Here is a 57,671-nt window from a genome sequence, read left to right as displayed (position 1 = left end):
ACAAAAAAAAGCCCCCGAACCGGTCGGGGGCGCATGCGGTGCCGGCACGTGCCGCTACCGGACCATGCGCCGACTGCCTGGTACCAGGACGATGTATGCCGCTTTCATGCTCGAATGCTCCGGGTCAGTTGCGACGATATTAGGCGGGATGCCGCGACGACGTCAACGGGCCCGGCGGCGCATTGCCGCCCCGCCGTATCCCGATCGCTCCTGCCACACCTGCCACACCTGCCGCACCTTCCGCGCTTACCACGCCCGCACCTACCGCGCATGCACCGACACGAACCGACGCGCGTTATTGCGCTGGATCAGCACCGCGATCACCTTCCCGCCTTTCGCTTCGAGCGTCGCGACGTCATCCGGCGTTTCGAGCAGCGTGTCGTTGAGCTCCAGCACGACGTCGCCCGGCTGGATGCCGGCGGCGGCGGCCGGCCCGTGCACGTCGTCAACCATCATGCCGACCGCGAGCCCCGTCGAGCGGCGCTCGTCGTCGGTCAGCGGATGCATCGTCAGACCGAGCCGGTCGCCGCCGGCCGCGCGCGCGGCAACCGTCTCCGCGCCGGCGCCGGCGCCTGCCCCGACGCCCGCACCAGCGCCCGCCCCCTCGCTCGCCGTCCCCCCCGCGCCTGCCGTGACCATCAACGTCATCGGCTTGCGGTTGCGTATCAGCTTCAGCGGTGCCTTCGAGCCAGCCGGCAGCGCGGCCGCGAGATCGTTCAGTTCGGCCGAGTGACCGATCGACCGGCCACCCAGTTGCAGGATCACGTCGCCGGGCTTGATGCCGACCGCCGCCGCCGGCGAACTCGGCTCCACGGCGTTGACGAGCGCGCCCGCCGGACGCGGCAGCCCGAATGCCGCCGCGAGCCCCGCACCGACGTCCTGCACGTCGACGCCGAGCGCATTCCCCGACGGCGTGCGCGACGCCTGCATCTGCGTCTGCAGTTGCGCGCGCACCTTGGTGGCAAGGCCAATCGGAATCGCGAACGTCAGGCTCGAATAACGATCCGCGCTCGCATACACCTGCATCGCGATGCCGATCACTTCGCCCGCGCGATTGAACACCGGCCCGCCCGAGTTGTCGGGATTGACCGCGATGTCGGTCTGGAAGAACGGGAACGGGCTGCCGTCCGGCAGCGCGTGCGACGTTGCGCTGACGATGCCGGCCGTGACCGTGTTTCCCGTGCCGTCCGGCGAGCCGATCGTGATCACCGGTTCGCCGACCCGCACCTTCGACGAATCGCCGAGCCTGACCACCGGCAGTTTCGTCGCGTCGATCTTCAGCACCGCGACGTCGCTCTGCGCATCGACGGTCAGCACCGTCGCCTTGAATTCGCGCCGGTCGGCCAGGCGGACCGTCAGGTCGGTGGCCTGGTCGACGACCTGCGCCGACGTCAGGATCACGCCGTCGGCGCTGACGATGAACCCGGAGCCGCTGCCCGCCAGCGTGCGCGGCGCGGTGTCCGGCGACGGCGGCTGCGGCACGCCGCGCTGGAAAAACGCGGCCAGCGGATCGTCGGCATCGAGCGCGGAGACAGCCGCCGCGGCCGGCGCGCTCGCCTGCGCATCGGGCGGCGCGGCCTCGCTGATGTGTACGACGGCCGGGCCGTAACGCTCGACGATCGCGGGAAAATCGGCGGGCGCCGCGCCGCGCTTCTCCTTCGCCACGGGCGGCGCGGGGCTCGCCGCGATGGCGGCCGGCTGCAGCGACAGGTAACCGGCAAACACACTCCCGATCAGCGCGGCGCGAAGCACGGCGCGGACAAGCGTCAGGCGAACCACGGTGCACCTCCCCCGGCGGTCGTCGCACCGTCCGATGCGCGCGACGCGCATGCGGCCGACAAGCCCCAGTACACGCTCCATTTATAGTCCACGCCGCGCGTCAGAGCATACGAATCGCAACCCCACGCAGCAGCCGCGCATGTGCCGCAGAACGGCTGCAGCATTCGTTCCGGTCAAACCGGGCGTTTCGTCAATCCGCACAATTCCGGCGTTCGCAAGCACGCATGGCGAGCGTTTGCGTTGAACCGGCATCCGTCGTTGCCGCGATGTGCCGGTGCGGATCGACGTGCGGCGTCCGGTTCACGCGCGATCTCCCTTTCACGACGCTTCACGCTGTTTCACGCGCCGCAGAGATCTCATGCGCAAGCGTGGACAGCGTGCGCAGCAGCGGCGCGAATGCATCCGCCGACGTGTTGCCGAAGCCGAGCACGAGCCCGTTGTGCGCGGTGTCCGCATGCATCGAGAAGCCCGACAGCGCGAACGGCCCGATCCCCTGCGCACGCGCGGCGCTGACGAGCGCGCGATCGGCGTAGCGCGTCGGCAGGCGCAGCGTCAGATGCAGCCCGCACGGGCCGCCTTCGACGCGATGCGGCACCGTGAAGCCCCCGTCGAGCGCCGCGAGCAGCGCCTGCCGGCGATCGCGATAGAGCCGGCGCATCCGCCCGAGGTGCCGGCCGTATTCGCCCGTCTCGATGAAGTCGGCGAGCGCGAGCTGCACGTGGCGCGTGCCGCCGCGCAGCATCTCCGGCAGCACCGCCTGCACCGCGGCGAGCAACGCTTCCGGCAGCACGAGGAAGCCGAGCCGCAGCGCCGGAAACATCGTCTTGCTGAACGAGCCGAGATACACGACCGGCGAATCCGGTGCGAGCCCCTGCATCGCGCCGATCGGCTCGCCGGTGTGGCGGAATTCGCTGTCGTAGTCGTCTTCGATGATCCACGCGCGATGGCGGCGCGCGGCGTCGATCAGCGCAAGCCGGCGCGAGATCGACAGCACCGCGCCGGTCGGGAACTGGTTCGACGGCGTCGTGTAGACGAGTCGCGGCGTCCGGTCGCGCCAGTCGTCCGCGTGCACGTGCATCCCCTCGCGGTCGACCGGCATCGCGACCACGTCGAGGTCGGCCGCCTGCATCGCGGTGCGCGCGCCGCGATAGCCGGGCTCCTCGACCCACACCGTGTCGCCGGGATTCGTCAGCAATTGCGCGCAAAGCGCGATCGCGCCTTGCGCACCCTCGGTCATCACGATCTGCTCGGGCTCGCAGCGCACGCCGCGCGTCACCGCCAGATGGCGCGCGATCGATTCGCGCAGCGCGGGTTCGCCGAGCGGATCGCCATAGCCGAGCAGATCGCGTCCGGCGCGGCGCAGCGCGCGATCGATCGCGTGGCGCCATGCGTCGACCGGAAAATGCGCGAGCGCTGGCACGCCCGGACGAAAGCCGTCGAATTCGCCGGCGCCGATCAGGCTCGGGCGGATCCGCGCGAGCCGCTGCGCGACGGCCGGTGCCGCGGCCCGCCGGCGCGGCGCGCTCCGGCGCGACAGCCCGACGACGCGTGTGCCGCGCCGGTCGGACTGCAGAAAGCCTTCGGCGACGAGCTGCTCGTAGACGGCCATCGTCGTGTTGCGGGAAATGCCGAGCGTGTCGGCCAGCGCGCGCGTGCCTGGCAGGCGGCTGCCGGCCGGCATCGTGCCGCCGAGGATCGCATCGCGCAGCCGCCGCAGCAACTGCCGTTGCAGCGACGGCGCGCCCGGCGCGCGCGACAGCGGCGAGTCGAGTTGCGGCGGGACGTCGCCGGAGGACGGAGCGGAAGTCATCAGGGTTCGTGGCACCATAAAATTACCATGCACTGGCGCTTCTCATGGTACCTCGCTGGCACTACGATCGTCTGCATGCCGGCATGTCGCTGGCCGCCAACCGAAGCGAGATCGACCTTGTCCACGCTTACCACGCTTACCAACGCCTACCAACAGCCCATCGGTCAACCGGTTCCCGACTGGTCCACGCGCCCGCGGCCGCAGCGCATCACGCTCGAAGGCCGCTACTGCCGACTCGAGCCGCTCGACGCCGACCGCCACGCGGCGGATCTGTACGCCGCCTATTCGCAAGCGGCCGACGGCCGCGACTGGACCTATCTCGCGCATGGTCCGTACGCCGACGAAGCGAGCTATCGCGAGTACGCGCGCGTTGCGGCGACGAGCGCCGATCCGCTGCACTACACGGTGATCGATCTCGCGACGGGCCGTGCGGTCGGCACGCTTGCGCTGATGCGCATCGATCCGGCCAATGGCGTGATCGAGGTCGGTTCGGTCACGTTCTCGCCCGCGCTGAAGCGCACGCCCGTGTCGACCGAAGCGCAATGCCTGCTGATGAAATACGCATTCGACACGCTCGGCTACCGGCGCTACGAGTGGAAGTGCGACAGTCTCAACGAGCCTTCCCGCCAGGCGGCCGCGCGGCTCGGTTTCCGCTACGAAGGCACGTTCCGGCAGGCGATCGTCTACAAGGGACGTAGTCGCGACACCGCGTGGTTCTCGATCGTCGACGGCGAATGGCCGGCCGTCGCGGCGGCATTCGACGCGTGGCTGTCGCCCGCGAACTTCGACGCGCAGCACGCTCAGCGCCAGTCGCTCGCCGCGATCCGCCACGCGCAGGCGAACGCGCGCGACGCGGCCGGCCGCGCGCACGTCGCAACGGGCCTCACCGTGCGGCCGCTCGCGGCCGCCGACGAGGCCGCGTGGCGCCCGCTGTGGCAGGGCTATCTGGGCTTCTACGGCACCGCGCTGAGCGACACCGTGTTCGCGACGACGTGGGCCCGCCTGATGGACCCGGACGAGCCGATGTTCGTGCTCGGCGCGTTCGACGCGTCGGGTGCGCTGCTCGGAATCGTGCATGCGATCTACCATCGCTCGTGCTGGACCGAAGGCCCGTACTGCTATCTGCAGGACCTGTTCACGGCGCCCGATGCGCGCGGGCGCGGCGCGGGCGGCGCGCTGATCGAGGCCGTGTATCAGCACGCGCGCGAAGCGGGCGCGAGCCGCGTGCACTGGCTCACGCACGAGACCAACACGACTGCGCGCGCACTGTACGACCGGCTCGCGAACAACGCGGGGTTCATCCAGTACCGCAAGGATCTCCTGTAACGGATGTGCGGCGGCCGGCCGCCGCCGTGCGGCCGGTTGCGCGCGCATCGGAACGGCACGCTGCTTGCCGTCTCTGGCTTCGTCTCTCGCCTCGTCTCTCGCCTAGTCTCACGCGTCGTCTCACACAGTGAGACGAACGTCCCATGCGTCTCACGCGCTGCGTCCTCGTGCGGTCGCAACAAAAAATACCCAGCACCCGTCCGCGCACCGCAGCCCGTGCACGATGCAAGGATGCCGCAGCGCACATCCATCACGTCGTGCGCGGCCACGCCACCCTGTCTTCCACGCTGGCACCGTTCCTGCGTGCCAGTCGGGCGCGCAACCGCGCGACGGTCGCGACCGCGATTCGCGCCCGACGACAACCCTGACGGAGACAGCAACGTGAATACACCGGCACCGGCAACTCCCCCCAGCATGAAGGCCGCCGTCTGGCGCGGCCGCCGCGACATCCGCGTCGAAGAGGTTCCCGTTCCGGACAAGCCCGCCGCCGGCTGGGTAACAATCCGCGTGCACTGGTGCGGGATCTGCGGCTCGGATCTGCACGAGTACGTCGCGGGCCCGGTCTTCATTCCGGTCGACGCGCCGCACCCGCTGACGGGCCTGAAGGGCCAGTGCATCCTCGGCCACGAATTCAGCGGCGAGATCGCTGAACTCGGCGCGGGCGTGACGGGCTTCGCGGTCGGCGACCGCGTGACGGCCGACGCGTGCCAGCATTGCGGCACCTGCTGGTATTGCACGCACGGCCTGTACAACATCTGCGAGAACCTCGCGTTCACCGGGCTGATGAACAACGGCGCTTTTGCCGAATACGTGAACGTGCCCGCCGAGCTGCTGTACAAGCTGCCCGACAATTTCCCGACCGAGGCCGGTGCGCTGATCGAGCCGCTCGCAGTCGGGCTCCATGCGGTGAAGAAGGCAGGCAGCATCGTCGGCCAGACGGTCGTCGTGGTCGGTGCCGGCACGATCGGCCTGTGTACGATCATGTGTGCGAAAGCGGCGGGCGCCGGGCGCGTGATCGCGCTGGAGATGTCGGCGGCGCGCAAGCAGAAGGCGCTCGAGGTCGGCGCAACCGTCGTCATCGATCCGAAGGAGACCGACGCCGTCGCGCAGGTCAAGGCACTGACGGGCGGTTACGGCGCGGACGTGTCGTTCGAATGCATCGGCCACACCGCGACCGCGAAGCTCGCGATCGACGTGATCCGCAAGGCCGGCAAAACGGTGATGGTCGGCATCTTCGAGGAGCCGACCGCGTTCAATTTCTTCGACATCGTGTCGACGGAGAAGGAGGTGATCGGCTCGCTCGCGTATAACGGCGAATTCGCCGACGTGATCCGCTTCATCGCGGACGGCCGCATCGACGTGCAGCCGCTGATCACCGGCCGGATCGCGCTCGGCGATATCGTGGCGAGCGGGTTCGAGGAACTGGTGAACAACAAGGACCGGAACGTGAAGATCATCGTGCAGCCAGCGGCCGGATGAGGGGCGCGGCTGGCGGCTCGACCGGCTGCTGGCGACGGCGACGGCCGACGTGATCGTGATCGCGTCGGCCCCCATGATGTGCTCGGCGCCGGCGCATGCATGCATTGCCCCCAATATCGGACACCACGTGGCGCACCGACATCGCGCGGCTGCCCATCGTCGAACTGCCGCGGCATGCACAGGATTCGTCGGTAATATCCCGCAGCACGCGCGCCACAAGCAATGATTGAATGTCCGATATACTGGATCGCACGTGATTCGCGTACGAACCCATCACCCGGAATGTCTGCTGTGAAACCGCGAGCCGGCCTGATCCTCGAACTCGCCGTCAACCTGTTGTTGCCGTGGGCCGCCTATCGCGTCGCGCATCCGCATTTCGGCGAAGCCGGCGCGCTGTACGCGTCGGCGATCCCGCCCGTCCTCTGGACCATCTTCGAATTCGTCCGAGCACGCCGCATCGATGCGGTGAGCGTCGTCGTGCTGCTCGGCATCGCGCTGTCGATCGTCGCAATGGCGCTCGGCGGCGGGCCACGCGCGCTGCTGATGCGCGAATCGCTCGCATCGGGCGCGATCGGCGTGATTTTTCTGCTGTCGCTGGTGCGCGAACGTCCGCTGATCTTCTATCTCGCGCGCGCCACTGTGGCCCGCGAAATGGCAGGCGGCGCCGAGCGCTTCGAAGCGGTGTGGGACGAGCAGCCCGTGCTGCGCCAGACGCTGCGCCTGATGACCTTCGTATGGGGCGCCGGCATGACCATCGAAATGCTGGTGCGCTGCTGGATGGTCGCGAACTGGACGGTCGAGCGCGTGCTGGTCTTGTCGCCGATCATCGGCTATTCCGTGTTCGGCGGCCTGCTGATGTGGACGTTCTGGTACCGGCGGCGGATGCGCACGCGCAACAGCGTCGACATCCCGACTCGCGACGGCGTGACGGAAACCGCCGGACGTTGACGGCTGCCTGGCTGACCGGCTGGCCGGCTGACCGGATAGCCAGCGCCGCGCTGCAGCGGAAGCCGGATCCCCATCCTGTATGATGCGCGGCGTCTCGTCCGACGAATGCCCGCCGCCTATGCCCGTCTCCCCGTCCGTGCCGTTCACGGCGACCTGGATTGCCCTGTTCGCCGCCGCGGCACTCGCGTGGTTCCGCCCACTGCGCGCCGCCAGCCTGATCCTCGCCGTGCTCGGCTATGCGGGCGCGCTGGTGCTCGGGATGCTCGCGCCGCTCGCGCTGGCGCCGCTGGCCGCGCTTGCGCTGGCGGCATGGGGCGTGTCCGCCGCGCGCCCGCCGGCGGTACGCGCCGCCGCGCATGTCGCGTTCGTCGTGCTCGCCATCGCGCTGAGCCTGCATCTCCTGCCCGGCTTCCATAATCCGCGTGCGATCGGCCCGGTTCGCTTCACGCCGGATGCCGTGCCGTTCACGATGTACCTGAATCTCGACAAGCCGCTCGCCGGCCTTTGGCTGCTGTGGGTGTTGCCGTGGATCCGACCTGCAGTCGCGCTACCGCGCGCGGCACGCACAGGCGTTGTCGCCGCGCTCGCGACGTCGGCGGCGTGCCTCGCCGGCGCGGTCGCGTTCGAGACGGTCGGCTGGGCGCCCAAATGGCCGGCGTCGGGCTGGCTGTGGCTCGCGAACAACCTGTTGTTCGTGACGCTCGCCGAGGAAACGCTGTTCCGCGGCTATCTTCAGGGTGGCCTGACGCGCGTGCTCGGCCGGTTCGCGTGGGGGCCGTGGGCGGCACTGGCGGTGAGCGCCGTGCTGTTCGGCGCGGCCCACGCGGCGGGCGGCTGGCCATGGATCGTGCTCGGCACGGTGGCCGGCGTCGGGTATGGCATCGCGTACCGCCGCGGCGGGCTGTTCGCGGCCGCGCTCGCGCACGCGGGGCTGAACGTCGTTCACTTCGGGCTATTCACCTACCCGATGCTCGCAGCCGCGCATTGACGCGCGACGCAACCTGCTTTCAGCGCACGCTGCTTCGGTCCAATCCGGCCTTGGGTTTACTTGATCTGGTCGGCGATCGGCTGCAGGAATTCGGAGAAGCCGGTCAGCATGATCTGCACGCCGACGCACAGTAGCAGGAACGCGGACACGCGCATCGCGACCTTGGTGCCCTCGGTGCCGAGGTAGCGCGCGAGGAGCGCCGCGCGGCTGTACGTCAGCCAGATCACGACGGCGACAAGCACCGACACCGCGACCGACACGATGCTCGACAGCATGAATTCCGACAGCTTGTGCGTGCGGTTCGCGTTCAGCGCGATCGCGGTCGCGATCGAACCGGGGCCGGTCGTCAGCGGCATGGTCAGCGGGAAGAACGCGCGCGTCATGATTGCGTTCGCGTCGATCTGCTTGACCGGCGTATCGCCGCCACCCGGCACGTCGGGCTCGTTCAGCATCCGCCAGCCCGACACCGCAACCGCGAAGCCGCCGCCGATGCGCAGCGCTTCCATCGAAATCCCGAAGAAATGCAGCACCGGCGTGCCGACGAAGAACGCGACGAGCAGCACGACGAACGAATTGAACGCAACCTTCTTCGCGAGCAGGTGCCGTTCCTGCTCGGTCAGCGACTCGGTGCGCTCCAGGAACAGGAAGGCGATGCCGATCGGATTGATGATGCCCATCAGGCCGGTGAAGCCGAACAGGATCTCGGAGACAAGACGGGTGACGATCATCGGGCAGGAACGGTCAGGGCAGAATCGGCGGTGCGCCGGGTCACGCATTGTAGAGCAACCGTCCCCGTTTGCGGGGTGCCCGGCGGCGCGCCGCAGCGCCGTCCGGGGGCTTCGCGCGGCGGCCGCGCGCGGCGTGGGCACGCCGGACGCCGCCGCACCAGGTTTACTCGGCGCCCGGCTCCCAGGCCGGCGGCCGCTTCGCGAAGAACGCCGCGAAGCCCTCCTTCGCCTCGGCGGTCGCGCGCACGCGCGAGATCGTTTGCGCGGTGAACGCCGCGCGTTCGTCGGACGGCGGATACTCGCCGATCGCGTCGAAGAAGCGCTTGATCTCCATCAGCGCGTTCGGGCCGTTCCGGCTCAGTTCGGCGAGCGTCTTGTCGAGCGCGTCGTCGAGCGCGTCGAGCGGCACCGCCTGATGGATCAGACCGATCTCGACCGCGTCGCGCGCACTCAGCTGCGTCGCCGTCAGTGCAAGCCGGCGCGCCTGCCGCTGGCCGACCGCCTCGACGAGATACGGGCCGATCACCGCGGGCAGGATGCCGAAGCGCGCCTCGCTGACCGCGAAGCGCGCCTGGTCGCTCGCGATCACGATGTCGCATGCGGCGCACAGGCCGACGCCGCCACCGAACGCGTGCCCCTGCACGCGCGCGACGGTCGGCTTCGGACACTGCCGGATCGCCCGCATCATCGCGGCGAAGCGCTCCGCGTCGCGCAGGTTCGCGGCCGCGTCGTTCGCGCTCGCGCGCTGCATCCACTGCAGGTCAGCGCCCGCGCAGAACGCGCGGCCATCCGAGCGCAGCACGATCGCACGCACGTCGTCGCGCGCGCCGAGCGCGGCGAACACGTCGGTCAGCTCGGCGATCATCGTCTCGTCGAATGCATTGAGCACGTCGCCGCGCCGCAGCGCAACGGTCGCGATGCCGCGCGCATCGACAGCAACGGCCAGGGTCTTCAGTTCATCGAACATCAAGCAGGTTTCCTCGTATCCAACACGCTCAAGCGTGCTCACGCGCGCTCAAGCGCATACAAACGTGTATCGGCCGCGTCACGCGGCGTGGCGCCGGTCGATCACGCGCCTGGCCTTGCCGGTCGCGGTGGCAGGAATGCCGCCTGCCGGCAGCACGGTCACGCCCGCGGACACGCCGACCATCGTCTTGATCCGGTGCTGCAGTTCGCGCGCGATCGCCTGGCGCTCGCCGTCCGTCACGCTCGCGCCGGCTTCGGAGCGCAGCTCGACCGAGATGTCGAGCCGGTCCATGTGGCCTTCGCGTGACACCGTCAGCTGATACTGGCCCGACAGCTTCGGCAACGCGACGACCAGCTCCTCGATCTGGCTCGGGAATACGTTCACGCCGCGGATGATCAACATGTCGTCCGAGCGGCCGGTGATCTTCGCGAGGCGGCGCATCGTGCGCGCGGTCGGCGGCAGCAACGCGGTGAGGTCGCGCGTGCGATAGCGGATCACCGGCATCGCCTCCTTCGTCAGCGACGTGAACACGAGCTCGCCCTCGCTGCCGTCCGGCAGCACCTCGCCCGTCACGGGATCGATGACTTCCGGATAGAAATGGTCTTCCCACACCACCGGGCCGTCCTTGGTCTCGACGCACTCGCACGCGACGCCCGGCCCCATCACTTCGGACAGCCCATAGATGTCGAGCGCATCGATGCCGACGCGCGTCTCGACTTCCTCGCGCAGCGCGCCCGTCCACGGCTCCGCGCCGAAGATGCCGATCTTCAGCGACGACTCGGCCGGATTCATCCCCTGCCGCACCATCTCGTCGATCAGGTTCAGCATGTACGACGGCGTGACGAGGATGATCTTCGGCTCGAAGTCGCGGATCAGCTGCACCTGCTTCTCGGTTTGCCCGCCCGACATCGGCACGACCATGCAGCCGAGCCGCTCCGCGCCGTAATGGATGCCGAGGCCGCCCGTGAACAGCCCGTAGCCGAACGCGTTGTGCAGCGTGTCGCCGGGACGGCCGCCCGCCGCGCGGATCGAGCGCGCGATCAGGTTCGCCCACGTGTCGATGTCGCGCGCCGTATAGCCGACGACGGTCGGCTTGCCGGTCGTGCCGCTCGACGCATGCACGCGCACGACCTGGTCGCGCGGCACCGCGAACAGCCCGAACGGATAGTTGTCGCGGAAATCGGTCTTCGTCGAGAACGGGAATTTCGCGAGATCGGCGAGCGTCTTCAGGTCGTCCGGATGCACGCCGGCCGCGTCGAACGTGCGGCGGTAGTGCGGAACGTTGTCGTACGCGTGGCGCAGCGACCACTTGAGGCGCTGCAGCTGCAGCGCCTGAAGTTCGTCACGGCTGGCGGTCTCGATCGCGTCGAGCGCGGCCATCGGGTGGGTCGGGTGAGTCATGGGGAGCTCCTCCAGTGGAGTAATGTCGTTATCGTGATCGGGGCGGGCCGGCGGCTACGAGCGGAACGCGCGGCCGGCCGCGTGCAGCGCGGCGATACGCGGCGACACGCGATAGCGGTCCTCGCCGTAGCTGGCGGCCAGATGCGACAGCACGCGATGGACACGGGCGATGCCGATCGCGTCCGCCCACGCAAGCGGGCCGCACGGATAGTTGACGCCCTTTTCCATCGCAAGATCGAGATCGGCGGGCGAGCACACGCCCTGGTTCACCGTGTCGGCCGCTTCGTTCGCGAGCATCGCGACGGTGCGCATCACGATCATGCCCGGCACGTCGGCCAGGCCGACGACGCGAAAGCCTGCCTGCTGGAACAGGCCGACCGCGTCCGCATACGCAGCGTCGCTGCACTGCAGCGCGCGTGTCAGCGCGACGAGCCCGGCCTGCGCGTAGTCGCGCGCGAGGTCGACGAGCACGAGATCGGCGATGCCAGTCTGCGCGGCACGCGCGGTCGCCGTGCGGCCGTCGGTCAGCGCGATCGACGCGCGGCCCGCGGTCGCGAGCAGGTCGTCGGGATCGGCGTCCGCCTGCCGCGCGCCCGCGATACGCTCGGCGAAGCGTGCATGCAACGCGGCGGCCGGGCCGGCCTGCGCATGCAGCGTGACGCCGGCGGGCGCGTCGCGATCCGGCTCGACGTCCGGCGCCGGCGGCGCCGCGCCTTCCGCATACGAATAGAAGCCGCGCCCCGACTTGCGGCCCAGGAAACCGGCATTGACGAGTTCCTGCTGGATCAGCGACGGCGTAAAGCGCGGGTCGTTGAAGTACGCGCGGAACACCGATTCGGTCACCGCGAAGTTCACGTCGTGGCCGATCAGGTCCATCAGCTCGAACGGCCCCATCCGGAAGCCGCCCGCTTCGCGCATCACCGCATCGATCGACGCCGGCGCGCCGCCCTGCTCGTTCAGCACGCGCAGTGCTTCCGCGTAATACGGCCGCGCGACGCGGTTCACGATGAAGCCCGGCGTCGACTTCGCGAGCACCGGCTTCTTGCCCCACGCGGCGGCGGTGTCGTACAGCACCTGCGCAACCTCGGGCGCGGTCGCGAGCCCGCTGACCACCTCGACGAGCGCCATCAGCGGCGCCGGGTTGAAGAAATGCAGGCCGGCGACGCGCTGCGGCGCACGCAGGCCGGCCGCGATCGACGTGATCGAGATCGACGACGTGTTGGTCGCGAGCAGGCACGCGTCGTCGACGTGGCGTTCGAGCGTCGCAAAAATCTCGCGCTTCACGTCGAGCCGCTCCGCCGCCGCCTCGACGACCAGCGCGGCCGGCGCGAAGTCCGCCAGCGCACGCACCGCGCTCACCCGCTGGCCCGCGGCCTCCGCCTGCGCCGGATCGAGCCGGCCTTTCTCCGCGAGTCGCGCGAACTGCGCGCGGATGCCGGCCAGCGCGTTGTCGCAGGCCGCCTCGTTCAGGTCGTACAGCAGCACCGTGTGGCCCGCGGCCGCCGCGACCTGAGCGATCCCCGCGCCCATCGCGCCCGCGCCGATCACGCCAACCACCTCGGCCGGCGCCAGCGCGCCTGATTTCACTGATTGTGCAGAGGAAACAGCCATCGCTTGCGATCCGTCGTGAAGTGAGAATGTGGCCGATTATAAACCGACCGGTCGGTATATTTATGTCAGGGTGAGCCCGAATTCATCGTGTAAAACACCGTTACCGAATCCGTAACGACAAAAAATGAAAATTACCGGGCACTTTTTTGCGACCGAAAGGTCAACGTAAGCATTCGATTTCAGGATAGTGGTGCGCAAACGCCTGATAAAATCCGCCAAACCACCGGAAATTCAGGGAGACCCGCGTGCCACGCCGCCCTTGCCGCGCATCGTCGCCCACCCTTCCGGGGTCGGAACCTGATCGCGGCCAATGCAACGGGCGGAGATCCAGCCCCGTTTCCGGCGGCCAGTCGAATCGAACCGGTTCGCCGCAAAGGGCGCCGGCGCGTCGGGCTTCAGCCCGTCCGTGCCGCCGGCCGCCTCTCGCGGCGGCGAGCCAACGCGGCGCATTCCCGCGCCGCTGTCTGTCAGCACCATCGTCCTCGTTCGGCGGGATTCCCGGCCGGGCTTCGTCCAACCCGTGGCCGCCCGTCGCGCGCCGCCACTCGAATAAGGAAAACCCATCATGCCGATCTCGTCCAACACGCTCCCGCGCTGGACCCTCTGGGCCCCGCTTGCCGCCTGGCTGGTGCTCGCGCTGTCGCGCGTCGTGCCGGCCGAAGGCCTCGTCATCGCGCTGTTCGCGGCCGCGCTCGCCGGCGCCGTGTTCGCAGCCGTCCACCATGCCGAAGTCGTCGCCCACCGGGTCGGCGAACCATTCGGCACGCTCGTGCTCGCGGTCGCCGTGACCGTCATCGAAGTTGCGCTGATCGTGTCCGTGATGCTCGGCGCCGGTCCCGAGAAATCGGGCCTCGCGCGCGATACGGTATTTGCCGCGGTGATGATCATCTGCAACGGGATCGTCGGCCTGTGCCTGCTGGTCGGCGCATGGAAACACGGCGAGCAGGACTTCCAGGGGCGTGGCGCGAGCAAGGCGCTCGCGGTGCTCGCGTCGCTGTCGGTGCTGTCGCTGGTGATGCCGAACTACCTGAGCGCCGCCCCCGGCCCGCTGCTGTCGAAGTCGCAACTGGCGTTTGCCGGCGTGTCGTCGCTGGTGCTGTACGGCGTGTTCGTGTTCGTGCAGACCGTGCGCCACCGCGACTACTTCCTTGCGTCACACGACAGCGCGAACGAATCGGTCCACGCGGTGCCGCCGAGCAGCAAGACGGCGCTGCTCAGCCTCGTGATGCTGTTCGCGAGCCTCGTCGCGGTCGTGCTGCTCGCGAAGCTGCTGTCGCCGGCGGTCGAGCACGCGGTGCTCCAGCTCGGCCTGCCCGAAGCCGCGGTCGGCATCGTGATCGCCGCGCTCGTGCTGCTGCCCGAAGGGCTCGCGGCCGTCACCGCCGCGCGTGCGAACCGCCTGCAGACCAGCATGAACCTCGCGCTCGGCTCGGCACTCGCGAGCATCGGGCTCACGATCCCGACGGTCGCCGCGGTGTTCATCTGGGTCGGCCAGCCGCTGACGCTCGGCATCGGCGCGATGGAAACCGTGCTGCTGTCGCTGACGCTGCTGGTCAGCACGCTGACGCTCAGCCAGGGGCGCACGACCGTGCTGCACGGCGTCGTCCATCTGTCACTGTTCGCCGCGTACCTGTTCCTGTCGATCACGCATTGACGCCACGCGACGCCCGGCGCGCGATCAGAAATCGTAGTGCTGCGCCGGGTTGTCGACGATGGGCGTGCCGCAGCGTCTCACCTGGCCGGAATGACGAGATGCTGGCCGGCGAGGATCAGATTCGGATTGGCGAGATTGTTGCGCCGCTGAATCTCGCGATAGCGCTGGCCGCTGCCGAGCTTGCTGGCCGCGATCAGGTTGAGCGTGTCGCCCGCCTTCACCACGTACACGTGCTCGCCGGCCGCGGCCGCGGTCGTCACCGCCTGATCGCTGACGAAGTACTTGCGCAGCAGCTCGAGATACTGCGGCGACTGCTTGAGCTTCGCGATCGCGGCGTTCAGGTAGATCAGCAGGTCCTGGTCGTCGGCCCGCACGCCGATCTTGTACGCGATGTTCGAGCCGTCGAGCTTCGTGACCGCGAACTTGAGATCCGTGCCCTTGATCGAGCTCACCGCGAACGGATAGTCGTAGATGAACGCGTCGACGGCATGGCCGTCGAGGCTCTTCGCGATGAACGCCGGATCGGAATCGTCGACTTCGACGAACCGTGCGTTCGGATACTGGCGCGTGACGAACGCACGCACGTCGGGGTCGCCCTTCAGGATGCCGACGTTCTTGCCGGTCAGATCGTCGGGCGAGCGGATCGCGGAACCCTGCCGGACGATCAGCGAATAGCCGAAATCGTCGACGTACGGCACCGAATAGACGACGCCCGACGGCGTGTTGTCCGGAAACGTCAGGCCGTCCATCGCGACGTCGACGACATGGTTGCCGCCCGCATCCGTGTCGAGCAGCTGCTTCGGCACGCCCGGATACGTGTCGACTTCGTGACGCGTGTCGACGACGATGGGTTTGCCGCCATGCGAGAACGACGGATCCGAGAACAGCAACTGCGCGAATTCGACGTTGAAGCCGTGCGGCGTGCCCTTGTCTTCACCGAAGAACGGCTCGCTCGGATTCTGCACCGAGACCCTGACGACGCCATTTTCCGCAATCGATTTCAGCGTGTTGGCCTGCGGCTTGAAGCCCGCCGGCAGCACGTTGCCGCTCTGTGCGGGCGACACCGGCTGGCCGCTGCCGTTCGCCTGCACCGACGTGACGGCCGGTGCCGTATCCTGCGCGGGTACCAGCTTCGACAGACCGCCCTGACGCACAAACCAGATACCGACGAGCACCACCAGAAACGCTACTGCGCCGAGAAGTTTTTTCATGTTCGCGTGCCTGCAGGAAGTTATTGTTGTTTCGACGGCAACTGGGCGGGGTTTGCTGCTTCAACGCCGTGCGCGCGGTTGCCGTCGATCACGGCCTGCTGCTGCGCCTGCTTGACTTCGGGGTTGTCCATCAGCGACGTCTCCATCTCGGAGAACGCCTTGTTCACCGAGCGCATCACCGAATCGACGGCCACGTCGGTCTTGATCTGCTCGAACGTGTCGGCGGCCTGCCGGCCCGCGAGCTTGTTCATGTGCTGCGCGGCCTGCGACATGTCCCACATCGCCTTTGCGCGGTCGATCGCCGACGCGAAATTCTTCAGCTCGTTCTGCACCTGCTTGTAGCGGCTTTCGCGAAACGCCAGCAACTGCTTCATCGTGTCGAGCTGCGCCCTGAAGCGCGGTGCGTCTTCCGGGTACTGCTTCTCGAACTGCTCGGTCTTGTCCGCGAAGTTCCTCACCTCGGTGCGGAACGCGGTGATGCTGTCCGCGAACTTCTGCGCCGCCTGGCGCTTGTCCGCAAGCTGGTTGATCAGCGTCTCGATCGGATTGGCCTGCGCCTCCTCGACCATCATCTTGACCTTCTGGTTCGCGAACTTCATCGCGACGACCGGCGCGAAATAGATCGCGCCGAGTCCGACCACCGCCGCGGTGATCAGCGCGACCATGCCTTTCAGCACGAACAGCGCGGCAGGCGCCGCGATCGCGACGCCCGCGATGATGATCGCCCACTTGACCAGCGCCGCCTTGCGATTCCCCGAACTGCCGTTTGCTTCATTCGAAACTTGCGACATGAGTTTCTCCTTGAACCTCGAACTGAACTGCGTTTTCTTTCTGTTTCAAGCTCAATCGAAATGCTTCGGACTCGGTGGCGCCCGCTTCGTCAACGAGCGGCCGCCGTCGGGCGAGGACGTGCACCGGCCGGCGTCATGACACGCCGGTGTACGCACCGCCGAGGATGCGTGGATGAGATGAAGCGGGCGGGACTGAACTACCGATTCGAGTGCGTTCGAGTACGTAGAGGCTCATCATTGTTCTTCTGCGCGTCGCGGATGCGGGTGTCGCGCGGCCGGCGAGTCCCGTTCCAAATGCACGAACGTATCGTGCGCCGAGCAGCAGGTACGCGTCAAGCGGTCGGCGCAATGCGCGCCGCGCCGGCGGCTCACGACGTGCCCGCGTTCGCGCTTTCCGCGAGAAACCGCTCGACCATCGCGTTGAATACCGGCAGCGCCGGATTGTCGTTGTCGGTGCGCCATGCGAGATACAGCTCGGCCGCGATGTCGACGCCCGCAAGCGGGCGGAACACGACGCCGCCGACGTGCAGTTCGCGCGCCGATGCCGGCACGAGCGCCGCGCCGAGCCCCGCGCGCACGAGGCCGAGGATCGTATGCGTCTGCCCGACGTAATGCAGGTAGTTGGGCACCCGCCCCGCGTTCGCGAACATCCCGGAGATCATGTCGTGGAAGTACTTGCCCTCGTTCGGCGAATACGCGATGAACGGCTGGCGGTCGAGATCATCGGGGCCGATCCGCTCGCGCGCGGCGAGCGCCGTGCCGTCCGCGACCGCGACGAGCAGCGGCTCGCGCTGCACGAGCCGGTATTCGAGCGGCTGCCGCGCGACGCGCTGGCGCACGAAACCGGCGTCGAGCATCCGCGACACGAGCGCGTCGATCTGCACGGTCGACACCATCTCGCGCAGCTCGACGTCGACGTCCGGCAGCGCATGCGCGGCGTGCGCGAGCAGCATCGGAATCATCCGGTACGCGCTGACGGCCGTGAAACCGAGCGTGATCCGCCCCGCCTCGCCGCGTGCGACACGCTGCGCGGCCTGCCCCGCCCGCGCGGAAAACTCGAGGATGTGCTGCGCATCGCGCAGGAAGCGCTCGCCGGCCGCGGTCAGGCTCACCTGCCGGCTGCTGCGCTCGAGCAGCGAGATGCCGAGCGCGTGCTCGAGCAACTGGATCTGCCGGCTGAGCGGCGGCTGCGTCATGAACAGCCGCCTGGCCGCGCGGCCGAAATGCAGCTCTTCGGCCACCGCGACGAAGCAGCGCAGCTGATGCAGTTCAATCATGCAACGTCAGGCCCGCATGCGGCCGGTCGGCGCGTGCTCGACGGTCAGGCGGTCCAGTTCGCGCAGGTCGTTTTCCAGTGCAGGGGTGAGGGTCGTGCGCAGGTGATCGAGGAAGGTCCGGATCTTCGCGTCGAGATAGCGGCGCGTCGCGTACACCGCGTAGACGCTCAGCGTCTGCAGCCGGTACTCGGGCAGCACGCGGATCAGCCGGCCCTCGCGGATGTCGTCGAGCACCGTATACAGCGCGACGCATGCGATCCCGCGGCCCGCCCGCACGGCAACGCACAGCGCGTCCGGCACGTTGACCTGGAACGGGGCCGGCGGCAGCTCGTACACCTGCTCGTCGCCGTCCTTGTGCTCGAGCCGCCACTCGCCGGCCGGCGACGCCGGCGTATCGAGCCGCAGGCACGTGTAGTTCGGCAGATCCTCCGGCGTCTGCGGCGTGCCGTGCCGCGCGAGATATTCGCGCGACGCGACGAGCACGCTGCAGCTTGTCCCGCAGGTCTGCGCGACGTAGCCCGAATCCGGCAGCTGCGACGCGGTCACGATCGACACGTCGTAGCCCTCCTCGACGAGGTTCGGCATCCGCTGCGCGAGCGTCAGTTCGACCGACACGTCCGGGTTGTCTTCCTGATAGCGGACGATCGACGACACGACGTGGCTCTGCCCGAGCCCCGTCATCGCATGGATGCGCATCTTGCCAGACGGCCGCAGCAGCGCGTTGCGCGCCTCCGCGTTCGCATAGTCGATTTCCTCGAGGATCGATTTCGCGCGCTCGAAATAGCGCTGGCCGCTTTCGGTGAGACCGAGGTGACGCGTCGTGCGATGCAGCAGGCGCGTCTGTACGTGCGCCTCGAGGTTCGAGACGGCGCGCGACACCTGTGCGGTGGTTGCGTCGATTTCCTTCGCAACCGCGGTGAAACTGCCGGCTTCGACAACGCGCACGAACAGGCGCATGTTTTCGAGCATGTCCATTGAATTGGCTTCGGGAAAGTAGGTAGGGAAGGCGTCGGCCGGGCTCGCGTCAGATGGGGGACGGAACATGGCCGGGGGCCACGCCAAGCCGATCACCATGCCGGGAGGAAGGTGGGAGATCGGGCATCGCGTGCGTGGTCCTGGAGTTCGGGAGGTTTCTGCTGGCCGAATTGTACGCCGCTGCGGACAAAAATGGGCTGGAGCGGCCGTCCGGCGCGCGTCTGCCCGGAATTGCTCCGTAATATATATGTAAACATGCAGAAATTACTTTGCAATCCTCCTCTTCGCCACCCCGCTACGTCGCTCCGTTCGCCGCCCGTTCGCGCGCCAGGAGCGTACCGAGTGGTTAATGCGTCGCATGTCCACAACACGTTGATGCGATGCGACATTTTGTATCACAACGAGATATAATCGCGGCTCCCCGACTCACGCGTGCCTCCTCTTTTCGTCATACGTTCCATGTCGTCCGGCTCCCTTCCGTCTCGCCGCACGTTGCGGCAATGGCTGCACAGCTTCGTCCCGCTTCCCATGAGCCTCGGCTGGCGCGAGCGTCTGCGCTCGTGTGCGGGTGCGCTGGTCGGCATCGCGACGGTCGGCTTCACGATGAAGGTCGTGCCGGGCGTGCCGGGCCTCGTGCCGCTGCTGGTCGCGCCGATGGGCGCATCGGCGGTGCTGCTGTTCGCGGTGCCGGCGAGTCCGCTCGCGCAGCCTTGGTCGATCATCGGCGGCAACCTGGTCGCGGCGACAGTCGGCGTCGCGTGCGCGCAATGGATTGCCGATCCGATCACCGCAGCAGCCGTCGCGGTCGCATGCGCGATCGGCGGGATGTTCGCGCTGCGCTGCGTGCACCCGCCGTCGGGCGCCGTCGCGCTGACGGCCGTGCTCGGCGGGCCGGCTATCCACGCGCTCGGCTTCGGCTTCGTGCTCGAGCCGATCGCGCTGCAATCGGCGATCCTGCTGTCGGCCGCGCTCGTCTACCACGCACTGACCGGCCACCGCTATCCGCACGGCGGCGTGCGCGCCGACGTGAAACCGCAGGCCGGCGGCGCGAAAGGGCCTTCCCGCGGCGGTTTCACGCGCGAGGACCTCGACGCGGTGCTCAAGCGCCGCAGCGAATGGCTCGACGTCGATCCGGACGATCTCGAAGCGCTGCTGCGCGAAACCGAAATGCAGGCGTATGCGCGCACGTTCGGCCAACTCACCTGTGCAGACCTGATGACGAAGCACGCGATCAGCGTCGCGCCGTCGACGTCGGTGACCGCCGCGCTCACGCTGCTCGACCGGCATCGCGTGAAGGCACTGCCCGTCGTCGACGCGGACGAGCGCCTCGTCGGCATCGTCACGCGCGCCGACCTCACACGCCAGACGCGCCGCCCGACGCCGCTGTGGCAGCGCCTGTCCGCGCGCCTGCCGCAATCGATCGGCGGCCAGCCCGCGAGCGTCCAAACGGTGATGAGCCGCGACGTCGCGTCGGTGCCGCAGACGATGCCGCTCACCGCGCTCGTGCCGCTGTTCACGCACTCGGGCCACCACCACATTCCGGTCGTCGACGCATCGCGCCGGCTCGTCGGCATCATCACCCAGACTGACCTCGTCACGGGCCTGTACCAGCAGACGCAGATGCTCGAAGCCGCTTAACAGGGACTAAAGGAACGCGAAGGCCCCGAGTCCCGCAAGGACTCCGACCGCACGCCATCGCTCGCCCATTTATATCACGCTGTGATATATTTACAGGCTACCGTGACCGATTTCCCGAACGAAGATGACTGATTCCCGACGCGCGCTGAACAAGTCCGACTTCCAGCAGCTTTCCGAATTCCGCTACCAGATGCGCCGCTTCGAGCGCTTCTCCGAGCGCGCCGCGCAGAGCGAAGGCGTGACGCCGCTGCAGTACCTGCTGCTGCTGCACATCAAGGGCTATCCGCAACGCGAATGGGCGACCATCGGTGAACTCGCGGAACGCCTGCAGGCGCAGCACCACGGCGTCGTCGCACTCGTGTCGCGCTGCGAGGCGCTCGGCCTCGTGAAGCGCAAGCCGAGCGAGACGGATCGCCGCCAGGTCGAGGTGCATCTCGAGCAGGCCGGCGAAACGTTGCTCGCGCGCCTCGCTGCGATGCACCGCACCGAACTGAAGTCGCTCAAGGGCACCTTCCAGGTTCCCCAACTCGATTACTGACTCTTGCTTTCGCCACACCGATGAACGCCCCGCACAAACGCGATTTCTCGACCAACGACCGCCTGCCCAGGATAGCACTGCTCGCCGCCGTGATCGGCGGGCTCAGCACGCTCGCCGCATTCGTGCTGTTGAGCCTGATCCACCTGTTCACGAACCTGTTCTTCTTCCAGCAGTTTTCGTTCGCCGACCGCTCGCCCGCGGGCAATACGCTCGGCGCCTGGGTGATCGTGGTGCCGGTGATCGGCGGGCTGATCGTCGGGATGATGGCGCGCTTCGGCTCCGAAAAGATCCGCGGCCACGGCATTCCCGAAGCGATCGAGGCGATCCTGTTCGGCAAGAGCCGGATGTCGCCGAAGGTCGCGATCCTGAAGCCGCTGTCGTCCGGCGTCGTGATCGGCAGTGGTGGACCGTTTGGCGCCGAGGGGCCGATCATCATGACGGGCGGCGCACTCGGCTCGCTGCTCGCGCAGTGCGTGAAAAAAAACCCGAAAGTAGTTCTACATCCGCCTTTTCTGGGTTTTTTTGCTAGTCAAGTCTAGCGTGCGACAAATTGGCTAAAACCCTTGCTGTAAGGGGCTAACGGCCCAAAAATCTCGCCTGTGCGCCCGCGCCACGGCCCTATCACGCACCATCTTTGTGCAATAAACAGGGCTTCAAAAAAACCCAGTTCTGCCGGGGTTCCGCCGTTGACCATCCCGCCCATGAGTTTCACTCATAAATCAGGAACAGGCGGCCACCCCCTACTTCGTTTGCGCCTGTATTGACAGAGTGCCAGTAACCAACTGTTCGGTAGCGCGATCGGTTAGGATACGGGCGTCAGAATTGATAACAAAGTGTCAATCTTGAAGGCTACCGACCATCTTGAGGGGCGTCAGGTTGTGTCGTCGCGCGTCATTGCTATCAGGACAGAGTTGGGCCTGTCGCGGACAGAACTTGCGGAATCAGCAGGAATAAGCCGCAACTCGCTTTTCTTGATAGAGGCACGCGCAGCGAACACTCGATTGGACACGATAATTCGGCTGGCAGTCGCACTGAACGTCGATATCTGTTGCCTGCTTTCCAAGGATGCTGGCGTCACGAAGCCCCGGAGACGTAAGAACGGAATACGCGCGACGCTCTCAGAAAACCTCGTCACCCTTCGTGAACGCTTGGACCTTTCACAGGAGGGGTTGAACCGGTTATGCGGATTCGTTCGTGGCTACGCTTGGGTGCTTGAGAGTACCGATCAAGACGTCTCGATCAATACCCTCGATATTGTTGCCAGCGCCCTCAATGTACCGCTTTCGCTGTTGTTTGAGAGCACGATCTAGTGAGGCACGCCGTCACCCTTCACACGGGCCCGCTGCGGCCATCTACAGCAACAGCATCGGCTTGGTGGTCGGCCCATCAGATTTTTTGTGGCGTAATAGATGCAGCGGTGTCGAATGGCCCCGCGACAGCACTGTGAGCGGAACACGGGGGCTTCCATGATCAGAGACTATAGGCCGCTTGGTCGCTACTTTCGAGCACTCACCACAGATTCGGCTACGCTTTCCTTTCAGGAAATAGAGCACATCCTCGGAGCGACGCTCCAGAACGTTGCCCGGCGATCCAAAACGTTCTGGCAGAACTCGAATCCGGCGCGACTTGAACCGGACGGACATTGGTGGACGTACGAGTGGATGAACGCCGGCCGCTTTTGCGCGCCGATATCCATACTCCCTTCGATGAGGGCCTACTTTCGATCGACGGTCAGTACCACGTCCGAGTATGAGCTACTTTGCGACATTCCGAGTGTTGGTAGTTCGACGGTAAAGTGTTGCCACTCCCTGATCGTTCAGCCGACCAACCATCGCGCCAGGCAGTAGCACGGCGGCGCCAGAAGTTCATCGAGCAAGAAAGTAACGGCAAACGAGGCATTCTCGCCGAGGCCCCTCGAAACTGACTGGCAACCACGCATCGACATGAAACGCTGCATTTACTGTCGACAACCGGTCGACTCATCACGGCTCACGCTGGAACATGTCATACCGCAGTTCCTCGGAGGGGCATATCGTCCTCGGTGACGGGCGTTCACACCGCTCGCGCGCCAAACTCTTTGACCCATTGCGCCAACAACTCATGGTCCTTCTCAAGCGTCTCGATGTCGGGGCATTGTGCCGGCAATTCCCCCGACTGCGAATGCTCGAACACCGAGTAGCGAGTCATCAATTCATCAATCATCGCGCAGTCGGCTGCGTGGATTTTTGCCAGCGCACCGATTCTTCCTTGGGTCGTAATGCTCCGGCGAAAACGCACGATGATCTCGTTGAGGAGTATCAATTCGACGCAGCGTTCGACGAGTATCCGGAAGTCACTACAAAAGCTCTTCGCACGTTCCTCATACGCCGCGACGTCACCTGCCGCATATGACTTCCGTAAGCCCTTTAGCGTTTCATCCCTAAGCTTGTTCAATGCCTTCTCAGGCTTTGTATCCCGAACACTGAAATCGGCGATCAATCCAGCACTCTTGCCCAAACGACGCAGCGAAGTCGTTTGGAGTTCGACAGGCGACGGCTTCTTTTCGAGGTCGGCCTGAACCTTCAATTTTCTGACCACCGTTTCGACCAACGCAAGTAGCGAAAGTCGGTGAGTGAATACGATCACTTGGCGCTCTTGCGCAAGTCTCACGAGTCGTTCGACCACGTGCTCCTCGAAATCCTGGTCAAGGGACGAAATCGGGTCATCAAAGACAAATGGCGTGAGATTGCCGGATCCCGCGATATCAGCAAGGAAGGCCGCCAGCGCAATGATTCTTCGTTCGCCCTCACTCAGTATCGCTTCGGCCTTAACATCATCGCTAGCCTCTTTGATGGTCAAGGTAAACGTAACCTTCCCCTTACCTTGCTGCTTACTTCGCGGCTCTACAGGCAGGCGGCCCCCCCCCAATGCCTTCAGCTCCCAGGAGAACCGGTCCTGGTAACCACTCTTAAGCTCCTGCTCGGATAGCTCCGTATTCTTTTTCGTCAGCAACCCGGTTGAGGTGAGCGTAATGGCCTTGGTTAAGGCTGCCATCATGTTTAGTCTATTTACCTCAACCTCAATCGCTTCCTTTTCACGCGATAGCCATTGAGTTCCGAGAAGTTCTTGCACGCGCGCGGTCAGTTGCTTGCGCTTCCCGTCCTGCAGCAACTCCATCAGCGCCTTCTTCTCGCTGTTAAGCGCGGTCGTAACCGTTGCAACACACGCTTCAACGACATTCCAGTCAATCGGAGGCAGCGCAGCAATATCGACTGCAGTCTCTGCGGCGTTGCGCCGTGCCAACAGTACATCGAGCCAGCCCGACGCATTCGCCTCGTCGAGTTTGATGGCTCCGACGCTTGCGACCCACGCCTCGCTACTCGGCAACTTCGGTAGCCCCTTGACGGAATCGCTTAGTTTTCGTTCTGCTTCCTTGGCGTCTTTCTCCAATGCTCCTTTCACAAACGACTCGAAGCTTCTAAGGCGAACTCGCGCGTCAGCATCAAGCTGCTGTTGGCATAGGACGCATTTAGCATCACCTTCAGTGTTCGGATATTCGCTTTCCTTGTATGCATGCGAAAGAGAGTATTCCCGTGCCTTCTCCCAAAGCTGCCGCCATGATTCCTGCCCTACGCCGTCCAGCGGAGCGCCGGCGAACACCTTCGCCGCATCCTCAGTTGCGAGCTTTCGTTTTTTCTGCGCGTCCACTCGCGCGCCCACTATCGCTGCCAGCTTGTCGTCACCCAGTTCAGTTTTCCACCCTTCAACTAGCTTCTGAACGTTGCCGACTGCAACAATTTCTCGCTCAATTGTTTTCACTCGTCCCGGGATGTCTTTTTCGGCCAGAGTTGCTTCGCCGGCGATGCGCTCCTGATCCATCTCGTCGGTATACCGACACGCCCCTTCGATGGCCGCAGCACTCGTTCCCGCCTTCAATCCACTCAGCCACTTCGCGGCTGGTGTCTCGGCCAGGTCAGCCGGAAACTTGGGCAACGTCGACTGCAATTTAGCCTTCCGCTCATTCAGCTCGGTCGCCACGTTGTCGCAAGTTTTGATGAGCGAAGAAATGAATCTCATCCGCGAAGGCTCGTATGTCGCTTCGTTCTTCGGTCCGAAGTAAAGCGATGCGACACTCGAGTCGAACACGTGAACGTGACGCAGTGCAGGGACTGGACCACGAGAAAGCGTCCACTCGCCCTCCCTTTCAACGTCTCCGGCACCGATAACAACACGAGCGGAAGGCTCTGGGTTCTTGTCGTCGAAGACGTTACCGAGCAAATCTTCCTTCGCCCTGGAACCGCAGATCTGCTTAATCAACCGCGAGAAGCCACTCTTGCCAGAACCGTTTGAGCCGTAAATTACCGTGATGCCTTGCGCGGCAAATTCTAATGTGGCGCCAGGTTTGATGGCGTTCACGCCGGAGATGTCGCTGATTTTGAGCAAACGAACCGGCCTTTGACTGGCGGCCTGCGCGATTGAGCCAGGTGCAACTGCCTCAAAGGAGGGGTTTGGCTGGTTAGACGCCTCCGCTAGGCACAGATCGGCGAGGTGGCAGATCGTCTCCGCGTCGGGCATCGACCTACTTTGAACCATCTTGGCAGCGGCCGTCTGCAGCCACTTATGCCTTTCAGATAACCATTGCTCGATTGGATCAGCCTCTACAGCCGGGAGTTTTGCCCCATCTTTTTCGTCTTGCATAGGTCTCTCACGTTGTATTAGCGCGGGCCCTCCGCGCTTTCTTCTTTTCGCAGCTCCCATTCTAGCCCTGGAATTGCCTCGTGCTGAAAATATCCGTTGACATTTATATGTTCGACAAGGCCGCCGAATCGCGCACATCTGCAGCTCTGACATTTGCAGCAACTGCTTCTATTCCCAAGAGCTCCCCTATCGATAAGATTTCTTGCGCTCGTCCGCCCTCCTCGGACCCGCCGGTCAAACGTCAAGCGCGCGAGCACAGTCTCATCTTTCCCCGAGCCACCCTCTCTCCGACCTTCCACACGCACATCTCGCTCAGCGGTATCTACGTTGCAATCTCGACTACTCCCCCGCGTCGCCTTTTTGTGCCGCCACATGGCAGTCGGCTCGTGCGCCAATACGTTGTAGCAAACCCGCAAACCGTAACGAGAAGCGTTCTTACCGGCTCGACTGCCTCATATATCCACGCTCCCGTCCCGTTGCAGGGCGATCAGGCCCAGTCCGCCTTGTCCTAACGAGCCACCGCCCATCCGAAACCTATGGCACAAATTTATATCACAATGAGATATAATTTATCGCTGCCACCGGTGACTTGGTGCGCCTATCGTGGTCGCAGATCGCCCCCTATTTTCTTGATGGCTGCGCCACCGCCGGGCGAGTCGTGGTTTGCATGGCCACAGTTACCTACCGCAGTGCGTCAATAGAGCCGATACGATTGATTTGAATTGACGCGTCGCTACGCTTAACGCTTTCCGGATTGAACCCTCATGAGTCACCTAGACGCCCACAAGCGCGATTTCGCCTCGAACGCGCGACTTCCGGGCATTTCAGTATTGGCAACCGTCATCGGCTTGCTCGCCACGCTCGCGGCGATCGTCTTGTTGAGCCTGATTCATCTGTTCACGAACATTTTCTTTTATGGCGCGTTCTCGTTCGCGGACCGCTCCCCTGCGCACAACACGCTCGGCGCATGGGTCATCGTGGTGCCGGTGATCGGCGGGCTGATCGTCGGGATGATGGCTCGCTTCGGTTCCGAAAAGATTCGCGGCCACGGCATTCCGGAAGCGATCGAGGCGATCCTGTTCGGCAAGAGCCGCATGTCGCCGAAGGTCGCGATCCTGAAGCCACTGTCGTCGGGCATCGTGATTGGCAGTGGTGGACCGTTTGGCGCGGAGGGGCCGATTATTATGACGGGGGGTGCAATCGGATCGCTGCTTGCACAATTCGTGAAGCTCACGGCTGCCGAGCGAAAAACATTACTCGTTGCGGGTGCAACGGCAGGCATGACTGCTGTGTTCGGCACGCCGGTCGCGGCGGTATTGCTTGCCGTTGAATTGCTGCTGTTCGAATGGCGCCCACGGAGCTTCCTGCCCGTCGCACTCGCATGCACGGTCGCTGGGTTCGCGCGAGTGGTGTTCTTCGGCACCGCCCCGCTATTTCCTCTAGAAACTGCGCCAGCTAGTGCGGTATCACTGTTCTCGTGCTTAATCGCAGGCCTCCTCTCCGGCGCGCTTGCGTCCGGATTGTCAGCTGCGCTCTACAAGGTTGAGGACTTGTTCGGAAAATTGCCGATTCACTGGATGTGGTGGCCGGCATTGGGCGGCATTGCTGTCGGCATCGGCGGTTTTATCGAGCCGCGTGCACTCGGCGTGGGCTATGACGTGATCGGCGACCTGCTGCACCAGCACATTGCGTTACAGGTTGCGCTCGCGCTGCTGCTCGTCAAGGCAGTGATGTGGGTGATCGCGCTCGGCTCCGGCACGTCCGGTGGCGTGCTCGCGCCATTGTTGATGCTTGGCGCAGGGCTTGGCGTTGTACTTGGTCATGTCTTGCCTGGCAATGAACCCGCGCTTTGGCCTCTCGTCTGCATGGCAGCGACGCTCGGCGCGACGCTTGGCGCACCATTGACGGCGATCGTGTTCGCGTTCGGCCTCACACACGACACGAACGCGCTACTGCCGCTGCTCGGGGCGACGCTCGTCGCGCATGGTTTCGCGACCGTCGTGATGAAGCGGTCGATCATGACCGAAAAGATTGCACGCCGGGGCTATCACATTTATCGGGAATACGGCGTGGATCCGCTCGAGCGCCACTACGTTGATGAGGTCATGTCCCGCGACGTCGAGGCGATTGATGCCGCCACTACGGTCGGTGATGCTCTTGCAACCTACTTCGGTAATACGCAAACACGGCGAGCATGGCCGGTCGTCAGTGCCGGCTCCGTAGTCGGCGTCGTAGATCGAGCAATTCTCGACGCTGTGAGCGAAGACGCAAAACACATGACGCTCAGATCACTGTTTTCTCAGCGCGCCCCTGACGTCGCCCTGGCAGAGGAAACTTGCCGACAAATCGCAACTCGGCTGGCAATTCACAGCCTCGAACGCCTGCCCGTGGTAACCGATCGTGCGTCCATGAGACTTATTGGCATTGTCTCGCGCAGCGACCTCGTTAAGCCAGCGCTCGCCCATTTTGACGAAGAACACAAGCGCGAGCGGTTCCGGAGGATCAAGCCGAGAATTGGGAAACAAAAATTCCCTCCCGTCCGTTCCAACTAGAAGTGGGTAGATCGAGGCTTGACAGAACCCCACCCAAGCCACGGCGGAGAAGATGGATGCGTGTGATACAGGTCTGATGAGCTTGATCGGCGTCAATGGTCCGCCCCACGTCAGCGCTCGCGAATGCACCGGCTATGGCAACAAGGGAATTCCCGGAACAGCCGCGAGCACCCTGTTTGACCTTTACCACTACGGATTCGGTGGTAAGCGCTGCCCCAGCACCGTCTGTTCATGACGGCCCTTTGACGGCAATCGGGTTCCCACTGCGGTAGGCATCATTGTCGTTTGAGTCGTTAGAAACGCGCCTGTCCAAACCAGCAGGTGCTGCCGTGCGCAGCGTAGGTGTTCTGTCGCTGCCGGCCTCCCACTTAAGGCACCACGCACTTTCCGATGAGCGTCGTCATGTCGAATCACCCAATAATCGAGTGCCCCGAGCTGCCCAGTAGCGAGCCGACAGGGGTATTGAAATACATCGAGGTTGATCCAGCAGGAGCGCCCACGGGGCGCAGTGCCACGTTCGTTGGAGTCGAGTTTCAACCGCTCCGATATGCTGACCTACTCGACAAAAGACTGGGCGATAAGGTTGTCATTCCTTTGATCTGGAAGGATGCCCGTGTTCTGGAGAGTACGATCCCAGAAATTACCGTAGACGAGATCGCTTCCGGTAACTCTGTATTGGAAAGTGTCTACTCGACACGAGCCATCGGGCTCGTCAGAGGTGGTTGGTTGCCATCCTGGCTCGCGCACCGAGACAATATGGTGGTTCTCCTCGACCGATGTACCGTCAGCGAACTGGTGAGCCGATTCCGAGGCGGCGAAAAGACGAAGGACGACGACCATGACTTTCTCGACTTCTTTCAGGGCGAGCGCGTTCGGATCAACCCGTTACTCTACGCTTTGGAAGGAAACCGCCGGGAGAGTCCGAGTCCAGAGTTCGTCGAGGAGCAATGGGAAGAGGCCTGCCGCAAGATCAAGGCTGCGCTTCCCTTGGCAGAATTGACCCCTGACAGCAAGGGTGGGCTTCAAGGTGTTATCGGCCTTCTGGAGGACACCCGGGACAGTATGGTGCGCAAGGAGCGGTTCCTGCTCCGCGTCGCCCCATGCCTGCAAGCGCCTGTTAGTGCACGTCGCAGGCAGAATCTCTGGAGCGAGGTGCTTACAGTTGCCAAGGAGTGCGGAGTACCTAAAAAATCGCTCGTGGTGCTAGCGGCGCTGAGTGCAGTTTGCTCTGCCAACGGCGCAAGTCCGGCCAAGCGCCTGCTCAAGCCATCGGCGAGCTACACCGCGCAGGATGCCTATAACGCTTTAGCTGATTTACGTTCGCTCGAGGTACTGATGAACCTGTTTGCGGTTTTTCCCAACGAACGTCTGATGCTCTGTACCGGGGACAAGAACCTCGCACTTTTCTGGGCGGGAATGCGCGCCTCGAACTTTGTCTGGTCTAACGACCATGTCAGCTACACGCTGTCTCCTGTCGACGCCCTCCTGCCCAACGTTACCCCGGACCTTTTGAAGGCCTTTCTGGACCCCTAAGGAGCGGTGGCTGAGGGTGGATAGCTAACACCGCAGCAGCGACGGCCGGCGACAAATAAGAGTCACTTGTATGTTTCGTATCGCTCGATCTGAACCCACACAAAAGAACTATCCAAAAAACTCAGGTTATCGAGCGCAACAGGCTTACCTGACTCATCGACCGATAGGCTCATCGAGAACTCAACCTCGAACTCAACCTCGGTCTCGCCGCTCACGTCCTGATGCGGTATAGCGATTTTGTCCTCCGAGTCCCAAGACGCGGTATCCCAGTCGGGGTGAGTAAATGCCACTTCGGCCGTTACCATCGCATAACCCACGACGAGAATTTGCTCCTCGTTAACAAAGCGAAACGCCTTGAATTGATCGAGCGTCACGTCCGTTACCGTCGACTCGTCAATCTCTGCGTCGGCGACGTCCGAAACCTGCAAGCCCCAACTAGATACTTCATCATCGAAGCGGGAAACAAGTTCGTCGTGGTCCGCTTCGAAGAACCCTTGCACGTCGGGCGGCTCAATTGCCAGTCCCAACTCAGCGAACAATTCTGAAAACGTCTTTACGAGCTTGATGTTGGTCGTGGCCGCGACTGGTGCAGCATAGTCGCCGTCCGACGACACGATAATAATCGGCGATTCTGCGCTGGCGAGTTTCTTCAGGCATTCAAAGATGAACGCGTCGGGAAACTGATCCTTCTTTCCTTCGCCACTGAAAAAGCCCTCTTTGTTTGCGTATGCCGCGAACACATCAGAAGGCTTTACATCGTCGATTGAAAGAATCTTGGCCTTGAGTGCCTTGAACATTTTCTCCGTAACAGCGTGATGTTTCTTGCTCAGCGCGGCTTTCATGTCCGCTTTGGTGACCGCTGGAAATTCTGCGCCGAGCACATCACTCAGGACTTTTCGAATGTGAGGGCGCGCGAAGTCCTTAACCAAATCGAGGTCGTTCTCGGCGTGCTTCTTTGCCACTTCCGTCATGGTTAGATCGGTCGTCAGAACGGACACCAGTCCAGCATCAACCAGATCAACCATTCGCTCGATGATCGGGCTTCCCTCTTTACCTTCCTGAATCACGACATTCGCGTCCAGAAAAATTTTTTGCGGCGAGTTAGTCATCTTGGCGTGTGGATAAAAAGCGCGCTGCAATCACGGCGCGCCATGAATACAGCCACTGTGAAAAAACCGGAGGTGGCACTGTGACAAACCACAAGGCTGGCCCGAATGGAAGTAAAGGCGAACCCCAGCCCGAATGATAGCACTGCCTGACGGGCAGTTCAGTCACGAGTGAAGCCCTTCCTCTTGGGTCATGTCCATAGTTCGCTTGGTACATTGCGGGGCCTATCTTCGTTCTAGAAATCAACGCGAATGGTTCCGTCGCTTTGCGTCGTTAGAACGTGACGCTCAGTGCCGTTATTGATAGGTCTTTCGTTTTCCCCCGGTAATATGGCACGGTTTCTTGGCTCTGATGTGCTTTTTGCTTGTCGGAGACAATGGCGAGATAAGGATTGCAGCCGTAGTCTACAAACAGCGGTTCGAACAGGCCATTCACTCGGCCGAGATGCTTCCATAGGACATCCAGCAGGTTCCGGGGTGGGCTAGCCGTTCGAATGTCGGCTTTGTCGGAGCGGCGAGCGGCGAGCGGCAACCATTGACCGAACTCAGAAGTTCGGCGCTGCATGTCGATCTTGCGCCGCAGCATCAGCCGGCAACTTCCGCAGTCGCGCGCCACTTCCCCCACTTCAGACCGTCGGCTCGGTGCGACCTCAACCGAATAAGGCGCTCTCGACACCGTGCATACATGGTGAGAGGCAAAAGGCTCTCTCAGCTACGTTCGACAAGGTGTTTCACCCTCATCGTTCTGCGGCTCCTCACTGGTAGGCTCTGCCGGCCACCACGCCGGCGGCCACGAGCCCCAAAGCGGTGCCGACAAGCACCGCCGCATGATTGCGTCAACCGGATTATTTGCCGCGAGTTCGCCCCTCACCACGTCGAGCCATACCTTGAGGCGCTCATCGAAGGGAGGCACGAAGTCCGGAATACTCTTTTCGAGCCGATCCAGGAATTCTTTCAGCTGTCGAACGCGGGCATCGGCCTCCATCATCAAGAACGCCTGCTTCACCTGCTCTGCTCTGGCCGTGCGACGCTGCTGCTCCTGGCGCTGCAGTTCCGCGTCACGTCGCGCCGTCTTCTCCTTGGCCTCCCTTTCCTTGCGCAGTTCAGGTTGCAGACAGGCCAACTTGAACGCCGTACGAACGATCTCATCCACCTTCGCTTGCAGTTTTTCCTGAGTCCCCTGCCACGCCTTGCTCGCCTGATACTCGGTCCCACGGATGCTGACTGTGAAATTGCCTGACGGTCGCGTTTCGTACTCGCTTGCCCAAGAAGTCTCACGCCGTTTCTTCTCTAGCTCATCAGGCGATAGTCGAATTCGACGATAACCTTCGGAAAACGCTAACGTCAGTGTCTCGCCATTGAACTTCATTTCAACAGCCGCTTCACGCGTTGCTCCGGCAGAGCGCTCCTCCGTTTTTTCTCGTCGGGTTATGACCATTCCACCATCTGTCAGCCCGCGCAAAACGGTCGCATGAAATCGTAGAACCCACTCGATGGACTCAAGAGAGGCGTTGATATCAAGGCACCCACGGTGCAGGAGATGATAACGGCCGTGTTGCGCCGGCGGCGGTCGATCTCTCGGATCATCTATTCGCGCGCCGCGATAGCCTGCACGCGTGGCTTTCTCAATCAGACGCGGAATGCGGTCGCAATATCGTTGCGTCGCCTTCACAAGAGGATGAGCACCTTCCAGATCTGCTGCGAACTCAATCGGTTCGCTAGCCTGGGCCTGCGCAGCTTGTGCCTCCAACGCTTCGGCTCTTCGTTTCTGAATTTCGGCCTGCCGAGCCAGCTCTTCCGGGTCAAGCACGTCGAGCCTGACATGAACATCGAGCTCTGGGGTGGGCAACGGAATTCGTGAGGGTTTTTGCCCTGCCTTAAGCTTCGCCCAGTAGCCCCTGGGCGGCACCGGGATAGCATGGCGGCGGCAAATCTTGGCCAATCCTACGTCCGAAACGCCGAACTCCCGCGCAAGTTTCGAAATCGGGGCCGACCAGACCTTGTCGTACAGCTCGCTGCGCTTCATTGTTCCTCCACGTGGATTGACCTCGGAGTCGCCGCGAAATCGTGACCGTTGTAGAACTCCACGGCGCCGGCACACACCGCGCGGCAAACGCCGCCTAGATACACATTGAGGTGGCCGCGTCCCGGATGTCCTGCTTTTGCCCAGCCACCGGTCGACGAAAGACAAATTCCTGCGTGGTACGGCAACGTTCGGGAGGACCTTGGGGCCGCGCCTGCTTCCCAAAGGTCGGCTTGTCTGAGCTTGCCATTGTTCTCGTCGAGGCACTACCTGGAAAGCAGGCCCGCTAGGTCTCGCCATGCCTTATGTGTCCTCAGACTTTCGTTTGCGTCGGCAATCAAATTCAATACTGTTCCAAGCTGGAACGGGACGCTTGATGTGTCGAGGCGGATAGTCTTCGTTAGTACAGCAAGAGTCTCGGTGGGCCACCGCGCAGCTATCGAGGTTCCGTGTCGCTCGTCCAACAGACCAAAAATCACCGTGTCAGGATACTCAACGAAAGTAAGGTACTCCTGGATGGCATCCACTACCTCAGGGAATTTGTCGCGCATTTCTGTAGCAAGGCGAGCCATGGCCTCGGACGTCGAGCTCGTTCGATAGGCCACCTCTCTGGGCCACGCTAGCTTAAAGAAGCCCTTTCCAAACAATTCCCAGTTGTTTTCGACCGGTACGATTTGCTCAACCACCCACAGTGCGGCTTGACGACCAGATTCGCTGCAGGTGCGCAGCGCGTCCCGGCATTCCTTGACGGTGACGTATCCGGCGTGTTTGACGCTCCAGAACGTTGCTTGGATGAGCATCTGCGCAAGCTTCCGGTCGGCTCCTTCGTCAAGGTGAAATTTTTCTGGCTGGCCTAAAATCATCAGGAAATCCTGCTTCACCGCTTTAAAAAATGCTGCCGGCGCAGGCACCTTTATCTCGGCGATTGCGCCTGCCCAAAGCGACTCAGACAGCGCGTCGTCGACCGAGAGGTGTGGCAAGATTTCACGCTTGAACCATCGAGAATCCACCAAGTACAAGAAATTTAGTTGTCTTCCAAGCAAGATGGCGGTGTGCGATGCCCCGTCTCCTGGAGCGCCTAATGCGCGCTCCACTCTTACGCGAAAACCTTCAGGGAAGGATTCTCCCTTGACAAACTTCTTGTCACCGAAGGTGTTGAACAATGCCTCCAGCAAGTGCCCAATCGGGCCGTTGATGGCATGGTCGACAGTTTTCGTTGACCGCGCGTTGCCTTTCGAGTCCGTAGAGCGTGAGATAGCGCTGGCGGTAGCCTTTTCTCCGCTCTGACAAAGGCTGTGGAATACCTTGTCCCAAACCGTCCCAAACTCTTCGGGCTGGAGTTGATACATGCGAAGGGCAAAACGCTCAATCCATCGCGTGACTTCATATCGAAGCTCAAACATGGCTTCCGTCGGCAAGTCAGCAAGCCGATGCGCGCAGGCAAGAAACAGCCGTTCCGAGGTCGCAGTTGGCCATGACGAGATTAGCTGACGCCAGAGGAAGACAGGATAATTCCCCCGTCGTCGCTCAATGGTCAGCGCAAGCAAAGCTTTGACCGGTTGGCTTTCCACCAGACCGGTGAAAGGGCGATCCTCGACGAAATCTTCGAACCGGAGCTTCGACATTTCGAGCGCGCGTGATGCAATCAATCCGTTTGGAAGGTTGCGAAGGTCGCTCGGGTCTTTACGCTGCTCTACCCAACCTGTCCGTCCGTCTGAGTCGTGATCCGCCCCAAGTTCATGCTCCGTTGGCCAATCCTTCGCGCTTCGAATGCGCGTGAGAGCTTTTTCGGCGCCCGGAGATAGTCGGCACCGGTTTCGTTGCAGCCACCCCAAAGCAATGCCCGCGTTGTACTTCTTGTCCGCCGAGTGGTCTTTTGGAGACTCGCCATCGTATTGACGACGACCTTTTAGGATGCGACGTTCGATACTGTGTCGATGCGTGCTTGAAAAGTCACCCCAACGCGCTCTTAGTAAAGGGAGCAACTCGCGTTTGGCATATGGACTCCAGAATATGTCGTCCGAAAATGCAAGGATGCTGTGCCCAACCGCCTGGCCGTCGAAGAGGTCACGCTCTTTCCAGAAGTGCATCCGGAGCCTTGCGAAAAAGTATCCATCTGCGGCCGGCCATGCATTCACCTCCTCTCGAAGAGAGTCCGGCGAGAGTTTACGAAGCCGCTCACATAGTTCGACAAACCACAAAAAGTCAGCGTCCAAACCATCCTGATGAGGGGGCTGCCAATTGCCTCTGATTTCCGGAGAAATCGCCGGCGTACGATAAAATTTATGAGACCCATGAGCGTCATCCAACAGACCGATGGCTCTTTCTAAAACTCCTCGCATGATTCTGACGACCGGACGAACATAGTCATCTGGGACATCGATATTGGCTCCGCGTCGACTGGGTGTCTGCACGTCGAAGCGGACTACCCGACCGATTTCAACAGGCTCTCCGTTGGCCGGATGCAGGCTGAGGTCGAAGAGAAAGGGGTGCGCGACCAGGTATGGCTGAGCGATGTCCTGGAGCTCACGCAGGACCGCGCCGGTCCATCCATCTGCGCGAATGCGTATCTGGAGGTTGACCCATTCATGGTTACTCGAGTGATTCGCAGAAGACACCAATGCCTCAAGGAGCAGCGACCAGACGCGTCTAGCTTCGCCGTCGAGCGGCGGCATAGTTGGGGCGATATGTGTAAGCCTGCGTCGGATGGCTGCGAGCATTTCGGGATGTAGCCCGCGCTGTCGCATGGCCCACCAGAGTGCGGCCGGCTGGTCCAAAACACGTGCAAACCATTGCACAAACCATTGGAGACGAGAGTTCAGTGGCAGTGCCCGATGGTACATATTCGAGATGCGGGAACGACCAGTCTCGGCTACGTCAGTGGGCAATGTGGAGAGAATATCCACCCCTTCCTGTACGGCACGAGCCTCACCGGAAACGTCGCGTGGTGGGTCATCATCGAGCCCGTATTGGTGATGGGGGTCTATGTCGTTCGGGCGTTGCGGAGGGCGAGCTTTTTCGACTCGACCATATCGAGAATACTTGTCGAAAACACGAAGCCACTCGGACGGAGGCGCAGGGGTGGCTTCCGCGAACGATTTGGCACCATCCGGTGTAGCAACAAGGGCTACGACCTGGCCTCGCTGGTATGCGGCTAGGTTACGCGGTGAAGAGTGTGCTAGCCGGATAACCTGTGACACCCATGCGCTTTTATTGCTTGACCGGTTAGCCCAAGCGTCTAGCGTCGCCCATAGATGCGAAAATTGGTCAAAGCCAATCCCCACGATTCCCAATTCATTCCATTTCGCGCGGACATCTTCCGCTGGCCCCTTATCAAACGCATAGATAGTACGTAGCTTCGACGACGAACTCGTCGACAATCCTTCCAGCAAGTATCGAATGGGTGGGTCGCTCGCGGAATAACCCAGCAGGACCACCACTCTCCGTTCGAGGAGGTCGCGCATGAATTCTGTCGACCAGCCGTCTGCCAGATAGGCCCTGCCAAAATCTGCCGAACTGAGAATCAGGTTTCCACTCTCATCGTGATTGTGTGCGAGACGCCCGTGAAGATAGACGATACCGCGCGGTGACTCGTTGAAGACCATTGAAGGCAGGAGCGGGGAGCACCATCGTTGCAAACGACCCTCTACCTTCTCGAACATGAGGTCGAAGTTTGTCGTAACAACGAAAGGTTTGCCATCGGCATCAACTGAAAGCTTCAGTATAGACTCGTGATTGCGGGTGTCGGCGTTGCGAGGCGTTCTAAGTAGCCCCCTGACCTCCTTTTCGATGGTAGAGCGGGAGTATTCACGCTGTAGCATCCCGAACACCTGGTCCAACGGGGGCGCAAGTCCTGGATCGTTTTCACGTATCGCGTCTGCCATCGCCACGCCGGCCGGAGATGTCGGGGCAACGCCAAGGCTCGCCATGACTTGGGTGGTAAGCCGAAAGAAGCTTGGGAGGCCAACGGGCATCGAAACCCCCGCGCCGCAGAAGAATACGACTTCGCCACGGTCTTGATACGTGAGAAGCTCATTCGGAATAATTGGACCGTCAGCAAAGAATCTCAGTTTAGTCTCTCATGAGGTAGAAGCGTGGAGCGTAATTTTCCAGCACGCGAGATGCCATATAAGGGGGCGGAGTTCCGCTCGTGGGAGAAGCCTTCAATGTTGCTCCATCGTTCTTCCCGAGAAAGAAGTCGGAAGCCGTGAAAAAACTAAGGAAGTACGGTCTCAACGCGACCTACGGATTGTACTTCTGAGCGAAGACGCGCTCAGCCCCGATTACCGCCCCCCCCACCGTCGGATGACATACACCATGTGGTTATCAACATTGAAGACGGGAACGCAAGGTTCATCCCCGTTCGAGATGAGTAGCATCTGGCCAAACTCGTAAGTCCCATCGCTGAGCGTTACTCCCCGGAAAGCATACCCTTGTGGAGGGACCGCATTTCTTCCGGGTCCATGTCCAGACGCTTCGCGAAATGGTTCACGAGACTGTTGAACGTACGGGCGAACGCGTCACTTTCGAACTGTTCGTTGCTCATCCCAAGCATGTGATAAATCTGTTGGGGAAGCGTGCGCAGCTGGCGCCCGAGAATTCGCATGTCCTGTCTTTCGCCATGACGCCAGACTGCGATCCGGCAGGCATGAAGCGACCAGACGCATGTTGCCCAGCATTCAAGGATGTCCGACGGCATGCTGCTTTCTTTCGATACGATTCGAAGATACTGAATCACCGGCGCATTGGTGCTGAAGAATATGCCTAGCTGCGCGAGCATCAGCCGTGGCCAGCAAATGTCCCCTGCAGCGGGAAGCACAAGCCGAGATTTTGGGTTCGCGTCATGCTCCTTGAGCATGTCCGTCGGGGTTTTGCCGGTCGATGCCGATGCGATGAGCATGAGGACAACACGGAGACGAAGTACGTCAACTGTGGACGCTTCCTTTTTCTGCTTGAGCGTCCACAGATATTCCACGTGCTTGTGGACCGATGTGAGTAGTTCCGAGGTGTAGCGCTCTCGCTCATCGGCTTCCTTGCGCCGATCGTCAATGTCATTCTTGTCGCCGTCCGCTTGAAGCATCTCAGCTGAATTGAGCTCACCCTCGGGGTTCTCAGTTTCATCCCCTCGCCGGAAGAGGCGGCGAATCTCGTTTTCATCCGACTCCGAACTGGAAGTGGCTGTTTGGCGGTTAGCAATTCCAATCGAGCGATTCAGCAATTGCTGAACATGCCATAGCCCGCTGTCGACGAACAGACCCGGACCGTTGCCGCGTTTCTCGCTACGTGCTTTGCTCCCAGCTACAAACTCCTCATACGACAGGATTTTGTAAGCTCTTGGCTCCTCCGGAGCGTTTGGTCGTTCGGAACCCTGCTTGCCCCCAGCAGCGAACTCTGACTGAGGCGTTTCGGCTTCACTTTCGGCCAGGGCCAATGCCTGTATCGCTTCGAGCATGAAGACGCCGACTTCATTGCTGCCGGTCAGTCGTTCGACGGTTTCCTCGGCCCTTTTCCCACGAACATCACGAGCCAACGCGTAGATATCGTACGCCACGGTCACGCAGGCGAGCGCTGAGCGGGTGTTGTCCGGGTAGCGCACGCGTGCAAACGCAGGAAGATCGCCCACGACCCTGAAGCGCCAGACGTTCCGGGTTACCGCATCAAGTGGTTCGAGCCTCGCAGGCGATACGTTCCTGTCAAGATCGAACAGTTCCACGACGGTCCCTTCCGGGACGCTCTCCCTGCGTGGGCGCCAAGACATGATGTCTTCCCTGACTTCGAAGCCGCCGGGATTGCTCGTTCGCAGGGTCTCGAACTTCAGACTCTGCGCCAAAGCTTGAGCGGGCAGCTCGTCAATTCCGACCGGTGCACGATTCAGAAGCTCCGTCATCTCGAGCTCCTCGACGATGCTCGCTGCAGGCAATCGTCGGTAAAGACAAGCCTCATCGTTCAAACCACGGAAAGTTGCGGTCCCGAGAGCCGCCGCCGTACAGTTTGCGCTCCCATAGAGGACATGGTCGGCGGCCTCGGTTTCAGCCACGATCAGTTTGGCATGGACGAAACTTGAACCGGCCGCAGCCTCGATATCAATGACGTCTACATCGGTCAGATGCCCAAAGGCATGGGTCGGAAACAGTTTGCATTGAACGTCGACCAACAGCACGGTTTTTTCGGGCGTTAGCGCTTCAATGAGGGCTCGTAGAGCGGAAAGGTCAGCGTCCCAGTACGGGCTGACAACAATGAGCCTTTTGACGCGCGCACTCCCCACATTGCGCGTGAATCGGGTCCCAATACCCTCCTCGGCGTCGCTGCATAGGAATTGAGCAGCGCTACCGTCGCCCAGTTGGATCGGATCATCGGAATGCTCCGTATTAACCAGCCAACTCGCACGGTTGTGCATCCGCTCAAGTTGATGAGCTACTACGTCCCCCTGCGCACCTAGTCGGGAGCGCAAAAAGCGAAGTGCGCCGGCCACTAGTTGTGTTTCCCCGAGCAAATCCGGTCTCGCATCGACGACGCCGGCTACCTCAAGGTTTCCAGCGAGTCCTGGAGCAGTGATATTCGCTGAAGCCACAATCAATCGCGCCGCCTCCCGTCCAATCAACAATGTGAGCTTTGGATGGAACACTCGCGATGCCGATATCGCATTTGGGGTATAGCTTCGCCCAGCCTTGCGCGGCAATACCGAGGCGCCGTTCATAGCTTGTGTCATCATCCCCGCATCGGTTAGCAGCATTACATTGCGGCATCCCGTTGCTTGGAGACGAGGCAGGACGACATTCTCCCAGGCGGTGAAATCGATTCCGAACGTTGACGCAAGCGCAGTGTGAAAGTTGCTGCCCTTCACATGCTGATAGAGGGGGGTTCGCTGTTTCATGCTGCTGCCGTTATCACCGCGCGACCGTGCGGTGTGATTCCTTGTTCGGAGAGTAGATGGATGTCGCGGAGAAACGTGATGGCGGGCGACACTCTCGGATTCGTGAACACGGGCCCATCCTTCTTTCTCAGCTGCAGACGTCCATTGTCTACGTCGAGCAGAAAGGTATACGCGTTCTGGTAGCGCAGTTTCTGCACCGCAATCCATAAGTGACGACGGAGCACTCGCTCGGTCAAAAGCTCGGACAGCGTGTCGCACAACGGGTCGTCCGCACTCGCCTCAAGGAATGCTACCTCGGACAGCAATGTGCGGGAGATCTTCGGGTTCAGCTCGCCAAATCTTCTCGTAACAACATCATGATGACGCTCGAGCCGATGCTGCAACAGAGTCAGCAGGCGCAGCGCATCAACGGCGTAATCTGCCTTCGAACTACCCTTTGTCCCGTATCTCCCCCGCAGAAGGGCTTCAGCGAGCGTCCGTTCGCCTCCGGAATCATGGTCAGGTTCGATCTCGGTCGAGAGCGACTGGTTTGCAAATTCTCGCCACGTCTGGACCATACTTTCGACGCTTTGGAGTATGTCCTCAACAGCGTGTTGCACCAGCGATTCCATTGAGACTCCGCCCGGATAATCCGTTTCCAGCAGTTCGAGCAGGTAGCCTAGCAGTGCTTCGAGGCACACGTGCATCAGGTCATTGGCGTGGTAAAGCCACCACTCTTCCCTGCGCTGGCGAAGCTCGTCGCTTGCTAGCGATAGCGGCGTACCGTCGGATAGATTCCCGGTATACATCGCCCACCGAAAGGTGAGAACTTCCGGGAGCTCACCGCTCTGCGCCGCGAGTTCCAGAAGCAGGAGAAGTGTGTCCCGCCGAGCGGCGTGGCGCTTCGACTCCTGTACCTTGAGCAGAATTTCCTGATAACAGTTACGTTCGGCACTGTCGATACCAATCCGCGAAGGCGTAAGGGACGCCATCGATGCAAGCGCCGTTGTTGCCACGGACCGACTCATTATCGCTTCGCAGAAGGCATCGGCGGCGTCACCGCCAGCTTCTGCAAACGCGCGCGCGAGGCCTTCGCCCTGGTCCGGGCTGGGTGTCGGAATTCGATGTTTGCGGTTCTCGAAGAGAATCTTCAAATCGAAGAGAGGTGACCCGTACGCAGCACCGAACGCACCAAATGACTGCTGCAGATGGGGAACAGACGGACTGTCTGCAGCGCTCAGCGAAATGTCACCGTCGCCAGCGGCCGCGAGCTCCCGTTTTGCCCACTCCGACCCAGCGACACCATTTGAATCGTTTGCCGCGACAGCAATCAACGCATATAGGGCTTCCCCTCGTCGCAAGAAGTGGCGCCAGACTTCCGGGTCTTCACTTCCAACTCTTTGGGCGTATGTCGATGCCAGCCATGCATACAGCCCGTAGTACCGCATTCGGAGCGTCACGTTACCGAGGCCCGGTAGCAGTGATTGGTATAGCTCGATGCTTTGGTTCTGCATGCCAAGCGGGTCAAGTCCGCGTCGTTCACCAGACCCTGCCCACTGCGGCGATGCCGGCGCGCGAAGTCGCGTCTCCATTGTTGCCCTGCTCCCCGTAGGTACTGCCTTACCTGCTTGTTAGCTATCTGTAGGCTCGCTCCCCTTGCTTCCCTTTCGCAAGGGAATCTTTGAAGCGCATTCGCATTGTAGCGACTACATGTCGAAATTGGACGGGGACGTGGCCGCGCTGCGGCAGGCGGATGAACACCGACAAAGGACTCAATGCCCATGCAACTGGCGGCCGACTAATCACCGTAGCACGATGGCTAGCCCGCAGTCGTTCAAGGATAAACACCGATGTATATTCATTGAGGACGCAATGCATCGAATCTCACCACATTTCCCTCTGCCATCTAATTTCACAAAGCGAGAAGCCAATACCGTTCAACATTGAAAGAGGCGATCCACATCATCGTCCAGCATTTCGACCTTATCCCTCCGCCAGTGCGCAAGCGAGTAGTATCTGAACAATTGACATTCAAGCGTACGATACGAACGCGGGCTGCGACCCAGCAATCGAAACACGTCATTTTTGTGGTGGTCGAACATCGGTGTCGCCAACAGTGCTTCTAGGCGAATGTCCCAATCACGGATGTGTTCAAAGCGAGGATGCTTCGTGAGCCGAGCGAACGCGATCCACAGCTCGTGATTCTCGCCGTGCTGGACCAGTTGCACACCAGGTTCAAAGCGATTAAGCCATCGGGTAAAGAGACCATCGAGAACACTATCGACGGTAGGGGCTTCAATGTAACCAGCCACGGTGCAAAGTCCCAATAGAAGTGAGTCCGATCCCGACCCGAGATATCGTGAGAGGATCGGAACCATTCTCTCGTCCACCAAAGGCTTGACATTCTCGGCGTGTATTTTTGACCCGAAAATGGAAGGCACCAACAATCCTTCATGCCGCGCCAACTCGCGGTAGAAGACATGTGCGTCACACCGCGCCAAGAGACAGTCGAGGAATTGGCGCGCATACTGCCCGAATCTGTCATCGCTTAGCGCCGCGTCATGCCATCCAATGCCAGTATCCCATTGGTTAGCGGCGGCTATCGCTGGTCGCAATCTTGCGCGCAAATTGGCGTTGTTCTCTTTACGAGGATGTCGTCCATCGTTGACAAGATAACCGTCTACTGTGAATCGCAACGAGGCTTCCCGAGGCATTGCATCGCGAACGTAATCGTTCACCGGGTTCAGTTCGTGGACGAGCTCGGTGTACGTCTGCCTAGACTCCACATTGAGTCGCAGTGGCAGCGAAGCGTCCAATTCTATTTGGCCGCTCAGTGCTGCCGTAGCCGCCGAGCAGCTCACGTCAATGAATGCCCTTTTTCTCGCCTCGGCGTCGCTCGTTGATGGCCCTATAGATGCAGCGTTGAATTGGGCGTCGAAGCCGCCGAAGAACTCCGTCGTTACGTTCAGCAGCCAGCCGTTGGATGCCCACTGCGAACTTGCGACGATTGTCCGGACACGCTCGCGAACCGAGGGGTCACCTTGAACGGCGTGTCGGAACTCAATCAGACACCGGATCAGGTACCAAAGACTGTAGGCGCTCCTCGCCTCCACCTCGATTAGATCGAATCGCCCAACAACCCGAAGAGAATGCAGCAACGCTGCGTGTAGCGTTGGCACTTGGAGCTTGTCGATAAGGCGAATGGCTCCGGACTGGTCCAGCGGGTATTTATGTGCCACCAATTCACAATAGAGCCAGTCGGCAATCTGCTGCCCTGCTGGCAGATTGCCCATCGCAATCTCGGCATTCTGTTGTGCATCAAATACACCCCCAATGAAGCTCAAAAACTCAGACTTCTCATCCAGAAACCTTGTGAACAGAGGCAGCCCGGTCGTGAGTAGATGGAGAGCTGATTCATGCCCGACTAGGTTATGCGTCTGATCTAGCTCAAAGGGGGATCGCTCGTCGCGTACCGAGTGGTAGATCTCCTCGACGATCTCGTGATTGCGAAGCCTCGCCGCCGCCAAAATTGCTGCACGCCGAAGTTGCCATACTTGCGCCACGTCTGTTGCCGCATCCACAATTTCGCGCGCTTCGGCTGCGTTGCGCAGTCTGCTGGCAAGCACGATCCGCCAGATCCGCGCTGACGGGAAGCGAGACCAATCAATGCGCTTCGCCACATCAACGCTCGGATGGCAAGCAACAATGGCGGTAATTATTCCTTGTGTGAGATTGTGATCTGACTCCGAGTCAAGTCGACCGACAAGCGCATCCAACGTACCAGGATCCCGTCGGTGCGTCAGTGTGTTTACGGCAGCCATCCGGACCGGGATACTTGAGTGATGCATTGCTTCGAGCAATAGCTCCCGAGCCGCAACATTATCCAGCCGACCGAAGCTCGAAACAAGGCTCGGAAGCAACGGATCGCTCTCCCTCGATCGCAATTTCTCCGCGACGATCGGGACGCCCGATTCAAAGGGTGATTGGCTTGCGACGCCAAGCATCACGAATTCCCAAATCTTCGCGCTTTCCGGTTCTGCGGCTCGTAGCTTTTCGAGTATCGCGCCGAGGTCCGCCCCCAAAGCATGAACAGTCGGAACTAAGGCGAGCCTATCTTGAAGAGCGATGTTGCAGTCGAGAATTCGTGCTTCGTAGTCGGCGCGATCAGCGAGCCACGGAACCAGTGCAGGAAGAAGCTGAAACAGCGTCCGAGTAGCGTTGTCTTGAGGCCTTACGGAGTCGCAAAGTTTGAGTAATCCCGGCTCTCCTAATGCGATAAGTACGCGCGCCGCCCCGTGAACGACTGTCACTTCCGGATCAAGCTGTTCAATCAACTGCACACAATGCGCTCTTAGGGAATGCCTCTGGGCCCATATCAGCCCAAGAAGCGGGTCCAGAAGTGCCGCTTTTCGCACAAGCATTTGTGCGATATTGTGCTGCGGCAACGCTACGAGAAACTCCCGCGTTCGTTCCAAAGTTGACACATTCAACCGCAGCTCGCTCAATGCACGGCGCTGTACCTCGGTCAAGAATTCGTAATTCTGGGCGAGAAACGTCAACGCGACCATTAATGGCTGTCGACGCCCACTCGCAACAAATAGCCGAAGCAGGCGACGCTTCCCGTCGACCTGCTGCTTATTGAAGAGATTTATACATGATTGGTCAACTTCGACACCGGTTCGAGTCACTGCAAGCTCGACGTATCGCATCATCCTATCGCCACCAGACTGCGTTTCCGGTATCTCCAGCGCGTATTCCAGCAGCGATTGTAATTTACCCGGGGCGCTGCGCAATATTGCCTGTATAAAGTTGCTGGTCCACGACCAGTCGGCGCGCGCTTCGTCGGGCAGCGTCTTGAGTCGTTCAAGCATCGCATCGGCAACCGTAGAATCCGATCCGACGTTGAACAACTCCGGCAGCAAGTAGCTATTTCCGTTCGATTCAGCGATTGTAAAGAGTGCAACGGCTTCTTCGCCCGAAATGAGCTCATGCTTGGCAACATAGTCGCGCAACGGCGACCAGTATCGCCCACTCATAAACGTGTCCTTCGCGACATCCCGAGCTTCGTTATGGCGACCGGCCTGATCAAGATGAAAGACCATGGCTGGAATTTCTTCGAGACTCCGGTACCACTCGGCAAGCTGTGAATGCGCGGACCGACGGACATTAAGTGCAAAGCCACTCTCGAGCCCTGCCCTGACGGTTTCATGCATCTCAAAGGCGGAGTCGTCATAGCGACGAAGAAGCCCTAAATCAAGCATCTCCACGATGGCCTGCCGCACATTGTCGTCAGGAAACGCATCAGCCGCCTGCGCTGCACTGAATGGCAAAGCGAAGCAGACTAGCTTACGCGCGGCATCGATAGCCATACCGGAAATTCGCGCGAATCGCTCGCAGTCCGCCTTCCCAATCATCTCATCGACAGACGCACTGCTTGCCATAGCCAACGCTAGCTGAGGCGACATGTCTGCGATGCTCCGGGCTCTCGCGGCTATGAGACCCGCCGGCCTGCCCCTAGTAGCCCGTCCAAAAATCTGCCACAGCATGTCACGAGGGATACTGGAGCCGCGTGCCTCGGCAAGCCGACACAGTTCCTCGAACTCAAAGCCACGTACATCCAGCTGTACGATGCCAAGCGCATCCCGATCGAACTCCGAAAAGTCTCTTAGTGTGCGCTCCTGTCCCAGCACCACGATACGCAAGTCGGCATCATAAGATATGATTTTCCGCACAAAAGCACACAAATCATGTGAAAACGATGTATCGCACCGCCCCTCAACCAGATCGAGAAAGAGAGCGACTGGCCGGCTTAGCCGCGAAAGATTTTGAGCTACAGCAGACACCGATTCCTCAATTGAGCTGGAGCCGTCCACCGCTAGCCCGAACGCTGACTCCGCTCCATATCGCCGCAAACGCAAGGTGACACCGGCGAGGACATCGCGAAAACTTGTGTGATTGCGAACCTCGACGTAGTACGCGAGAGCCTGCTTGCTGTTCCCTTCTATCCGTTCGATTGCCTCAGCGGCCAAGCTCGACTTTCCCGAGCCAGATACCCCGACGACCTCCACGACTTTCGACGCTGAGGCAACGAGAACGTCAGTGATATCGAGCCGGCGAATATGATCCGGATCCAGCACAAGTGGAGCCTTAAGCGGTACCATCTCAGGCCAGACGGCCGTAACCTCGTAGTCGAATTCCTCGCTGCCAAAACTACGGCCATGTTGCTTCGAGATATCGCTGATAAACCCGCGAAGATTACGAAAGAGCGAATCCCGCACAATTGTCAACTTCAGCCCGTACCGCTTAGCCAGGCGCTCCTGCACGCGCTCCGCAACGATTTTCTCGAGGCCATTGCAGGCCCGAATCTCAATGCGACGTAGCATCGACGGAAGACTCACCTGAAGCTCACCAACTCGAGCACGATACGCATGAATTTCGCCAGCCTCAACACCTCGCTCAGTCGCACGCTGGCAGAAAGCTTCAACCATCTCGGCAAGGCTTCCTTCAAGTGTCTGCGTCGCTACCGGAGCAACTTCCCAGCGCTGCAACCGCCGTTTCTCGGACGCTCCCACTCCCTCATAACGCATCGTTTCGTTGCGAGCCAATAGGTGTATGAGAGTCAGGTACGCCTTGGCAGGTGACGCTGGGCCCAAGGCAACAGCGGCCGCAAGACTCGGCGCAACTTCATCGCCAAGAATCCAGATCTGGCGACGCGATGGGTGCGCGAGTCGTTTTAACGATTGTGGTAGTAGTTCACTTACGGCTTCAGCAATCGTCCACTGCGAAGGGGCAAGCTCGCCAGCCGCGTTCTGCCGGGGCTTCTTTACCTGTACATGCGCCGCGTCACCTGCAGACGCTAAACCTGGGAACAAGTCCAAGTCGTCCTCCCCTTCGGGTCGAACGGAACCCTCCGCGCCCCACTTGTCAAAGTGAGTCAACAGCTCGTCCAGAATTACAGTAGCCTGATAGTCAAATCCGCGTAGCGCGGTTTCGCCGCCTGACATCAACATTCTCCTAAGATTCTTGTTTGGCGTGGCTCATTACTTCAGGCACGGACGCGACATCGCATGAAAACGCGATCAAATCATTACCACCACGGTGTAAGTCCCATCACGTTTACGCCTTTGAGCGTGAACGGTGACTTACCACGGTTACGCAGCCAACCTGCTGCTCGCATAGATCGACACCCGCTTGGAAAGGTCGTACTCGCACTATGCACCGAATTGATCGGCATGATTGTCGCCAACGTTGTGCTAACTCGCAAGGAACGACATCCCGAAAATTTGCGCCACCCATGCTTACGCAACGCTCCACTTGCGTTCGACCGACGTAAAGACAAGGTGGCTGATTTCGGCACCTGGAGCGGCCCCCTGAATCGCCGGACACGGTCTCCCACTTAAAATAGCGGGTACGGGCGAGCAAAAAAGTGGATTGCGCGCTCGCCCGTGCTGCCGGAGCACGACCAGTGAAACAGGTCTGCGAAGTCCTCGGCGTGGTGCGCTCAATGTGGTGGCGATACTGTCGTGCCCTGCCGACTGGCATGATGAGCGCCAGTTGCGACAGATGGACGATAGAGTTCTGGCCCAGGAAATCCAGGCGGTCGTGGCCGGGTTGCCGAGGTATTGCTACTGGCGCGTCTGGGGCATCCTGCGGCGCGAAAGGAACGGCGCTGGCCAGGCGGGGGGCAAAGCCAAGCGTGTGTACCGAGTCCTGCTGACCGTCAGTCGCCCAGAGACAATGCTCGACTGGACGCAAGCGTCGCCAACAGCCTCGTTCGAGCTACGCGGCTAAGCCGCTCGGACAGTCCGAGGGTCCTGAGGGACTCAGGCAGTGCCGACGCAAACTGGGCTACCTCCATGTCCGTAGTGCGCTTACGAACCTCGTGCACGAACTCGGCGCTTAAGACATCCTTAGGTAGCCGCGAGAACTGCTCGAAAGCAAGCGTGCGCAGCATGTCGGGAGTCGTCTGAGGTATCCCGCCGAAACGACGGGTTAGGATATTTGCAAACTCTTGCTTACGCAGGCAGTTGAACATCGTCCAGTGGTCAAGGCGATCAATGTTCGAAGTGGCCGGCTTGACTTTCTGCAGCGATTTCCGACGACTGAGGGCGATGACTCCGACGTGTTCGGGCACCATCGCGAGCACAGACGATACTGCACCGTCGTGAGTCACAACGTTGATGCGGTCAAAGACCTTCGTGTAATCCGCAAGCTGCTGTGGTAAGCGGGACAGGTTGTCGTACTCTGTCTTGATTTCGTAGACGGTGCTGGTTCCGTTCAGCACGACCGAATCCGCCTTCGAATGGTTGACCCAGAACTCTGTCAGCAGCGCTGCTGAGTTCGGACTATGCACGCCAAAAATCAGCTTCTTAGTGATAATGTTCTTGTAGACGTACTCGCTTCGATAGTCCCGAACTAGCGCACCGAACGCGGTATCGAAAAGCTCACGAACCTCACCGCCCACAAAGGCGAGCGAATCACTTGCCAGTTGAAGCTGCCGCCGAACTTTAGGCGACGGATGGTCTGAAGCGAGCTCCCTGAAAATAGGGCGAGAAAAAATGCCAGCGATTTGCCTCGCTTGAGCGACTGAAAGCGTCATTCGTAGTCTCCGGTTCGTTGCCGTTTGCACTTGCGAAACAGCTACGCCTTATAGCGAATCGCTTTATGCGCCGGCAACTGAGCCAGACGTGCGTCCGAGCAAACGCGCCGCGCGGGAGATGTCCTGCGCGGACGCTATTCTACATCAGCTAGGCTGCCCCTCGTCTTGGCCACGGGAACGCTCGTTCGCGTCCCTCCGCAAACCTACCTGAATCTCCCCGACAGAAGGCCGCTCATCAGGTCGAGGTGATGCGCCACGCTCCAGCGCTTGTTCTTCTGTAGGTCGACGGACTCCTTCGTTCTGTCTGCCTCCAAATACTTCCGATAGGCATCCGTGTGGCCAAACGAATCGGCAACCCTCGTGGTCGCAGCCGCAGCAGCCGCGATTGCCTCCCGCATCTTTTTGGGCAAGTCACGGTCTGATTGCAACTGTGATTTGGAGACGAAGTGCTCAACCCACACCTCCTTCGTTGCCTTCTCGAAGTACGTTAGATGGATCGCTACCGCTGCCGGTAACGAACCGCCTTCTCTGAACTTCCCCTGCAGACAGGCAAAATCGCCGAAGCCACCATACCCTTGTGCCTTATATGTCAGATGCGCCCCAGTGAAAGGTTCACTGCCTTTGTATTTCGCGTTGCTCGGTTGAACCTGAAATCGATCTTCGACAAAAACGCAATTGTTCGCCCCAAGCGCGGCGAGCGTACCGGGCGACGGTGTCGCGCCCTTCAGGAAGAAGCGGCAGTCCGTGAACCGACCGTCCACCTCCGCACGGACAGTGGCAGCCTCCAACGCCGTATTGCGAAAGACTACGCCCGCGTCTCGCCCACCCCAATTCTTCACGAACCGCTTTAAATCAGCTACCGCAGTGTCCGCTCCTGCGAGGAAGGTTGGACGGACACGTGCCGCCTCCTTCACAATTTTGGCTGCCTCGACGAGCCATTCCTTTGACCGTTCCGCCGCACCGTTCTCGAAATCGCCCAACGACGGATTCATGATGAGATACAACGGCTGCCCCTCTTTTTCCGCTGTCGCCAGTGCTAGGCGCAAGCTGGCGATATTTGAACTAACCGGCTCGAAGACAGGGATAACAGTGCCGTCTGAGGACAAAAGCAACGCAATGTCACGGAACGCTAGAAGCTCCCCTCTTCTTGCGAAGAGATACGGATGGTACATAGGTTGTTCCCCCATTGGTTTCGTTGTTTAAGCTTTCTCTCTGGATGTTACCGGCGGCGGCCCACCTACCGCACAAGACCGCCCTCAGTGGTCTAAATCACTACTACCAGCATCAAACGATGCATTTCTCGTGAAAAGCACCTCGCTATCGTCTCGCCCCGTAAAGGCGCCTTCGCAGCGTTAGACGTCCTCTCCTGCAGATTCAAGATAGGTTGGCCAAGGGTGAACGCCATGGATTTTTTTCAACCGTTCGACATCTTTCTGTGCAAATTCAATTGCTAGCACTCGCTGCTCCCGTAGCAGCTTGAGCTGTTTGATCGATGCGAGACGTCTCGCTAAGCGCTTCTCGTATTGGTCGACAATCTCAGGATGGACCGGGTCAGCAGAACCATATTCAAAATCATGCACGAAAAGCCCGGTTAGCACTGACTTCCGCTGAGCAGCCTCTTTGACGTATTCGAGCAGGGCTTCAACCGCTTCCCGGTCCGCCTCGAGCTGTTGGACCCGAGCGTCGATTCTTTCAACCTTCGCCTGAAACTCGCGGATTTTTCCTTCAGCGCCCTCGATAAGGACGGGAACTGCCTCGGTGTTAACTGTTGGCTCATTCATACACAATTTCCCCGTTCGTCAGTAAATTGCAATTTCTTCAAAGTGCGCACAGCGCGCGGCGAACTGGCCTTTGACGCGGCGGATAAACCCGCAGGCGACCGAGTACTTACGCTCTCGCCCACCCAAACTCACGAATCACAAAACCTGTCGCATGCACTGCCAAGGCTGCGTCCTCTTCGGTCACGTCGCGAAGACCGTAACGATGTACTTCATTGTGCTTGCCTCTTGGGTGCAGCCTGTTGACAATGTCCAAGGCCGAACAGAGAGTGCGCGACTTGTCCGCCCCAAGCGCATTCTGCACGGCACTGATCACCTTTCCGAGGTCCTTCTCTAACACTTGGGCATCACCCGTCTGTTGATGGAGCCAATGCGCGGCCATCGCTGCACACGCGTTACGGCACTGGTCTACGACAGAGGTCGGAATCTCGCGATAGGCAACGTCCAAGACACGCCGAACAGCTCCTATCACCGCCCTTAAACTCTCCGGGTGAATTTTCGTCTCGTCCAACTCGGGCAAAATTCCCATAGCCGACTCAGCGCGCACTGTCACCATTACATCGCCGTTCACCGTGCGCTCAACCTGCAAAATGCGCCACAGCGAGAACGCCCCGGCGACCCCGATGGCAAGCTGTGAGCCCTCCCCACGATTAGGTAAGCCCAAAAGCTCCTGACATTCCATAAACAGATTGAGCTGTTTGACGATATGTCCATCGTTACGTCCTTGCGCCATGTCTGACACCAAGGACGCATGTGCGTTGACAGTGCACGACTCCGCATTCGTTACACCCTGTTTCTGAAAGACCCGTCCTCTGCGCACACGGGATACGGCATCAAAAGAGTCTTCCCGAAAGATCCACGAAAAAGGCACCGAATCCATATTCGCCGGGAGTTTTGTGAGGTCGTCCGGCGTTTTCACCAACGTGCACTGAGATAGAACGGGCGACGGCAAAGCTAGATAGGAAGCACTGTCACGGCCTTCGTAGACCAGTCCAGTTGACCTTTCAATTCCTAGTCGGGACATGTGGAAACTCTAGAAAAAGGTGTTCGACCGTATGCATGTAAAGTCCTTGACCGACGAGCCGCTCGATAGCGCCAGAATCTGCAACGACTGAATAGCGTAATCTTAGCCCCCTAAAAGCAACGTCATCAGACAAGCTGAGATGCTGCGCGACCTGGGCGTCAAACCGTCCAAGTCATTGCCTCAGCCCCTTGTGGAATTGGCGACTGCAAACGAGCGCCCCATAATTGCTAATGGCCAACTCACAGGTTTCACCGTCAGCACGGAAGGTAGCTCTGCACCGCCCTTGTCCAATGGAGGATCTGACATCGGATCCTGCTAACCAGTAAGGGGGTTTGTTGAATTGTCGTTTCCTCGACCAACGGTATGCGACCATGCTCGAAGACATAATTGCCCTGCTGAACGATGTCCCTCCCAACTCGTACACGGTGGTTGTGAGATACAAACCTTACTCTTTGTCGGCCTGCGAATCGGTAGAAATCAACGGCTTTGAGCCCAAAGATCCCATGAACTGCCCGATACGCTCGCCGTACGCATGGCGCAAGCATTCGACGTCGCTGTTGCACATGTGCCGAGTGATAACCCAGTCTGATTCCGACCGCTTCAGCGCCTGAGGGTCGGCGATGGTTTTCATAGCTGCCTCATACAGCTGGCCCAACTGACGATCCATCGCAGCCAATCCAGGGTCACCGCAGATTGCAATTTCGTCGTCGGCCTTTGCTCGTCTACAGTCGAAACTCGTCAAAAACGTTTGACCTTGGGCCGCCGGCGTTAAGTTGTCCCCTGAGTCGCCATTTTGCGAAGTCTGCTCCTGCGCACCCGGCGCTGGAGCGATTGCGTCTGAATTCTGGTTCGACTGATCAGCGGCAGCGACGCCGGAACCACTCTCGGGAGCTTGTGCAACGGTAGGGTTGGGCGCCGCGACGTCTCCCGTCGACTCCGTGGTATCGCTGGCAGGTGCCTGCGCCGACTGCGTAACCGGTGCGCTCTGGTCACTAGTGGCTGCTACCGGTGGCGCTTCATCTTTGGATCCGCTGAGGCTATTGATAGCGGCGCCGATAACGCAAACCCCGACGCCGTACAGCAAGAACCTACCTGCACGGCCAAAATTTCTTCTGTCAGGTTCGTTGTTCTTGTACCCGGTCTTGAAGCGCCGATCGACTTTACGTGTGTCTATAAAGCCCCCGATGCCGGCCAATGCAATGAGCGCGCCGACTAAGATCAGGCCAATTCCCAAAGCTGCCATGCTATTCCCCTAGCGCTCTGACCACGCTGTTGACTAATCTTGACCTCTTTGTTCCCGCGCCGCAGCCGGCGCTCCACTATCTATCCCGACTCCGCGTACCTGCAATCCAAGGCGTGCCAATTCTTTCTGCCCACGGGGAAGAGTTTAAGCAACGGCATATCCGCGCAAACTCGGCCTTCACTTCTGTAGAATTTTCCGAGCAGCTTTGACCGCGCCACCGAGATCAAGGCGCGACGCAGCGAAGGCAGCGCGCCGCGTTTCGTCCGGTAACGTCCAGTCCCATTTCTCGTTGTCAACATTTTCGACGAGACCAAGAGCAGCACCAAAGTGCTCGTGCTTCATCTCCGCGATTTCGTTCAGGGCGTCGGTCACCCGGTCAACTGTGGCGCCCCGAACTCCAACGGCCACACCTTGATGCCAGGCGTCGAGGTCGAGCGAGCGCAGTAGTAAAACCAGAGCGTCATTGACCCAGTCGCCAGACCAGGTGGCGACAATAACATCATGCCCTTCCGTAAACAGCGCTCGAGTCGCGAGGCGCGCCGCATGGAAGTATTCACGCGCTTCGTCAAGCAATTTCCTCCCGCCCTGGTCGAGAAACCCAACAGACTCGGAACTTGCAAGCACGCTGTACATGGCCTGCCTAACGATGTCATGGACCATGATGCCTGCGCCATCAAAGGTCGGAGGGGCGCCACCTTTGTCAGGATCGACGTAAACGACTTTCTTCTCTGCGTCGACGTCCCGAACACGCCAACGCTGACCACCGAAAATAATGGCTTGTCCTGGGGTCAGCGGATGGGAAACCGGCAGCGACCCAAGTTGGCGGCTTCCGGCGACAATGCGGAATTCATCGTCAGTGACGAAGGACGCGTAAAATTCGTAGTGGTTGACGATTTTCTCGCCTCGCACTCCGTGGAGGAGCAAGCCGCTGGACTCCTGAACGACGAGGTCAAGTCGGCCAAGTTTGCACAATATCTCAGCGAACGTACTCCTGTCGACGGACACGAACGGGCCGGTGGCGACCAACGTGCCCCAGAGTTCGGCTGCCGTCGCACCGCCACGCTCAGCAATAATGGACAGGATTTGCTGCACGAGGGTTGAAGGATGAAAACCATCTGCCCTCGGCGGCTCAAACCAGCGCTTTATCAGAAGATTGACCATCGCGATGGTCTGAACCAGCCCTTCCCGGATTCGATCCGAAAAATCTGAGTCGGCATCGAGCTCTGCTTCAACGCAGTAGCCACGGAGAATGGCTGGCTCACCCGCACGCCGGCCCGAGCGACCAAGCCGCTGGCGAAGGCTCGCCACAGACGGCGGCGGCCCAATCTGGGCGATGCTTCGTACCGCGCCAATGTCGATGCCGAGTTCGAGCGTGGTCGTGCACACAGCACTTGCTGGCTTGTCACCTGCCTTCAGCGCGGCTTCACTCTCCTCGCGCAGGTCCTTCGACAAGCTCCCATGATGTGGCCAGAACTCGTTCGGGTAGCCGTCACGCTCGCATGCTCTTCGCAGGAGGTCCGCATAGAGTTCAACCTGACGTCTGCTGTTTGGGAAGATCAGGTTATTTGAGCCTCGCAGGGCCTTGTACAGCTGATTGGCTATGTCAACCGTGCTGCCCGGGACGATGTCCTCGAGACTCGGCGATTCCAGTTCAGGCTCTTCGTCCACGCGAGGTGGCTTCTGCACGATGCCCTTCACGAGAATCTTGATTTCCTGCTGCGCGTTGTCGGACTCGATGATCTCAACGGGGCGCTGCGCCCTGTGGCGCAGAAAGGCTGCCGCCAGCTCCATGTCGCCAAGCGTTGCTGATAAGCCCACTCGCGGAACACGTGTATCACGGACTATGTCGACGCGATGCATCAACGATTGCAGCTGCATGCCTCGTTCCGACCCAATAAACGCATGCAACTCGTCAACAACGATGTAGCGGAGATTTTTCAGGGCACCGGTGAGCATCGAACCGCGAGTCACGAACATTGCTTCAAGTGACTCCGGCGTTATGAGCAGCACCCCCACTGGCCTCCTAAAAAAGCGATGCTTGCGTCCCGCCGAAACGTCGCCGTGCCACGCGACGACTGGAATCTCGAGCGACTCACAGAGTCTGTCGAGGCGCGACCATTGGTCGTTGATTAGCGCTTTGAGAGGGCTGATATATAGAACCGAGCCGGAGCAAACAGGATCTTTCAGCAGGTTCGACAAGATTGGCAAAAACGCCGCTTCGGTCTTGCCAGCGGCCGTCGCTGCCGCAATGATGACGTCCCTATCGGCCGCCAGTAACGCCGGCACCGCACGTTCCTGTGCGTCGCGGAGCTCAGTCCACCCTTCATTCCAAATCCATCGCTGGATTCGCTCGTCGAGAAGGTCGAAACTGCGCGAATCAGCTGAGTTTGAAGCTGGCGAATTCATCGTCACTGTCCGTCGCTACGTCAGCATCACCTCCTCCATCCCGCTCAATGCTGAGGCCGCCGATCATCTGGCGCCAGTCCGCGTCCGCGTTCTGTTCGAGCACGGCGAGGAAATTGACAAACGCGGTAATTGTCGTCCGTGGGGTTCTGAAATACTCATTGCCAAGACGGGTGCCGCAGTGACCCATGAACGCCCGAATCGCATCCTCAGGAATCAACGCTTTAGCGGGATCCCCGAACGCATATACAAGCCGGATCTTGTCGAGAAGAACATAGAAGTCTTCTGGCGTAAGTGCAGCTAGTCGAATCACCGGCCCGCTATAGTCGACAAACCCATTCGTCGCGAAGGTGTTCTCGGCAAGTCTCGACTGTAGCGCTGCGTAGCTGTACAAACCACGCCGCGTGTCGAGCAGGAACTCTGGGGTGCCCCCCAGCACGAATCCCAACCCCTCAGCGGATCCCTGCAACGAGTCATTCAAGATGCGAAGGATTTGCTCGTAGTTCGAGTTCCTCGCCTGAACATTCGCGAGTTTGTAAAGGTTGACGAGTTCGTCAAGGCAGATCATCAATCCGCTGTATCCGGCCATGCGCACAAATCGACCGAGCAGCTTGAGCTGGTCATACATGGTCGCATCATCGACGATTGTCCGAACGCCAAGCGCCGCACGCGCATCTGTCCTGGTCGTGAACTCACCGCGTAGCCATCTGATGGCGTCGCCTTTGAGCTGCTCGTTACCGTCCTCGAAGCCACGGCAGTATGAGGCGAGCACGTCTGCGAAATCGTACCCGTTGACCATCTCCGTCAGCTGGCCGAGTTGGCCACGAATCACATCCTCGCTTGAGCGACCCGTGGCCTTCGCCTCGCTCTTGGCCTGCGAAATGAATTTTTCGACGACACCGGCCAGCGCGCCCCCGTCCGCCTTGGTGCGCGTCGACATGTTCTTGACCAGCTCAGCGTACAGAGATCGCGCCTGGCCACCCGTAGCGTGCAGACGCCGATCGGGATTCAGGTCCGCGTGCATTGTCACCAGCTTCTTTTCCAGCGCGATCGCACGAACGAGATTCAGGAAAAAAGTCTTGCCGGCACCGTACTCGCCAATAACGATGCGGAAGCTCGAGCCACCATCAGCAACGCGCACAACGTCCTTTAGGAGCGCTTCGAGCTCGCGTTCCCGACCAACCTGAATGAGATGTTGTCCGACACGCGGAACGACACCTGCTCGTAGCGATTGAAGGACCGCATCCCGGTCCTTCGGGCGAATTGTAGTCATGCTTCTAACCTCTGCGCCAATTCCTGATTCACTTCGACTGGATCATCGCCGTCTGTAACGGGTTCATCCCAATGGTCAAGTGCTGCCTCATTGACCTGCTCGATGGCTCCATCAAGCATGAGTTCGAGATCAAGCGCGACGGATGACAACTCGGCTCGACTCCAGCTAGCGCGGGAAACCAACGTTCGCAGGAACATCGAGTGGGCCTCATCGAGGCCAATCACGTTGCCGACCGGTTGTGCGTCTTCTCCGCGCTCTTCGGCTTCAACAACCTCCGTCTGAACGACCGGAGGCTGTACCACAGGTTGCTCTTCGACAAAAACGTCCGCCAGCATTGCGGATACTCGCGCCGTCTCTTTTTGGAGTGCCGCAATCCGTGCCGGGTCGAGCGCCAAGCCTGCGCTCACGTTGCCAGCGCTCGGACTTGCAGGCTTCTTGCCGCTGACGCCTCCATGGCCTTCCGCGCGAGTGTTCTGATGCAGGTCACTGTATAACTGCTGCGAGTCGATTTCGAGCAACCGATAGATTTTCTCCAGCAGCTTTACCTCAGCCGGCGAGACAACGCCATCTGCGTTCGCCGTTTGAACCAGGAACAGCGCAATCTCGCGTCTCACCTCCTTCGTAAGGGCCTCGATTCGCTTCTTCAGCCCGGCCATGGTCGGAGGTTGGGCCAGTTGCACTCGATTGTGCGCCTTCAAGCGCGCACGCTCCTCGGCCGTCAGGTGAGACCAGGCATCTACCTCGCGGCTAATCAGATCGATTTCGACGTCTGTTGCTTCGCCGTCCGCCGTCGCTATGGACGCGGCGAGGTCAACCATCAACGCACCAACGACGTAATTATCGCTAACTGCAGGAATATCGGCCGACGGTGGCATCGAGAACAGTGCGACCGCGTCTTCTGCTTTAGGCATGCGCGCGCCCAAACGTACATCGGGCTCGAGCGCGATACCCGCTGCCGCCAACGCCGCAAGCAACGAAACGACCTTGTCCCGTGAAAGGTCGCCCGATGAACTCAGCCGTTCAAGCAATTTGCCGAACGTCGTAACAACAGGGCCACCCTCAACCTCCCGCGAGAGCCCCTTGACCACACTTACGGCATCGTCGGGCCACAGGTCCGCTGGGAGCAGCAGGTTTGCGTCAATGCTTCCTTTCGCCTCCGGATTCCGTCCCAGGTATCGACTATATGCGTCGAGATCGTCAGCACACTCGTCGACAAGACTTTGAAGTTTCTTACGAGGTCCCGAAACAGCCGAGATATCAGGTAGTCCGCTGAGAAACCCGGGAACCGGTGCGCTGGATAGTGCCATGAACATCGCGCCAGGTCGTGCCTGTAGCTGAGTGCGATTGGCCGTAATCGTCTGCGGATTCAACCCGTCGATGCAACGAATTGATGAAAACGCTCAGCCGGTGTATCAAAGTCTAGTGTTTTTCGCGGACGCTCATTAAGCCGCCTGGCAACAGCGTTGAGCTTGGCCTGGGAATAGGC

The 57,671-nt window shown here is 60.9% G+C and carries 38 protein-coding genes and 3 pseudogenes; 14 read left to right on the top strand and 27 right to left on the bottom strand.

Going from position 1 to position 57,671, the window contains the following annotated elements; all coding sequences use genetic code 11:
- Positions 1–261: 261 nt before the first annotated feature.
- Both DID96_RS28790 and DID96_RS28785 read right to left on the bottom strand, forming a co-directional pair.
- Positions 262–1,779 (bottom strand): trypsin-like peptidase domain-containing protein, encoded by a 1,518-nt coding sequence (locus DID96_RS28790; protein ID WP_185732387.1) that lies wholly within the window; start codon positions 1,777–1,779, stop codon positions 262–264.
- A gap of 328 nt (positions 1,780–2,107) precedes the next feature.
- Positions 2,108–3,589: a PLP-dependent aminotransferase family protein gene (locus tag DID96_RS28785; protein ID WP_124602624.1), complete on the bottom strand. Its 1,482-nt coding sequence runs from the start codon at positions 3,587–3,589 to the stop codon at positions 2,108–2,110.
- A gap of 75 nt (positions 3,590–3,664) precedes the next feature.
- On the opposite strand from DID96_RS28785, the gene DID96_RS28780 reads away from it, so the two are divergent.
- The 4 genes from DID96_RS28780 to DID96_RS28765 all read left to right on the top strand — a co-directional run bounded on the left by DID96_RS28780 (position 3,665) and on the right by DID96_RS28765 (position 8,330).
- Positions 3,665–4,915 (top strand): GNAT family N-acetyltransferase, encoded by a 1,251-nt coding sequence (locus DID96_RS28780; RefSeq protein ID WP_124602623.1) that lies wholly within the window; start codon positions 3,665–3,667, stop codon positions 4,913–4,915.
- Between the two features lie 414 nt (positions 4,916–5,329).
- Positions 5,330–6,394, top strand: coding sequence for a 2,3-butanediol dehydrogenase (locus tag DID96_RS28775; protein WP_124602622.1), 1,065 nt, complete (start codon positions 5,330–5,332; stop codon positions 6,392–6,394).
- A 291-nt stretch (positions 6,395–6,685) separates the two neighbouring features.
- Positions 6,686–7,342, top strand: coding sequence for a VC0807 family protein (locus tag DID96_RS28770; protein WP_124602621.1), 657 nt, complete (start codon positions 6,686–6,688; stop codon positions 7,340–7,342).
- A gap of 118 nt (positions 7,343–7,460) precedes the next feature.
- The gene (locus DID96_RS28765; protein ID WP_124602620.1) at positions 7,461–8,330 is read left to right on the top strand and encodes a CPBP family intramembrane glutamic endopeptidase; all 870 of its coding nucleotides are present in this window, start codon (positions 7,461–7,463) and stop codon (positions 8,328–8,330) included.
- Positions 8,331–8,386: 56 nt separating this feature from the next.
- Here DID96_RS28765 and DID96_RS28760 read toward each other — a convergent pair whose 3' ends face one another.
- The 4 genes from DID96_RS28760 to DID96_RS28745 all read right to left on the bottom strand — a co-directional run bounded on the left by DID96_RS28760 (position 8,387) and on the right by DID96_RS28745 (position 13,037).
- Positions 8,387–9,058: a MarC family protein gene (locus DID96_RS28760; RefSeq protein ID WP_124602619.1), complete on the bottom strand. Its 672-nt coding sequence runs from the start codon at positions 9,056–9,058 to the stop codon at positions 8,387–8,389.
- A 163-nt stretch (positions 9,059–9,221) separates the two neighbouring features.
- The gene (locus DID96_RS28755; protein ID WP_124602618.1) at positions 9,222–10,025 is read right to left on the bottom strand and encodes an enoyl-CoA hydratase-related protein; all 804 of its coding nucleotides are present in this window, start codon (positions 10,023–10,025) and stop codon (positions 9,222–9,224) included.
- Positions 10,026–10,103: 78 nt separating this feature from the next.
- Positions 10,104–11,426: a phenylacetate--CoA ligase PaaK gene (gene paaK / locus DID96_RS28750; RefSeq protein WP_124602617.1), complete on the bottom strand. Its 1,323-nt coding sequence runs from the start codon at positions 11,424–11,426 to the stop codon at positions 10,104–10,106.
- A gap of 54 nt (positions 11,427–11,480) precedes the next feature.
- On the bottom strand, positions 11,481–13,037 hold the full coding sequence (locus DID96_RS28745) for a 3-hydroxyacyl-CoA dehydrogenase (protein WP_124602616.1): 1,557 nt from the start codon (positions 13,035–13,037) through the stop codon (positions 11,481–11,483).
- Between the two features lie 565 nt (positions 13,038–13,602).
- Between DID96_RS28745 and DID96_RS28735 the strand changes: the two genes are divergently transcribed.
- Complete coding sequence (locus DID96_RS28735) at positions 13,603–14,691, top strand: calcium:proton antiporter (protein WP_124602614.1); 1,089 nt, start codon at positions 13,603–13,605, stop codon at positions 14,689–14,691.
- Positions 14,692–14,768: 77 nt separating this feature from the next.
- Here the strand turns inward: DID96_RS28735 and DID96_RS28730 are convergent, their stop codons facing one another.
- Together DID96_RS28730 and DID96_RS28725 are read right to left on the bottom strand one after the other, a co-directional pair.
- Complete coding sequence (locus DID96_RS28730; RefSeq protein ID WP_124602613.1) at positions 14,769–15,902, bottom strand: transporter substrate-binding domain-containing protein; 1,134 nt, start codon at positions 15,900–15,902, stop codon at positions 14,769–14,771.
- 20 nt (positions 15,903–15,922) lie between these two features.
- Positions 15,923–16,693, bottom strand: a complete 771-nt coding sequence (locus DID96_RS28725; RefSeq protein ID WP_124602612.1) for a hypothetical protein — start codon at positions 16,691–16,693, stop codon at positions 15,923–15,925.
- 10 nt (positions 16,694–16,703) lie between these two features.
- Here DID96_RS28725 and DID96_RS39125 point away from each other — a divergent pair, with 10 nt between their 5' ends.
- The gene (locus DID96_RS39125; RefSeq protein WP_260464033.1) at positions 16,704–16,832 is read left to right on the top strand and encodes a hypothetical protein; all 129 of its coding nucleotides are present in this window, start codon (positions 16,704–16,706) and stop codon (positions 16,830–16,832) included.
- Between the two features lie 229 nt (positions 16,833–17,061).
- On the opposite strand, the gene DID96_RS28720 is transcribed toward DID96_RS39125, so the two are convergent.
- Together DID96_RS28720 and DID96_RS28715 are read right to left on the bottom strand one after the other, a co-directional pair.
- Complete coding sequence (locus tag DID96_RS28720) at positions 17,062–17,970, bottom strand: LysR substrate-binding domain-containing protein (protein ID WP_124602611.1); 909 nt, start codon at positions 17,968–17,970, stop codon at positions 17,062–17,064.
- 6 nt (positions 17,971–17,976) lie between these two features.
- Complete coding sequence (locus DID96_RS28715) at positions 17,977–18,945, bottom strand: LysR family transcriptional regulator (RefSeq protein WP_124602610.1); 969 nt, start codon at positions 18,943–18,945, stop codon at positions 17,977–17,979.
- Positions 18,946–19,404: 459 nt separating this feature from the next.
- Between DID96_RS28715 and DID96_RS28710 the strand changes: the two genes are divergently transcribed.
- From DID96_RS28710 to DID96_RS28690, 5 genes and pseudogenes are all read left to right on the top strand, one after another.
- Positions 19,405–20,583, top strand: coding sequence for an HPP family protein (locus DID96_RS28710; protein WP_124602609.1), 1,179 nt, complete (start codon positions 19,405–19,407; stop codon positions 20,581–20,583).
- A gap of 124 nt (positions 20,584–20,707) precedes the next feature.
- Positions 20,708–21,121: a MarR family winged helix-turn-helix transcriptional regulator gene (locus DID96_RS28705; RefSeq protein WP_124602608.1), complete on the top strand. Its 414-nt coding sequence runs from the start codon at positions 20,708–20,710 to the stop codon at positions 21,119–21,121.
- A 20-nt stretch (positions 21,122–21,141) separates the two neighbouring features.
- A pseudogene (locus DID96_RS28700) lies at positions 21,142–21,597 on the top strand (chloride channel protein); the annotation flags it as partial.
- A 366-nt stretch (positions 21,598–21,963) separates the two neighbouring features.
- On the top strand, positions 21,964–22,431 hold the full coding sequence (locus tag DID96_RS28695) for a helix-turn-helix domain-containing protein (protein WP_185732386.1): 468 nt from the start codon (positions 21,964–21,966) through the stop codon (positions 22,429–22,431).
- 633 nt (positions 22,432–23,064) lie between these two features.
- Positions 23,065–23,166: an HNH endonuclease gene (locus DID96_RS28690; RefSeq protein WP_124602606.1), complete on the top strand. Its 102-nt coding sequence runs from the start codon at positions 23,065–23,067 to the stop codon at positions 23,164–23,166.
- A gap of 7 nt (positions 23,167–23,173) precedes the next feature.
- On the opposite strand, the gene DID96_RS28685 is transcribed toward DID96_RS28690, so the two are convergent.
- Positions 23,174–25,798, bottom strand: coding sequence for an AAA family ATPase (locus tag DID96_RS28685; RefSeq protein WP_124602605.1), 2,625 nt, complete (start codon positions 25,796–25,798; stop codon positions 23,174–23,176).
- A 764-nt stretch (positions 25,799–26,562) separates the two neighbouring features.
- Here DID96_RS28685 and DID96_RS28680 point away from each other — a divergent pair.
- A complete protein-coding gene (locus DID96_RS28680) occupies positions 26,563–28,350 on the top strand; it encodes a chloride channel protein (RefSeq protein ID WP_124602604.1) in 1,788 nt (595 codons plus the stop codon).
- 390 nt (positions 28,351–28,740) lie between these two features.
- Positions 28,741–29,883: a hypothetical protein gene (locus DID96_RS28675; protein WP_124602603.1), complete on the top strand. Its 1,143-nt coding sequence runs from the start codon at positions 28,741–28,743 to the stop codon at positions 29,881–29,883.
- Positions 29,884–29,945: 62 nt separating this feature from the next.
- On the opposite strand, the gene DID96_RS28670 is transcribed toward DID96_RS28675, so the two are convergent.
- From DID96_RS28670 to DID96_RS28640, 7 genes are all read right to left on the bottom strand, one after another.
- Positions 29,946–31,022: a PIN domain-containing protein gene (locus DID96_RS28670; RefSeq protein ID WP_221624618.1), complete on the bottom strand. Its 1,077-nt coding sequence runs from the start codon at positions 31,020–31,022 to the stop codon at positions 29,946–29,948.
- A gap of 241 nt (positions 31,023–31,263) precedes the next feature.
- Positions 31,264–31,575 carry a hypothetical protein gene (locus DID96_RS28665; protein ID WP_124602602.1) on the bottom strand — a complete coding sequence of 104 codons (312 nt, stop codon included), beginning with the start codon at positions 31,573–31,575 and terminating at the stop codon, positions 31,264–31,266.
- A gap of 126 nt (positions 31,576–31,701) precedes the next feature.
- On the bottom strand, positions 31,702–33,015 hold the full coding sequence (locus tag DID96_RS28660; RefSeq protein WP_124602601.1) for a hypothetical protein: 1,314 nt from the start codon (positions 33,013–33,015) through the stop codon (positions 31,702–31,704).
- 263 nt (positions 33,016–33,278) lie between these two features.
- Entirely contained in the window at positions 33,279–36,896 is a 3,618-nt protein-coding gene (locus tag DID96_RS28655; protein WP_185732385.1) for an SIR2 family protein, read from the bottom strand.
- Positions 36,897–37,423: 527 nt separating this feature from the next.
- Entirely contained in the window at positions 37,424–39,886 is a 2,463-nt protein-coding gene (locus tag DID96_RS28650; protein WP_124602599.1) for a hypothetical protein, read from the bottom strand.
- Entirely contained in the window at positions 39,883–41,457 is a 1,575-nt protein-coding gene (locus DID96_RS28645) for a hypothetical protein (RefSeq protein ID WP_124602598.1), read from the bottom strand. Before DID96_RS28645 ends, DID96_RS28650 begins: the two co-directional genes overlap by 4 nt.
- Positions 41,458–41,802: 345 nt before the next feature.
- Positions 41,803–46,869, bottom strand: a complete 5,067-nt coding sequence (locus DID96_RS28640) for a HEAT repeat domain-containing protein (RefSeq protein WP_124602597.1) — start codon at positions 46,867–46,869, stop codon at positions 41,803–41,805.
- Between the two features lie 413 nt (positions 46,870–47,282).
- Between DID96_RS28640 and DID96_RS39120 the strand changes: the two are divergent.
- Positions 47,283–47,584: pseudogene (locus DID96_RS39120) on the top strand (IS3 family transposase); the annotation flags it as partial.
- A gap of 1 nt (position 47,585) precedes the next feature.
- On the opposite strand, the gene DID96_RS28635 reads toward DID96_RS39120, so the two are convergent.
- From DID96_RS28635 to DID96_RS28595, 9 genes and pseudogenes are all read right to left on the bottom strand, one after another.
- Entirely contained in the window at positions 47,586–48,464 is an 879-nt protein-coding gene (locus tag DID96_RS28635) for a sce7726 family protein (protein WP_148094519.1), read from the bottom strand.
- A gap of 203 nt (positions 48,465–48,667) precedes the next feature.
- Positions 48,668–49,636: a sce7725 family protein gene (locus DID96_RS38120; RefSeq protein ID WP_148094518.1), complete on the bottom strand. Its 969-nt coding sequence runs from the start codon at positions 49,634–49,636 to the stop codon at positions 48,668–48,670.
- 180 nt (positions 49,637–49,816) lie between these two features.
- A complete protein-coding gene (locus tag DID96_RS28625; RefSeq protein WP_124602596.1) occupies positions 49,817–50,245 on the bottom strand; it encodes a hypothetical protein in 429 nt (142 codons plus the stop codon).
- Between the two features lie 106 nt (positions 50,246–50,351).
- The gene (locus DID96_RS28620) at positions 50,352–50,975 is read right to left on the bottom strand and encodes a hypothetical protein (protein WP_260464032.1); all 624 of its coding nucleotides are present in this window, start codon (positions 50,973–50,975) and stop codon (positions 50,352–50,354) included.
- Positions 50,976–51,711: 736 nt separating this feature from the next.
- Positions 51,712–52,509: a hypothetical protein gene (locus tag DID96_RS28615; protein ID WP_185732384.1), complete on the bottom strand. Its 798-nt coding sequence runs from the start codon at positions 52,507–52,509 to the stop codon at positions 51,712–51,714.
- Positions 52,510–52,686: 177 nt separating this feature from the next.
- Positions 52,687–54,915, bottom strand: a complete 2,229-nt coding sequence (locus DID96_RS28610) for a DEAD/DEAH box helicase (protein ID WP_124602594.1) — start codon at positions 54,913–54,915, stop codon at positions 52,687–52,689.
- The gene (locus DID96_RS28605; RefSeq protein ID WP_124602593.1) at positions 54,887–56,185 is read right to left on the bottom strand and encodes an ATP-binding protein; all 1,299 of its coding nucleotides are present in this window, start codon (positions 56,183–56,185) and stop codon (positions 54,887–54,889) included. Before DID96_RS28605 ends, DID96_RS28610 begins: the two co-directional genes overlap by 29 nt.
- Positions 56,182–57,492 carry a tellurite resistance TerB C-terminal domain-containing protein gene (locus DID96_RS28600; protein ID WP_260464031.1) on the bottom strand — a complete coding sequence of 437 codons (1,311 nt, stop codon included), beginning with the start codon at positions 57,490–57,492 and terminating at the stop codon, positions 56,182–56,184. Before DID96_RS28600 ends, DID96_RS28605 begins: the two co-directional genes overlap by 4 nt.
- A gap of 59 nt (positions 57,493–57,551) precedes the next feature.
- Positions 57,552–57,671: pseudogene (locus DID96_RS28595) on the bottom strand (IS30 family transposase); the annotation flags it as partial.

This window comes from Burkholderia sp. Bp8963, assembly GCF_003854275.1.
Classification (GTDB): Bacteria; Pseudomonadota; Gammaproteobacteria; order Burkholderiales; family Burkholderiaceae; genus Burkholderia.
Note: the sequence above shows the minus strand (reverse complement) of the source record. Positions and strands in the feature narration are given on the sequence as shown.

What these genes read in the sequence shown, in the direction of transcription:
- DID96_RS28785 (WP_124602624.1), bottom strand. Translation starts at nt 3,589, where the DNA reads ATGACTTCCGCTCCGTCCTCCGGCGACGTCCCGCCGCAACTCGACTCG.
- DID96_RS28780 (WP_124602623.1), top strand. Translation starts at nt 3,665, where the DNA reads ATGCCGGCATGTCGCTGGCCGCCAACCGAAGCGAGATCGACCTTGTCC.
- DID96_RS28775 (WP_124602622.1), top strand. Translation starts at nt 5,330, where the DNA reads ATGAAGGCCGCCGTCTGGCGCGGCCGCCGCGACATCCGCGTCGAAGAG.
- DID96_RS28765 (WP_124602620.1), top strand. Translation starts at nt 7,461, where the DNA reads ATGCCCGTCTCCCCGTCCGTGCCGTTCACGGCGACCTGGATTGCCCTG.
- DID96_RS28760 (WP_124602619.1), bottom strand. Translation starts at nt 9,058, where the DNA reads ATGATCGTCACCCGTCTTGTCTCCGAGATCCTGTTCGGCTTCACCGGC.
- DID96_RS28755 (WP_124602618.1), bottom strand. Translation starts at nt 10,025, where the DNA reads ATGTTCGATGAACTGAAGACCCTGGCCGTTGCTGTCGATGCGCGCGGC.
- paaK (WP_124602617.1), bottom strand. Translation starts at nt 11,426, where the DNA reads ATGACTCACCCGACCCACCCGATGGCCGCGCTCGACGCGATCGAGACC.
- DID96_RS28745 (WP_124602616.1), bottom strand. Translation starts at nt 13,037, where the DNA reads ATGGCTGTTTCCTCTGCACAATCAGTGAAATCAGGCGCGCTGGCGCCG.
- DID96_RS28735 (WP_124602614.1), top strand. Translation starts at nt 13,603, where the DNA reads ATGCCGATCTCGTCCAACACGCTCCCGCGCTGGACCCTCTGGGCCCCG.
- DID96_RS28730 (WP_124602613.1), bottom strand. Translation starts at nt 15,902, where the DNA reads ATGAAAAAACTTCTCGGCGCAGTAGCGTTTCTGGTGGTGCTCGTCGGT.
- DID96_RS28725 (WP_124602612.1), bottom strand. Translation starts at nt 16,693, where the DNA reads ATGTCGCAAGTTTCGAATGAAGCAAACGGCAGTTCGGGGAATCGCAAG.
- DID96_RS28720 (WP_124602611.1), bottom strand. Translation starts at nt 17,970, where the DNA reads ATGATTGAACTGCATCAGCTGCGCTGCTTCGTCGCGGTGGCCGAAGAG.
- DID96_RS28715 (WP_124602610.1), bottom strand. Translation starts at nt 18,945, where the DNA reads ATGGACATGCTCGAAAACATGCGCCTGTTCGTGCGCGTTGTCGAAGCC.
- DID96_RS28710 (WP_124602609.1), top strand. Translation starts at nt 19,405, where the DNA reads ATGTCGTCCGGCTCCCTTCCGTCTCGCCGCACGTTGCGGCAATGGCTG.
- DID96_RS28705 (WP_124602608.1), top strand. Translation starts at nt 20,708, where the DNA reads ATGACTGATTCCCGACGCGCGCTGAACAAGTCCGACTTCCAGCAGCTT.
- DID96_RS28690 (WP_124602606.1), top strand. Translation starts at nt 23,065, where the DNA reads ATGAAACGCTGCATTTACTGTCGACAACCGGTCGACTCATCACGGCTC.
- DID96_RS28685 (WP_124602605.1), bottom strand. Translation starts at nt 25,798, where the DNA reads ATGCAAGACGAAAAAGATGGGGCAAAACTCCCGGCTGTAGAGGCTGAT.
- DID96_RS28680 (WP_124602604.1), top strand. Translation starts at nt 26,563, where the DNA reads ATGAGTCACCTAGACGCCCACAAGCGCGATTTCGCCTCGAACGCGCGA.
- DID96_RS28675 (WP_124602603.1), top strand. Translation starts at nt 28,741, where the DNA reads ATGAGCGTCGTCATGTCGAATCACCCAATAATCGAGTGCCCCGAGCTG.
- DID96_RS28665 (WP_124602602.1), bottom strand. Translation starts at nt 31,575, where the DNA reads ATGCTGCGGCGCAAGATCGACATGCAGCGCCGAACTTCTGAGTTCGGT.
- DID96_RS28660 (WP_124602601.1), bottom strand. Translation starts at nt 33,015, where the DNA reads ATGAAGCGCAGCGAGCTGTACGACAAGGTCTGGTCGGCCCCGATTTCG.
- DID96_RS28655 (WP_185732385.1), bottom strand. Translation starts at nt 36,896, where the DNA reads ATGGCAGACGCGATACGTGAAAACGATCCAGGACTTGCGCCCCCGTTG.
- DID96_RS28650 (WP_124602599.1), bottom strand. Translation starts at nt 39,886, where the DNA reads ATGAAACAGCGAACCCCCCTCTATCAGCATGTGAAGGGCAGCAACTTT.
- DID96_RS28645 (WP_124602598.1), bottom strand. Translation starts at nt 41,457, where the DNA reads ATGGAGACGCGACTTCGCGCGCCGGCATCGCCGCAGTGGGCAGGGTCT.
- DID96_RS28640 (WP_124602597.1), bottom strand. Translation starts at nt 46,869, where the DNA reads ATGTCAGGCGGCGAAACCGCGCTACGCGGATTTGACTATCAGGCTACT.
- DID96_RS28635 (WP_148094519.1), bottom strand. Translation starts at nt 48,464, where the DNA reads ATGACGCTTTCAGTCGCTCAAGCGAGGCAAATCGCTGGCATTTTTTCT.
- DID96_RS38120 (WP_148094518.1), bottom strand. Translation starts at nt 49,636, where the DNA reads ATGTACCATCCGTATCTCTTCGCAAGAAGAGGGGAGCTTCTAGCGTTC.
- DID96_RS28625 (WP_124602596.1), bottom strand. Translation starts at nt 50,245, where the DNA reads ATGAATGAGCCAACAGTTAACACCGAGGCAGTTCCCGTCCTTATCGAG.
- DID96_RS28620 (WP_260464032.1), bottom strand. Translation starts at nt 50,975, where the DNA reads ATGGCGCAAGGACGTAACGATGGACATATCGTCAAACAGCTCAATCTG.
- DID96_RS28615 (WP_185732384.1), bottom strand. Translation starts at nt 52,509, where the DNA reads ATGGCAGCTTTGGGAATTGGCCTGATCTTAGTCGGCGCGCTCATTGCA.
- DID96_RS28610 (WP_124602594.1), bottom strand. Translation starts at nt 54,915, where the DNA reads ATGAATTCGCCAGCTTCAAACTCAGCTGATTCGCGCAGTTTCGACCTT.
- DID96_RS28605 (WP_124602593.1), bottom strand. Translation starts at nt 56,185, where the DNA reads ATGACTACAATTCGCCCGAAGGACCGGGATGCGGTCCTTCAATCGCTA.
- DID96_RS28600 (WP_260464031.1), bottom strand. Translation starts at nt 57,492, where the DNA reads ATGGCACTATCCAGCGCACCGGTTCCCGGGTTTCTCAGCGGACTACCT.